A 57,671-nucleotide genomic window follows, 5' to 3' on the forward strand; every position below is an offset into this window, starting at 1 on the left:
TGGCCGATCAGGTGGTCAGTGATTGGGACAACCTGCCGCTGGAAAAAACCAACAACCACTCTTACTGGGCTGCCTGGTCGGTGATGGCGACCTCGGTCGCGACCAACCGCCGCGATCTGTTTGATTGGGCGGTGAAGGAATACAAGGTTGGCGCCAATCAAGTTGATGCCGATGGCTTCCTGCCGAACGAACTCAAGCGCCAGCAACGCGCCCTCGCCTATCACAACTACGCCCTGCCGCCGCTGGCGATGATCGCCAGTTTCGCCCAGGTCAACGGTGTGGATTTGCGTCAGGAAAACAATGGCGCGCTGAAGCGTCTGGGTGATCGGGTGTTGTCGGGGGTGAAAGACCCGGATGAATTCGAGAAGAAGAACGGCAAAGAGCAGGACATGACCGACTTGAAAGAGGACATGAAATTCGCCTGGCTCGAACCGTTCTGCACCCTCTACACCTGTGCGCCGGATGTCATCGAGAAGAAGCGCGGCATGCAGCCGTTCAAGACCTTCCGCCTCGGCGGCGACCTGACCAAGGTCTACGACCCGTCCCATGAAAAGGGCAACAAAGGCAGTTAGTCGCTGATCGTTCCCACGCTCTGCGTGGGAATGCAGCACGGGACGCTCTGCGTCCCAAAGCGTGACGCAGAGCGTCACAAGAGGCATTCCCACGCAGAGCGTGGGAACGATCACACCCCTCCACTACCACGGGGGGTTTGGGGGGGCTTTGGCCCTTGACTGTTGGTTCAAACATGGAGAGATCGGGATGGTATTTTCATCCAACGTGTTCCTGTTTCTGTTCTTGCCGATCTTTCTCGGCTTGTACTACTTGAGCGGGCAACGCTATCGCAACCTGCTGCTGCTGATTGCCAGCTACGTGTTCTATGCCTGGTGGCGTGTGGACTTCCTCGCGCTATTCGCCGCCGTCACGCTGTGGAACTACTGGATCGGCCTCAAAGTCGGTGCCGCCGGTGTGCGGACCAAACCGGCGCAGCGCTGGCTGCTGCTCGGTGTCGCGGTGGATCTGTGCATCCTCGGCTACTTCAAGTACGCCAACTTCGGCGTCGACAGCATCAACGCGATGATGACGTCGGTCGGTCTTGAGCCGTTCATCCTTACCCACGTGCTGCTGCCGATCGGTATCTCGTTCTACATTTTCGAATCGATCAGCTACATCATCGACGTGTATCGCGGCGACACCCCGGCCACGCGCAACCTGATCGACTTCGCCGCCTTCGTAGCGATCTTCCCGCACTTGATTGCCGGCCCGGTGCTGCGTTTCCGCGACCTCGCCGACCAGTTCAACAACCGCACGCACACCCTCGACAAGTTCTCCGAGGGCTGCACGCGGTTCATGCAGGGTTTCATCAAAAAGGTCTTTATCGCCGACACCCTCGCGGTGGTCGCCGACCATTGTTTCGCCCTGCAAAACCCGACCACTGGCGATGCCTGGCTCGGCGCACTGGCGTACACCGCGCAGCTGTATTTCGACTTCTCCGGTTACAGCGACATGGCCATTGGTCTGGGCCTGATGATGGGTTTCCGCTTCATGGAAAACTTCAAACAGCCGTACATCAGCCAGTCGATCACCGAGTTCTGGCGCCGCTGGCACATCAGCCTGTCGACCTGGCTGCGTGACTATCTGTACATCACCCTCGGCGGTAACCGTAAAGGCACGCTGATGACCTATCGCAACCTGTTCCTGACCATGCTCCTCGGTGGTCTGTGGCACGGCGCGAACATCACCTACATCGTCTGGGGCGCCTGGCACGGCATGTGGCTGGCGATTGAAAAAGCGCTGGGCCTGAACACCTCGCCACGCAGCCTCAACCCGATCCGCTGGGCGCTGACCTTCCTGCTCGTGGTCATGGGCTGGGTGATCTTCCGCGCAGAGAACCTGCACGTTGCCGGTCGTATGTACGGCGCAATGTTCAGCTTCGGTGAATGGTCGCTGTCGGAACTCAATCAGGCCAGCCTCACCGGTCTGCAAGTGGCGACCCTCGTGGTGGCGTACGTAACGCTGGCGTTCTTCGGTCTGCGCGATCTGTACACCAACCAGCCGCCGGCCAAGACCAAACCTGAAGTCAACGTTGAGGCCAACGGCCCTGCCACGGCAACTCCGGGAATGATCAAAGCAGCGCCTGGCGAAAACCCGGCAAGCATCCACGAGCCAGGCTACACCGTGGGCGTCGAAGCCCAGGTGCAACCGGCCTACTGGAGCGCGGACTGGTCCCGTTATGTGATGCGCGGCCTGATCCTGCTGCTGTTCATCGCCTCGATTCTCAAACTCTCGGCGCAAAGCTTCTCGCCGTTCCTTTACTTCCAGTTCTGAGGGATCTGACATGACCCGCTCATTACGCATCTTCTACATCGCCCTGTTCCTGGTGACCCTGTTGGTCCTTGGTCTGTGGTCGGTTCGCAGCTTTTTCGGCTTCAGCACCAATGCCGAGGCGACCGTGCTCAACGGCCGTTGGACCAAGGCTGTGGAAACGCACTACGACGATCAATTCCCGATCAAGCGTCTGGGCACCAACCTCTGGGCCGCGCTGGATTTCAAACTGTTCAACGAAGGTCGTCCGGGCGTGGTGCTCGGTCGCGATCAGTGGTTGTACAGCGATGAGGAATTCAACCCGATCGTCAACGAAGAGCTGAACCTGCAAGGCAACTACGCGCTGGTCGAAGGCGTGCGCCAGACCCTGAAAGAGAAAGGCGTGAAACTGGTGATGGCGATCGTGCCGGCCAAGGTTCGTCTGTACCCGGAGCATCTGGGTGAAGTGAAACCTTCGAGCATCCACGAAAATCTCTATCAGGATTTCCATGCTCGTGTAGCCGCCGACAAGATCCTCGCCCCTGACCTGCTCAAGCCGTTCCAGCAGGCCAAGCAGAGCGGTGAACAAGTGTTCCTGCGCACCGACACGCACTGGACGCCGGAAGGCGCCGAGATCGCGGCCAACACGCTGGCGAAAACCATCGCCGACAAGTTCCCGCTCAGCGGCGAGCCGCAGCGCTTCGTCACCACGCCAGCCGAGAAGGTCACGCACAAGGGCGATCTGCGCTTGTTCCTGCCGCTCGATCCGCTGTTCGAAAACCTGATGCCGGCGCAAGAGCCCCTGCAAAAGCGCAACACCGTCGCGGCCGGCGATCAGCCTGCCGGTGACGACGCGCTGTTCGCCAGCAATGAAGTGCCGGTGGCACTGGTCGGCACCAGCTACAGCGCCAACCCCAACTGGAACTTCGTCGGTGCACTGAAACAAGCGCTGCACAGCGACGTGGTGAGCTACGCCGAAGACGGCCACGGCCCGATCCTGCCGATGCTCAGCTACCTGAAAAGCGATGACTTCAAGAACAGCCCGCCACAGGTGCTGATCTGGGAGTTTCCTGAACGTTATCTGCCTGTGAACAACGAAATCGGCGACGCCGACCCGCAGTGGGTCGCAGAGCTTAAACAAGCCGGCGCGCGCCAACAAAACGTAGCAATCAACACTAAATCCGAGACGCCCGATCGGGCGCAAAACTGAAAGAGAGGTACACCATGACTTTCACTACTACTCCTCGTCGTCTCGCAAAACGCATTGCACTGGTTGCAGGTCTGAGCGTGTTGTCGGTTCAAGCTTTCGCCGGTGGTGACGCCGCGCTGTACGGCCCGACCGCACCGAAAGGCTCGACCTTCGTGCGTGTCTACAACGCCAGCAACGCTGAAGTCAGCGCCACTGTCGGCAGCACCAACCTGAGCGACGTTGCGCCACTGGCCAGCAGCGATTTCAGCTTCATGCCGGGTGGTGATTACAGCGCCAAGGTCGGCAGCCAGACCCTGCCGGTGAAACTCGCCGGTGACCACTACTACACCCTGGTCAACAACGCTTCCGGCGCGCCGCAACTGATCGAAGAACCGCCGTTCAAGAACAAGCAGAAATCCCTGGTGCGCGTGCAGAACCTCAGCGACAAACCGCTGACCCTGAAGACCGCTGACGGCAAGACCGACGTGGTGCCGAACGTGGCCGCCAAGGGCCGTGGCGAACGTGAAATCAACCCGGTGAAAGTCAGCCTGGCGCTGTACGAAGGTGACAAGAAAGTCGGCGACGTAAAACCAGTCGCCCTTGAGCGCGGTGAAGCAGCGGTGCTGTACGTCACCGGCAGCGGCAGCAGCCTGTCGCCAGTCTGGGTGAAACGCCCGGTATCGACTCGCTAACAAATTTTCCGAACTGACGCAGTCCCCCATGTGGGAGCGAGCCTGCTCGCGAATACGGTCTGACATCCAACATCAATGTCGACTGATACGCCGCTTTCGCGAGCAGGCTCGCTCCCACCCTTGACCGGGTTGTCAGTTCGGGTACGAAACAAAAACAAGAGTGAAACGACACAGCGTTCGTGCCTCTAACCAATCGATTTTATGGAGTAAACAATATGATTCCGGTGATCTTGTCAGGTGGTAGCGGTTCACGTCTTTGGCCGCTTTCGCGTAAGCAGTTTCCCAAGCAATTCCTCGCCCTGACCGGCGAACACACATTGTTCCAGCAGACCCTCGAGCGTCTGGTGTTCGAAGGCATGGACACCCCGATCGTGGTCTGCAACAAGGATCACCGCTTCATCGTCAACGAGCAGTTGGCCAATCGCAATCTCGAATGCCAGCGCATCCTCATGGAACCGTTCGGCCGCAACACCGCGCCGGCCGTGGCGCTGACCGCGATGATGCTGGTCAACGAAGGCCGTGATGAGTTGATGCTGGTGCTGCCGGCCGACCACGTGCTGGAAGACCAGAAAGCCCTGCAACGCGCCCTCGCCCTCGCCACCGTCGCTGCCGAAAACGGCGAAATGGTCCTGTTCGGCGTGCCGGCGACCAAACCGGAAACCGGTTACGGCTACATCAAATCCACCGGCGATTCGCTGCTGCCCGAAGGCGTCAGCCGCGTGTCGCACTTCGTCGAAAAACCTGACGTCAAACGCGCCACCGAGTACGTTGCGTCCGGCGGTTACTACTGGAACAGCGGCATGTTCCTGTTCCGCGCCAGCCGCTTCCTCGAAGAGCTGAAAAAGCACGATCCAGACATCTACGACACCTGCCTGCTGACCCTTGAGCGCAGCGAGCAGGACAACGACACCGTGACCTTCGACGAAGCCACCTTCGCCTGCTGCCCGGACAACTCCATCGACTATTCCGTGATGGAAAAAACCCAGCGTGCCTGCGTGGTGCCGCTGACCGCAGGCTGGAGCGACGTGGGTTGCTGGTCGTCACTGTGGGAAGTCAACGAGAAAGACGCCAACGGCAACGTCAGCAAAGGCGACGTGGTGATTCAGGACAGCAAGAACTGCATGATCCACGGCAACGGCAAACTGGTGTCGGTGATCGGTCTGGAAAACATCGTTGTGGTCGAAACCAAAGACGCCATGATGATTGCCCACAAGGACTCGGTTCAGGGCGTCAAGCAGATGGTCAACACGCTCAACGAGCAGGGCCGCAGCGAAACCCAGAACCACTGCGAAGTCTATCGTCCGTGGGGCTCGTACGATTCGGTGGACATGGGCGGACGTTTCCAGGTCAAGCACATCTCGGTGAAACCGGGCGCCTGCCTGTCGCTGCAGATGCACCACCACCGCGCCGAACACTGGATCGTGGTCAGCGGCACTGCCGAAGTGACCTGCGATGACAACGTGTTCCTGCTCTGCGAAAACCAGTCGACCTATATCCCGATCGCCTCGGTCCATCGTCTGCGCAACCCGGGTAAGATCCCGCTGGAAATCATCGAAGTCCAGTCGGGTTCGTACTTGGGTGAAGACGATATCGAACGCTTCGAAGATATCTATGGCCGCTCCACCCCGATCGAACGCGGCGTGTCGGTGAAGACCATCGCCCAGTAATGATCGGCAACGCTCAGTAAAACAAGAAGCCCCCGTCCAGCCCACTGCGTCCCCTATCCGCAGCGGGTTGGGCGGGGGCTTTTTTCTACCCGAAATTAGAGCCTCGACGCGGACGGTTGTCGAAACCGTCTTCCAGGTCGCTGTGGATAAGATCCGCTGATGGCTGCGCGAACGCCGTAAAAAACAGTTGCTGCGCCAGAGGGCTTGGCGTTTCCGGGGGCGGTGCGAACGGCGACGGTTGATGGGTGGCCGTCATTGAACCGATGTTCCGCGCAACGCCATCTGGTGAACGTGACCTCGGCGAAGCGAAGGTCGCGGGTGTCGTCAATTGCCGATACTGCATAGTCGTCTGGGCTTCGGACATTTCCATCAGGTTGCCAACCGTGCGACTTACCGCGCCCACGACTTGTGCCGCCGGATGCCTCGTACCGCTCAATAGTTTGCCCCCCCACTGGAATGTCGACGCCACGGTTCCTCGCCTTTGCGCAAGCACTCGCGGGTCTTCGACCGGACTGTTGAATGCGACCGAAAGGGGACCCATGATCTGGCTGGTGGCTTTCTCGCCCACCAACTTGTGCATGACGGAGGAAATCATCTCGCCAGCGTGATACATCACCGGCCCGGACGGCGGAGAAGTCTGGGTTCTGGCGGCGGCAAGCACGTGCGCCTGATGAGTGTTGAGCGGCGAATTACCCTGACGACCCAGCTCCTCAAGTGCAATGGGGATGGCCTGACGATACGCCTGAACTCGCGGATCGGGGTCATTGGCATAAAAATTACGTACGGGTTGCATGCCATCTGCCTGGAAGGCATTCACGAGACCGCGATCCGCCAAATCCCGATACGTCCGGTCTTTCGGTTTTGGGTCGGGATCCAGCCCATCGGGATCCAGATAAAACAGCGGGTTGTTGCGCATCGCACGATAACGGTTCGGCCCGTCGACCGCCCCGGCGGGATCAGGATTGAGCCAGCGCTGCAACCACGGGATGTAATAACGAAAGCCATAGTCATACAGCCCCGTCGCATCGCGTTCCTTGCCAGTGTAGCGAACGGTTCGGTAGCTGGCCTCGCAGGCTTGATGCCATGCCGTTGCTCCGAACGGATAGAAGACTTCGCGACTGATGACCCGGGCATCTTCGGCCAGTTCAAAGCCCACCGAACCGAGATGATCGCTGAAGTCGTAGCGACACTGATCGTTGACACCGGACGGCGGCGGACTGTCCCAATGGATGACCCGAACACTGTTGAGCCCGGCCGCAACGACGATGACCTGCCGTTCCTCGCCCGTGCCGCTGTCGCTGCGCAATTCCAGCCCCGGCAGATAGCGCACCTGCGCGACGACCGTGCGCGCGCGGGTCTGCAACGCGCGAACCTTGCGCGCACGCTGGCCCTGACCGTCGTACACATACACTTCCTGATCACTCAAGCCGTCATCGCGCTGCACGGGGGTGATCGATTGCAACTGGTTGCGCAGATTCCACACCAGCGACCGGCCCGCCGCCAGCTCGCGCAAATTGCCGCGCGCATCAAACGCTGCGGCAATTTCCGTCTCATCGGGCGGCACGCCATTGCGCCAAGGCAAACAACGATTGCTGTAACGCGCAGCTTGTAGATCATGCCCGGGTGCCTGCGCGCCGACGTGGCTCAGCTTGAGCAGGTTGCCGCCGTCGTCGTACCGGTAGTGCTGACGATAATTGGCCAGTGGCGTGTCTCCCTGCCCCACGGCCGCCTCCCAGCCACTCGCCTCGCTCAACTGATAGAGGCTGTCATAGCGAAAACGGCTGATCGGATCGATTCGCTGGTTAGCGAAATAACGCACCGGCAACACCTGGTCTTCGATACTGAGGACATTGCCGATCAGGTCGTATTGATACAGCAAATGCTGGAGCACCACGCCCTTTTCCGTGATGGCCTGGCGCTCCAGCAGCCGACCATCCTGCACGCGATAGCGCAGTGTCGAGCTGACGCGATTGCCGGCGATTTCGAACTCGACCCGGCCATCGGCGTTGTAACGAATGTGGCTGACCAGCGGCCGCGCGGTGGTGTGATGTTGAAGTTGCAACGCGGCGCTGCGCAAACGCCCATCCAGCGTTATTGCAAAGCTTTGCCGGTGACCCTTCGCATCGATCTGTTCAAGCAGCGGCCCGAGCGGCGCATAGCGCCACCGCGTATTCGCGCCCGCTCCGGGTTCGAGCAACTGCGCTCGCTCTTCGATCGGCAATGGCCAATCGGGGCTGGACGTATCAGCGGTGAAATGGCGGGTGTTTTCGCGGCATTGGCCGGTGATTGCAAACTGCTCGAAAAGCACGCTGCCGGCGGGATCGTCGTGACGGATCAACTGGCCGAGCTGATTGCGTTGCGCGTCGGCCTCCTCTGGTTCGCCGTAAAGAAACCGTTCGACACAACGTCGAGGTTCGCCGACGCCAGCCTCGAATTTGGCCTTAGGGCGCAGCAAGCCGTCGAACTCAGCCTCTGTGCCTGTGCCACGGCTGTCCCAGCCGAATAACGCTTGATTGCCTGGGCCGAGCAACTCGATGTGCATGCCAGCATCGGTGCTGTTCGAGCGCAGTATCTGCTCGCTCAATGCATACACCGTGGTCAGACTGGCCGGCGTCTGCGGATCCGACACGTGCAGTCGCCACAGGCGCGGGTCCCACTGCTGCACGGCGCGCCCTGCCGGGTCGCGGGCCGTGCGGGTGATGCGCGATTCAACCGGCCCGGTCTCATTGGCGCGCCAGTAACCGACCGCACGGATTTCCAGACCGCGTGGGTCGATGACCGCCAGTGTCGGTGTCTTGCTGTGCGTGCCCATGGGGTTGCCCGAATCCTTTTTGGCCTGTGGATATCTGAGCAGGCGCCAGCGCGGGTGCCTACTGTCAGAAATTACAGTTCCGACCAGCGGTGCAATCCGTGGCGGCGTGCATGTCCATTCGCGCAGCCCTTCGGTAGGATGGAGGCCACGAACTCAAGGAGTGTTCCCCTATGTTCATCGGCGTTTTACTGGTCATCACCTGGCTGGTCCTGCTGTTGCGCTACCCGGCCAAGGCCTTGCCGGTGTCGGTGGCCGCCGCGATTGGGCTCGGTCTGGTTGCGGTGTGGGTGGTGTGGCTGGACAACCGCGAGATCAAACAACTGGCGCGCCTTGAACTGCGCATCAGCTACGCGCCCGAACAATGCCCGGCCGATCGCCCGTTGCAACTGAAGATGAACAACGGCAACGACGTGCCGCTGACCGAACTGCGCTGGCGCATTGCAGCTTATGCGCCGGGCGACACGGTCAATCTGGCCGACAATCAATACACAGCGCCGCGTTACCGCGGCCCGGGCGAATTGCAGGCCGGTGGCAACTGGGAAGACTGCTTGCCGCTGCCACCGCTGCGGCCCGGTTATCGCCCGCAAACCCTGGAGTTTCGCGCCGAGCGCTTGCAGGGTAGTTTCTCTGACTGATTCCCCTCCCCCCATTTGTTGCACAAGGAATGCGCCATGCCCGTTGCGTTGATTACCGGTTGTTCCAGCGGCATTGGCCGCGCCCTCGCCGATGCGTTCAAAGCCGCCGGTTTCGATGTCTGGGCCAGTGCGCGCAAGACTGAAGATGTCGCCGTGCTGAGCGCTGCCGGATTCACCGCTGTGCAACTGGACGTCAATGACGGCGCCGCACTGGAGCAACTCGCTGAGCGAATCAACCAGCAACACGGCGGCCTCGACGTGTTGATCAACAATGCCGGTTACGGGGCCATGGGTCCGCTGCTCGACGGCGGCGTGCCGGCCATGCAGCGTCAGTTCGAAACCAATGTGTTCTCGATCGTCGGCGTCACCCGTGCGCTGTTTCCGGTGCTGCGCCGGACTAAAGGTCTGGTGGTGAATATCGGCAGTGTGTCAGGCGTTCTGGTCACGCCGTTTGCCGGTGCTTACTGCGCTTCGAAAGCCGCGGTACATGCGTTGAGCGATGCCTTGCGCATGGAGCTGGCGCCCTTCGGCATTCGCGTGATGGAAGTGCAGCCGGGGGCGATTCAATCGAGCTTCGCCAAGAACGCCGGGCATGAAGCCGAGCTACTGATCAACGAACAATCGCCGTGGTTTCCGCTGCGCGAAGGGATTCGTGCACGGGCCAAGGCTTCGCAGGACAAACCGACCCCGGCCAATGAGTTCGCCGCTGAACTGCTCAAGGCTGCGCAACAAAGCAAACCACCGCGATTGATCCGCATCGGCAATGGCAGCCGCGCCTTGCCGTTGCTGGCGACGCTGGCGCCCAAGGGCTTGCTGGAATCGACACTGATGAAGCGGTTCGGGTTGCGCGGGCAACTCTGAGACCGCGTCGCCGCCAATCGCTGGCAGGGCTAGCTCCCACGGGGGATTTGTGAGCGACACAGATCCAATGTGGGAGCCAGCCCTGCTGGCAATTGGGCGGGAACAGACAACACGAAAGTCAGCCCCAGCCCTTCATGAAATCGATGAATGCCCGCACTTTCAGCGGCAGATGCCGGGTGTCCGGATACAACGCGTACACCCCTTGTTGCGCAAAGCGATGATCCGCCAGCAACCGCGTTAGCCGTCCAGCCTGCAGATCCTCCTGGATCAGCCATTGCGGCAAAATCGCCACGCCTTGCCCGGTCAGGGCAAACGCCCTGAGCGTCGCCGAGTTGTCCGCGACAATCGCAGTGGTGCCCGGTTTTGGCTGGTAGAAATGCTCCGCACCGTGCGGGTCGGTCACCGTCATTTCCGGCACCCGCCCATGCCCCAATGTCGGCATCGACTCCAGAGTCGCCAGCGTCGCCACCGGGGCAAAACGCTCAATCAGACCCGGCGCGGCCACCGCAAACACTTCGAACGTCGACAACTGCACCGCACGCAGATTGGAGTCGTGCATGCGGCCCAGCCGTATCGCCATGTCGAACCGTTCGGAGATCAGGTCGGCATGCGTCGAAGAAGTCGACAGATGAATATTCAACTGCGGCTGCTGCTGGCGAAATACTTCAAGCGCCGGCACCACTTGTGCCAGCGCAAATTCCACGGTGGTGGTGATGCGCAACGTGCCCTTGATCTGGGAATGCTCGGAACGGGCTTCCTCGATCGCCAGCTGCGCCTCGTCCAAGGTGCGCAGACAGCGTCGATAAAAGCGTTCGCCAGCGTCGGTCAGCGCCAGTTGCCGTGTGTTGCGGGTGAGCAACGTGACGCCAAGCTCCTCTTCCAAACGCTTGAGGTTGAAGCTGACCACCGCGCGCGTCTGCCCCAGCGTATCGGCGGCAGCGGTCAACGAACCGGCTTCCACCACGGCCTTGAAGGTGTCAAAACGGTCCAGGCTGACCATGTTCACGGCGCTCCTTGTCAAAATAATTTTGACAAACTAGCAGCCAAAACAGCGTTTTCCTAACCCGACAAGCCGCCTACTCTGAACGCCTCATCACAGGGAAGTTGTCATGGCTTATCGCTCGAAAGTCGCGCTGGTGTATTTGCTGGGTTTCGCCCTCGACCTGCTCAACATGTTTGTCGCCAGCATCGCCTACCCCGATATTGCGCAACAATTGCACGCTTCGGTGACGCAACTGGCGTGGATCACCAACGCCTACATGCTCGGCCTGACCCTGGTCATTCCGCTGAGCGTGTGGCTGGCAACACGGGTTGGCGAGCGGCGGCTGATCCTCGCTTCATTGCTGCTGTTCGGGCTCGGCTCGGCACTGGTGGCGCAAGCGGGATCGATTGAAAGCCTGATCGGCTGGCGGCTGTTGCAGGGGTTGGGGGGCGGCTTGTTGCTGCCTATCGGCCAAGCCTTGGCCTATCGAGAGTTTCCGCCCTCGCAGCGTGCGCATTTTACCGGCGTGGTTTTGCTGGTCGCCCTGCTGGTGCCGGCACTCTCACCGGCGGCCGGTGGCTTGATCGTTCAGGCGTTGTCCTGGCGCTGGATTTTCTATCTGAATCTGCCGTTAGCGTTTTTGGCTTTGGCGCTGGGTGCGTTCTGGCTGAAAACCGATCAGCCGAACAGTGAGCGCCCGCCACTGGACGCGCGTGGCCTGCTGCTGGCCGCGTCGGCACTGAGTCTGTTGTTGATGGCCGTCAGTCTGCTGAGCGCAACCGACACACGAGCCGTCGGCGTGATTGTCCTGCTACTGGGCGCCCTCACGTTGTGTTTCTATTTTCGCGATGGCTGGGGCAAACCCGGCGCCATCCTCGATCTGCAACTGATCAGGAATCCGTCGCTGCGCTTGGCGATGCTGATCTATCTGTGTGTGCCCGGCGTGTTCACCGGCACCCACATGATTGCCGTGTTGTACCTGCACAACCTCGGCGTCGGCGCCGCGCAAATCGGTGCGCTGATGTTGCCTTGGGCGGCGGGCTCGGGGGTGGCAATCTTGCTCGGCAAACGCAGTTTCAATCGCCTCGGCCCCAAGCCATTGCTCGGCTCCGGCATGCTCCTGCAATGCATCGGCATCGTTGTGTTGATGCGTATCGAACAACCCGCCAACACGCCGCTGATCATCGCCTACGCGCTGATGGGCCTGGGCGGCAGCCTGTGCAGTGTCACCGCGCAGACTTTGGCCTTCGTCGGCATCGCAGCGGAAAAAATGGGCCACTCCAGCGCGCTCTGGAATATCAATCGTCAGCTCGGTTTCTGCCTTGGCGCGGCACTGCTCAGTTCGTTGTTGGGCGCCCTTGGCGGCCACGCGTTCCACGCCTGCTTTGTCGCTGCGGCACTGCTGACGCTGATCCCCATGGCCAGTGTGCTGCGTTTTGATTCGACCCATGTGCTCGCATTGCTGAACCCATCCCCCGTTGAGGAAAGATCCACATGACCGATTACACCGCTTATTTTGACGAAGTGATTCAAGCCCACGAAGCCATCGAACGATGGTTTGCCGTGGAACAGGAAGACGCTGCGCTGGAGCATTTGCTGACGCGGTTTTCGCCCGCGTTTTCAATGGTCTCGCCGCTGGGTCGGGCTTTGGATTTTGAGGCGTTGGCGGCACTGTTTCGCATGGCGGGCGGCAAGAAGCACGGGTTCAGAATTGAGCTCAGCGAGTTACGCGGGATCGCGTGGCATGAGCGCGGCGCAACGGTGACTTACCGCGAGCGGCAGACCGATGCGAGCGGGCTGCATTCGGATCGGCGGGCGACGGTGGTGTTTGACCGCGCCGAATCGGGACGGGTGGTTTGGCGGCATTTGCAGGAGACGTTTTGCGCTGAGTGATGACTCGGTGTTGGTCTGACACACCGAGTCGCCCTCATTCGCGAGCAGGCTCGCTTCCACATTTGGAATGCATGCCCCTGTGGGAGAGAGCTTGCTCGCGAATTGAGCGACGCGCTCTGTCAGTTATCCACAACGCGCTGATTCACCACAACGGTGCAAGTAATCCCCGCCGCCAGTAAAACACCCTCCGGCACTTCATCAATGTGAATCCTTACCGGCACCCGTTGCGCCAACCGCACCCAGTTGAACGTCGGGTTCACGTCAGCAATCAGCTCTCGACTTTCCGGGTTGTCGCGGTCATAGATGCCGCGGGAAATGCTTTCCACGTGGCCCTTCAATACTTCGCCGCTCATCAACTGCATATCGGCCTTGTCACCGACTTTCACGTGCGGCAGTTTGGTCTCTTCGAAGAAGCCGTAGACCCAGAACGAGTTCATGTCGACCACGGCCATTTTCGCCTCGCCGATGCGCGCGTAATCACCGCGATGCACGTTGAGGTTGGTGACATAACCGTCGACCGCAGCACGCACTTCGGTGCGTTTGAGATTGAGTTCGGCGGCTTCCAGTTGTGCTTGCGCGTGTTGGTAATCGGCGAGCGCGGCGTCGGCGATGTTGCTGGCGTCGTCGCGGTTTTCCTTGGAGATCACCAGGTTGTCCAGATCGGCGCGGCGATGGGCGTTGACCTTGCGCATCTCCCACGTCGACTTGCGCGAGGCGACCAGCGACTGCGCCTGTTTGACCGCGATGCGGTAATGCTCGGGGTCGATCTGCATGAGCAAATCGCCCTTCTTCACCAATTGGTTGTCGCGCACCGGCACGTCGATCACTTCGCCGGTAACGTCGGCGGCGACGTTGATGATGTCGGCACGCACGCGGCCGTCGCGGGTCCACGGCGTGTTCATGTAGTGCTCCCACAACGTGCGGCCGATCCACAGCGCCAGGGCCAGCACCAGCAGGGTCGCGAGCAGGCTGAAAAACTTTTTCATCGGGACGTTCTCAACGGTAGACAGTCAGCGCCATGGCGCCGAACAGACAGGTAAACAGACTCAGACGCAGCAGCGCCGGGTGCCAGAAAAAACGGTACAGGTCGAACCCGGACAAGAACCGGTCCACCGCCCAGGCCAGTGCCGCAGCGATGAAAAACATCAGGGTCATGGTCGGCATGTACACGCCGTGGAAGGCGATTTCACGAGGCATGGGCAAGTCCTTCGGGCTTGGCGATGGCATAGGCAGCGAGCGGCGATTGCGGGTCGAGCAGCGAGGTGCGGATGAAGTGCAGATAGCTCTTCACCCGACGCAATGCCGAGGTATCGAAGTGCGGCGCGAAGGGCTCGTCGGTCGCCGCCACGCGACTGATGGCGTGATCCACCGCGACCAGTGCGCGTTCAAGATTGCTGGCGTTAGGCTGCAAAAACAGCCGCACCAGCGCGCGGCCCATCACGCGAATCGCTTGCCGCCACGGCTGCGATTCGGCATAGGCCGGGTGCACTGGCAGGATCGCCTGTTCCTTGCGCAACTCGATGATCGCGTGGCCGACTTCGAGCACCACGAACATCCAGCGCAGCAGATTCTTTTGTACCTTTGGCTCCCCGGCCGCCAGCCCGTAGGCCTGATGCAGCAAATCGCGGGTACGGCTCTCGAAACTCGACGCCAGGCCTTTGAGTTTGCCGCTGATCGCGTAGACCACTTGGCCGCGCAGATCCTGCTCCAGACGCTTCCATAACCAGCGACTGTTCGGCGGCAGAATAATCGCCCCGGCGGCGGCACAAACGAGCATGCCCATGACCATGGCGATGTAGTCGTTGATGAAGGTGTAGGGGTTGTAGATCGTCAGGTTGTCCGGCACCGAACCGGTGCTGAAGAAGATCAGCAGACCGAGGCCGACACCGGCGTATTGTGGCCGCGAAGTGAGGAACGAGCCGAGCACGATCACCGGCGCAAGCATCACGCACAGCAGTGGAAAACCATCGATCCACGGGAAGATGAAAAACATCTCGACGAAGCCGATCAGTGCGCCGAGAAAAGTGCCGCAGGCCATTTGAAATGCCATGCGTTTCGGGTTTGGCGTCGCTGCCGACAGGCCCACAGTGGCGGCGGCGATCAGCGTCATCGTCGCACCACTTGGCCACGCGGTCGCGACCCAATAACTGCCGAGCACCACCAAAATAAACGAGGCGCGAATACCCGATGCAGCAGCGGCCCACCAGTTGGTTTGCGGGGTGAACGGTTCATCCCAGCGCTCGCGTTCGTGGCGGTGATCGGCGAGTGACGCGTGGGTCTGTGCATAACTGTGCAGATCGTCGACGAAGCGATAAAGCAGTTCGTACGCGGTGTGGAAATCCAGTTGTTCGGCTTCGCTCGGATCGGTTTCCTGGAATATCGCGCGCAAGCTTCGCACCCGTGCCGGCAGCCCTTCTTTATAGGTGTCCAGCGCAGTTGCCAATCGGGCGGCATCAGGACTGGTCAGGGCGCGGCCGCTGAAGCCATCGAGCACTTCAGCGAGGTCCTGCAGACCCGGTTTGATCGCTGCCACAACGTGCTCTTCACCATTGCCGCGCAGACGTTCGAGCAACTGATGCAGCGCGTTGAAGCGCGTGGTGATGCCCATGAATTCGCTGTTCAAACGACTGAGCCGACCGTTGCGCCGACGCATGTGCGGGTCTTCGAAAACCGTCACGCTGCGCAAGCCTTCAAGACCCACCGCTTCAGCAATGAAGCGTACGTTGCTCGCTTCGAAAGATTCGGCCTTGCTGCGCCCGCGCAAGCCATCGGTGACGAACAGTGCGAACACGCCGAAGCGCTGATACAAGGCGTTGCGCATCGCGGCGCTGGCGGTTTGCGGGAGGATCGCGGCGCTGATCAGCGTTGAACAGAGAATCCCCAGCGAGATTTCCAGCACTCGCCACACCGCCGCCATAAACGCGCCGTCCGGATGCGCCAGCGCCGGTAATCCGACCATCGCTGCGGTGTAACCGGCGAGGACAAAACCGTAGGCGCGGAAGTTGCGGCAACGTGCGGCGCCGGCCGAGCAGATGCCGACCCAGATCGCCAACGAGCCGAGAAACAGTTCGGTGTTCTGCGCGAACAACGCAATCAGCGTGACCATCATCGCCGAGCCGGCCAATGTGCCGAGGAAGCGATAGAAACTCTTGGCAAACACCTGGCCGCTCTGCGGCTGCATGACGATGAACACGGTGATCATCGCCGTGCGCGGTTGCGGCAATTCCAGGCGCATGGCCAGCCACAGCGTCAGGAATGCGGCGAGCAACACCTTGAAGATATAGACCCAGGTCACGCCATCGCTGCGCGCCCAGTCGAAAAAACCCCGGCGCCATTCCAGGGAGTAGAGCCAGCGCAAAGGTGCGGGCAAGGGAGTCATTCAGATGTGCTCAATGAGATTCGGTTTGGTCGCAGGACCTGTGGGAGCGAGCCTGCTCGCGAATGCGTTTTCATATTCAACTTTGATGTCGATAGGTAAACCGCTTTCGCGAGCAGGCTCGCTCCCACATTGGGTTGTGTGTTCAACGCAGGAGGGCCGGGGTTTTCGGGGCCTGGGTTTTCTCAGGACTCGGCACATCGTTACCCGCCCCGAGCCCTCCACCCAGCGCCGTCACCAACTCGGCATGCGCACTCAACCGCGCCGCCTGCACCTGCTGCTGCACTTGCTGCTGCTTGAACAGCAACGTCTGTGCATTGAGCACGTTGAGGTAATCGGTGAGGCCGCGTTGATAGGCGATCATCGCGATGTCGTACGTCTTCTGCGCCGTGGCCACTGACTCGGCTGCAAACCCTTGCTGCTTGTCCATCGATTCGCGGCGGATCAACTGATCGGAAATGTTCTTCAGCGCATTCACCAGCGTCTGGTTGTAATGCGCCACAGCGATATCGTAACCGGCAGAGGCTTCACCCAACTCCGCGCGCAGTCGACCACCGTCGAAGATCGGCAGCGAGATCGCCGGGCCGACGTTGTAGTTGAGTTTCTTGCCGGTCAAAAACTCCAGCGCACCGCCGCCGGTGGCCATGTAACCGAGGCTGCCGACCAGATCGACGTTGGGATAAAACCCGGCATGCGCCACGTCGATGCCGCGCGCCTGAGCGGCGACTTGCCAGCGACTGGCGACCACGTCCGGCCGCTGACCGAGCAGTTCGGCGGGCAACGCCGACGGCAATTTCAACGCCGCGCCAAGGGACAAGGTCGGGCGCTGCAACTGCGCGCCCTCGCCCGGGCCTTTACCCGCCAGCGCGGCAAGTTGATTACGACTGAGGGCAATCTCTTCGTCCAGCGCATCGATTTGTCGATGGGTTTCCGGCAGCGGCGTTTCGGCCTGACTGACTTCGAAATGCGTGCCGATCCCGCCGTTCAGACGTTTCTGCGCCAGATCGAGAATCTGCTGTTGCTGTTTGAGCGTCGCCGCGACGATGTCGCGCTGAGCGTAATGCAGCGAAAACTCGATGTAGGCGCGGACGATGTTGTTCTGCAATTCCAGCTGGGCCAACCGCGCTTCAGCGGCACTCATGTGCGCCAGATCCACCGCCCGTTCGCTGCTGTTGCTTTCGCGGCCCCAGAGGTCGAGGGCATAGCTGAAACCCAGTGCGGCGTTGTTATCCCAGGTGGTGGTGTTGGCCAGATCGCCCGGGCCGTAGAACTGATCGGTCGGCCAGTTGTGGCGCTTGAGGGTCGACTCGCCATTGATCTGCAACGACTCGGCCGCCTCGGCGACACCGGCCATGGCTTTGGCCTGACGCACTCGGGCAGCGGCCATGGCCATGCTCGGGCTGCCTTGCACGGCGAGGTCGATCCAGCGATTGAGCTGCGGGTCGCCGTAGGCTTGCCACCATTGCGCGGTGGGCCAATGGGCGTCACGGGCGGCGTGGGCGATGGCGTCGTCGGTGGCCAGTGAATTGGCCTCCAGCGCCTCGCCTTGCGGGGCGATTCCGTCAGTTGAGATGCAGCCGCTGAGACCCAGGGTGAAAGCCAGAACACTGAGCGGCAAAAGCGCTCTGTTGATGCGACGCGGCACAGCTGCGAATTCCTGAGAGAGGGGAGGAAGCGAGGTGGCGCAATTCTAGGGAACGCCCTGAACGGCGATAAGCTGGGATTTCTGTGAATCTTTGTTACGGTTAACGAGATAATCCCTTGGTCGGGGGTCTCAGCCCCCGAAACTTCGTGTCACAATTTGCCATCTCCCTTGAGAGCACCCCATGGACACTTTGCAAAACATGCGCGCCTTCAGTTGCGTGGCCGAGGCCGGCAGCTTCACCGCCGCCGCCGTGCAACTCGACACCACCACCGCCAACGTCTCGCGCGCGGTCTCCAACCTGGAAGCCCACCTGCAAACCCGCTTGCTCAACCGCACCACGCGACGCATCGCCCTCACCGAGGCGGGCAAACGCTACCTGCTGCGCTGCGAGCAGATCCTCGCTTACGTCGAAGAAGCCGAAGCCGAAGCCAGCGACGCCCACGCGCGCCCGGCGGGGCAGTTGAAAGTGCACACCATGACCGGCATCGGCCAGCACTTCGTCATCGACGCCATCGCCCGCTACCGTAAAACCCACCCGGACGTGACCTTCGACCTGACCCTGGCCAACCGCGTGCCGGACCTGCTCGACGAGGGTTACGACGTGTCCATCGTGCTCGCCAGCGAACTGCCGGATTCGGGTTTTGTTTCCCAGCGACTGGGCATCACCTACAGCATCGTCTGCGCCTCACCGGCCTACGTGAAAGCCAACGGCGCCGCGCAAAAACCCAGCGACCTGCTCAACCACGCCTGCCTGCGTCTGGTGAGCCCGGTGATTCCTCTGGAGAAATGGGCCTTCGACGGCCCGGAAGGCCAGGAAGTGGTCACCATCAACAGCTCGCCGTTTTTGGTGAACTCCGCCGACGCGATGAAAACCGCGATCATCAGCGGCATGGGCCTGGGTGTGCTGCCGGTGTATGCGGCGATCGAAGGTTTGCGCAACGGCACACTGGTGCGGGTGATGCCGAACTACCGCTCGCAAGAGCTGAATCTGTATGCGATCTACCCTTCGCGGCAATATCTGGATGCGAAGATCAAGACGTGGGTCGAGTATTTGCGCGGGTCGTTGCCGGAGATTCTCGCGGCGCATCAGGCTGAGCTGGCCGCTTACGAACTGAGCGGCAGCCTCGCCGGCGCCCGCGTCGCCAACTGATCTTAAACACACCACGCCCGTGTAGGAGCTCCCGAAGGCTGCGATATTTTTGGTTTTGATGTTTAAAAATCAGAAGATGGCAGCCTACAGCAGCTCCTACAGAACGTGGATTTCGCGGATGTTTCCGACAGGTCGCGTCGGTTGTCCGTCGGAAGTGAGGTGGCTAGGATTCGGGGGTCGCTGACGAATCAGCGACCGGGCTTGGTCGCCCGGGTTTAGAATGGCGCACTTTTCAAGCTTGCTTAATGGCGAGCCGTGCGTGGGAGAGCTTCGGCTCTGCCGGGTTTCCATTCCCTGGTCGACCAACCCGCGTACGGTTCGCCACCCTATTGCTTGGTCGCAGTGCTTGGCGAACTCCACATCCCGAATGGAGCTTCACCATGTTCAAACCAACACCCAATCCGCCCGAACCGGACGACACGTCACCCTACGAATTCCCCGGTTCGAAGCAATTCCACGACGCCGCCGAACGCGCCCTCGACCACTACCTCAAACCCAACGCACTCACCCTGCGCTTCCACAAACCCAGCACCCTGTTTCAGGTCACCCCCGACCAGAACAACGAAACCCTGTTGGCCCACGCCTGCGAATCCCTCGCCTCGGCCAGCATCATGACCAGCGACATCGCCGGCTACATCGACCCGCCGCAGCGCCATACGATTCTGGCGATCCAGCAAATCATCATGCTCGCGGAACTGGCGGTGAATCAGGTGCTGGATAACGTCGAAATCGCTCAACCCCGGCCTCACTGCTGAGCCAACCTGAAACCGCCCTGCGCCACTTCCTGCGCAGCGTCAACTGTCAACTCTGACAGTTGACGCACTGAACTCCCAGTCCTAGCTTGAAAGGGAGACCAGACAGCGCTCTGACAACCCTGAGGGAGTTGCGTGGCAGCTCGCACAGAGACTGAGTACGGCGGGTAAAAATGGGGTGGCTGTCAGATCGCCTTCGCGGGCGAGCGGCTTTTTAAGCCTTGAATATGAATCCATAGGACATTCGTTAATTGCCGATCGACCTATTAAACCTGTCGACTATGACAGCGCATTTTTTATCAACAGGCGGGAACAATCGGTTTCGTAACGTTCGACTAACTGCAAGGAGCAAGAGATGTCTATCAAAGATCTGAAACTCGATACCCGTAAAAAATCCGGTAGCGGCACTGTCACAGCCAAACTCAACAAAGACTACGTCACCGATAAATTTGCCGGAGAACCCAGCTTTTTTGTGACCAACCACAAGAATGTCGTTCTGCAAGCCAAATACCAACTGGCGCTAGACGAATCTTTTCAGATCCACTTGATATTTGATGCAAACATCAAGAAAGGCCGGCACGAATTCAGCACCCAGCACTTCCCCTCTCCGTTCAGCTTCTCGCACACTCTGGGCTCAACCACAAAAGGCTACACAACCGCGAAAAATGCAGGCTTTATCGATATAGAAAACTTCGATATCGATAAAGGAACGTTCAGAGCCTCCTTCAACTTCACCTTTACGGATTTCGATACCCGCGAAGTCCATCAAGTCTACGACGGCAAAATCGATGTCAAAGACCTCGAAATCGACGACAAGTAACTGCGCTGAAGCGACAAGAGCGGGGCGCATCCCCGCTCCTCCCCCACTCAATAACTGGGTGGGCCCAAAGGCTGCCAAGCCCACCAAGACAATCAAAGCGAGAAAATGTTAGCTTGCTTGCAATCAAGCCCGACGAGCCCTCAGCAATGAAAAAGACTGTCCTGGCCTTCAGCCGCATCACCCCGCCGATGATTGAACGCCTGCAACAAGAATTCGACGTCATTGTCCCCAACCCAAAAACCGGCGACATCAACGCCCAATTCAACGAAGCCCTGCCCCACGCCCATGGTCTCATTGGTGTCGGCCGCAAACTCGGCCAGGCGCAACTCGAAACCGCGACAAAACTCGAAGTGGTCTCCAGCGTCTCCGTCGGCTACGACAACTACGACCTCGATTACTTCAACCAACGCGGCATCATGCTCACCAACACCCCGGATGTGCTCACCGAAAGCACCGCCGACCTCGCCTTCGCGCTGATCATGAGCAGCGCCCGCCGCGTCGCCGAACTCGACGCCTGGACCAAGGCTGGCCAATGGCAAGCCAGCGTTGGCGCTCCACTGTTCGGCTGTGACGTGCATGGCAAAACCCTCGGCATCGTCGGCATGGGCAACATCGGCGCCGCCATCGCCCGCCGTGGCCACCTCGGCTTCAACATGCCGATCATCTACAGCGGCAACAGCCGCAAGACCGACCTTGAACAACAACTCGGCGCACAATTTCGCAGCCTCGACCAACTGCTCGCCGAAGCCGATTTCGTCTGCCTGGTGGTGCCGCTCAGCGACAAGACCCGCCACCTCATCAGCCACCGCGAACTGGCGCTGATGAAACCGAGTGCCATCCTGGTGAACATCTCTCGCGGCCCGGTCGTGGACGAGCCCGCGTTGATCGAAGCCCTGCAAAACAACCTCATTCGCGGCGCCGGTCTGGACGTTTACGAAAAAGAACCGCTGGCCGAGTCGCCGCTGTTCCAATTGAAAAACGCCGTGACCCTGCCGCACATCGGCTCGGCCACCCATGAGACCCGCGAAGCCATGGCCAATCGCGCCCTCGCCAACCTGCGCAGCGCTCTGCTCGGCGAACGCCCGCAGGATCTGGTCAACCCGCAAGTCTGGCGCGGCTGAAACCAAAACGGGCAAGTGCAAACATGCACTTGCCCGCTATAACTTGCCTACACAACTTGAAACCCAACAACAGCCCCACTGAAACTTCGGCGTTATAAGCTCTCTGCACTATCGAATCAACGATAGAACGCCAAGGAGAGCAATAACCGTGAACAGCCTGACCACCGACAAACTTATCCGTTACAGCAAGGTAATACTGATGGCTTACATCAGTTTCTTTGGCTTGCTGGTGATGATTCATAACTTCTTCGACTACAACTCGAATTATGTCTACGTCGCTCACATCCTGAGCATGGACACCACCACCGCCAACGACAACATCATGTACCGGGCGATCGACTCGCCTTATCTGCACCACCGGATCTACTGGTTCATCATCACGATGGAAGTCACCTATACCGTGCTCTGCCTGATGGGCACCTATCACTTGTACCGCAAGATCAACGACTCGGCCGAAGCTTTTCATGAAGCCAAGAAGTTCTCGATCATGGGAATACTGGTGGCCATCTTCATTTATTACGTGTGCCTGCAAACTGTCGGCGTCGAATGGTTTGACATGGACACTTCACAAACCTGGAATGCGAAAGACTGGGCGCGACATATCGTTGATTTCATATTCCCGGTGATGATTTACATCACCCTGAAAGTCGAGCGCTGATAGACAGCGCTCGTTCGTTTCAAGCCAACTTGCCTTGTGGCGGCACCAGCGCCGTTTTGGATTTACGAAACACCAGCACGTTGCCGAGCATTACCAAGACCAGGCCAAAAAGCGCTGGCGCCGTCCACTGATAGCCTTCGGCAAATGCCGATACGTTGAGCGCGACCACCGGAAACAGCACCGTGCAATACGCCGCGCGTTCCGGGCCCATGCGCCCGACCAGCGTCAAATACGCGGTGAAACCGATCACCGAGCCGGGAATGACCAGGTAAAGCAGCGCGCCGACGTATCGCGACGACCAGTCCATGTCGAACGGAATGCCTTTGAGCAGGCACCACACCGACAGCATTGCCGCCCCATAAGCCATGCCCCAGGCGTTGGTGGTCAACGGCTTGAGGCCGGCCTTCTGTTGCAGGCTCGACAGCATGTTGCCCGCCGAGAAACACAAGGTGCCGCACAACGCCAGACCGAGCCCGAGCAAGGTTTGTGGGCTGGCGTGATGCCCGGCCAGCTCAGGCCAGAACAGCATGCCCAGACCGAACAGACCCAGCGCGCCACCCATCAAGACGTTAAGGGCAATGTGCTGACCAAAGAACACTCGCGCGTTCAACGCGTTCCACAGTGTTGCGGTGGAAAACACCACCGCCACCAGACCGCTGGGGATCCACTGGCTGGCGGTGAGAAAGCACATGAAGTTCACACAGAACAGGCACAACCCTTGCGCCACGCAAATCAGATGGCCGCGACGGTTCATCGGTTGCAGTCGCCGGCTGAGCAGCAGAAACACAAACAACACCAGCGCCGCGAGGCCGAAGCGATAGACGATCGACACCGGAATCGCCACCACGCCCAACTGCCATTTCAGGGCGATCCAGGTGGTGCCCCAGATCAGCACGGTCAGCAAATACAACGACAGGTTCATGGCGCTTACTCCTCAATAGGCCTTGAGTGTCTGCCGAGGATTGCCTTGAGCGCTTGCAGATTCTTGCGCTTTTGTCCGGCAGTGGGCTGGCAGCGCGAAGTCTACGGAGTAGGATGCAAGGCGTTGAAGAGAACCGATCATGACCGCCATCGATAGCCTGCAAGTCTTTCAAGCGCTTAACCGCTCGCCGAACGCACGCCTTGTGCACAGCGCCGAGCTCGGTGACGGCTTGTCTGCAGCGTTGTGGACCAACCACCACGACGCCCAGGAATACGAAGCGCCGAGCCATCACACGCTGTCGTGCTACATCGCCGGTGGCACTGGCACGTTTCGTCGCGGCCAGCCGGGACACAAGGGCGGGCCGGACAAGTTGTGCATCCTGCCCGCCGATCACGAATCGGGCTGGGTGATCAACGGCGATATCCGTCTCGCGCATTTGTATTTCAGCGCTGAACAATTCGCCCTCGGTTGCGTCACCTTGCTGGACCGCGAACCGCGTGAGATGCAGTTGCGCGAGCAGACCTTTCTTGAAGACCCGCAACAAGCGCAGCGCTTTCGGCAACTGTTGACGCTGAACTGGGACGAACCTGCCGAACGCTTGTTAACCAGTAGCATTGCTCATGAATTGATCAGCCATACCTTGCTCAGCCAGGTCGGCGCACGCCACGGTTTGCGTTTGAAGGGCGGGCTGGCGCCGCATCAGCGCCGCCAGTTGGTCGAGTTCATCGACAGCCAGTTGGCCGAGCCGATCAGCCTCGGTCAACTCGCCGGATTGTGTGCGCTGTCGGAATATCATTTTGCGCGGATGTTTCGCACCAGTTTCGGCCTGCCGCCGCATCAATACGTGCTGGCGCGGCGCTTGAGTCGCGCGCGGGAGTTGTTGCGCGGGACGGCGGTGCCGCTGGGGGAGATTGCCCTGGCGTGCGGGTTTGCCAGTGCGAGTCATTTCACCAATCGGTTCAAGCAGGTGTTGGGCGGGACGCCGGGGGAATATCGGCAGGCGTTTTTGCGTTAGAGCTCCCGCGCCTTGTTGTCTGTCATGCCCTATTCGCGAGCAGGCTCGCTCCCACAGGGGACTGCATTCCAATGTGGGAGCGAGCCTGCTCGCGATGAACGATGACGCGGTTTCAGATCAGAACTCCAGGGTGCTGGACAAGGAGATCTGCCGCGAATCCCCCATCGACACAAAGAACCGGCTCGCCGCCGACGTGTAATAGGTGCGATCAAACAGGTTCTTCACGTTGAGCTGAAACTTGACCTTTTGCCCCTCGACCTGGGTGTCGTACGTGGCAAACGCATCGGCCACGGTGTAGCTCGGCAGGTCGAAATCATTCACCGCGTTACCCGCCCGCTCGCCGACATAGCGCGCGCCAGCGCCGACGCGCAGTCGGTCGCCACCGATCACGCTGCCGAAGTCATACACCGCCGACAATGAGCCGGAATTCTTCGCCACGTTTTGCAGGCGCTTGCCTTTGTAGTCCGGGTCTTCGGTGACTTCGGCATCGGTGTAGGCATAGCTACCGATCATGCTCCAGCGCTCGCTCAGTTGACCGGTCAAATCCATTTCCAGCCCCCGCGAACGCACTTCGCCGGCCGCGCTGTAAATCGTCGTCGGGCCTTCAGCGTTGGCCACCAGCACGTTGCGTTTTTTGATGTCGAACAGCGCAATGTTGCCGGTGATTTGTCCCGGCAGATCGAGGCGTGCGCCCAGCTCCCACGACTTGGCTTCTTCCGGCGCGATGCTGCCGTCGAGCACGGTGCTGCTGCCGCTCAGCGGGGCGATGGTCGAGTTGGGTTTGAACGATTCGGTGTAGCTGCCGTAGAACGACAGCGCGTCGGTGTAGCGATACACCAGACCCGCGCGCGGCACCCACTTCTGGCCATTGCTGTCGGTGTTGGCCTTGAACGGCACGCCTTTGCCGGCGTACTGGTCGTACTCCTGGAAGCGCCCGCCGGCAACCAGAATCCACTGGTCGGTGAGGTGAATCGAGTCCTGCATGAAGATCGAATCGCTGCGCAGTTCATCGGTCTGCGCGCTGTCGGCGGCACTGACCGTGGTGCCTTCGACTTCACGGCCATACACCGGATTGACGTAGCTGAAAGTGCTCAGGCTTTTCTGGCGGATCAGGTCGGCGCGGTAGATCTTGCGGTATTCGTCGTCGACGCCGAATACCAGGTCATGCTGCATGCCCAGCACGTTGACTTTGCCTTCGAGACTGGCGGTGGTGAAACGGTCGGTGCTGATCGCGTTCTGGGTGCCGTCCATGCTGCGGGTCAGCGTGCCTTTTTTAGTGTCGATGGCGGTCACGCGGACCTGACTGGCGTCGTAGGTTTCGCGGTTCCAGCTGTAGCCGAAGTGGGCTTTCCAGTCGTCGTTGAGCTCGTGATCGGCTTCGAAGTGGTAGAGATCGGAACGGCCTTCCATGTTGTTGAACGGCTCGTCCAGACGCTCGTTGCGCGAGATGTCCAGCGGATGGTTCGTGCGCGGATCAATCAGCGTGCCACGGTCAAATGGCGTGAGAAATTCGCGGTGCTCATAGCCGAACGACAGCTTGGTGCTTTCGCCGAACCAGGCCAGCGACGGCGCGATCAGGGTTTCGCGATGGGTGCCGAAGTTGCGCCAGTAATCTTCGTCTTCGTGGTCGAGCACCATGCGATAGGCCAGCCCGGAATCGCCCAGTGCGCCGGTGCTGTCGAAGGTCCCGCCGCTGCCGTTCTTGCCGTCGCCGTAGGTCGAGCCGCGCAGGGTCAGCGCGTTGTACTGGGCCAGCTCGGGCTTCTTGCTGACCAGGTTGACCACGCCGCCCGGGTCTTGAATCCCGTACAACAACGAAGCCGGGCCCTTGAGCACTTCAACGCGCTCAACCGTGGCGTTCATGCCACGGCCCTGCACGATTGGCATGCCGTCGCGCATGATCGAACCGTTGCGGTTATCGCCGAAGCCGCGGGTCATCACCGAATCCTGAGTGCTGCCCAAGGTGTTGCCTTGGGTAATGCCACTGACGTTGGCCAGCGCATCATCAAGATTGCGCGGCGCCTGATCGCGAATGACCTGCGCCGGGATGACGTTAACGGTCTGCGGGACTTCCTGCAGCGAGGCCGAGGAACGCATCACCGAACTGGTTTCCGGCGGCTGATAACTCATCGAATCGTCGCGCAGCGAGGTGATGGTGGTGGCGCCGAGGTTCAGCGCGCCTTCGGTCGGTTTCGGTTCCAGCGCCAAGGTGTGACTGTCGGTGCGGCGGAAGTTGAGGCCGGAGCCGCTGAGCAGGCGCTGCAGCGCTTGTTCGGCGCTCATCTGGCCAGTGACCGCTGGAGCGCTGAGACCGTACGGCGCTTCATCGGTGTAGACCACGCTTTGCCCGGTGACGCGGCTGAAGTCGCTGAGGGCTTGCGGCAGCGGTTTGGCGGCCAAGGCGAAATTGAACTGCTTTTGCGTCTGGCTGCTGGCGGTTTCAGCGGCGAGCGCCACGCTCATTGGCAATAACGCCAACGCCGAAAAACTCAGCGCCGAGACGCTCAACCACTGTTTGATCGAACCCGAATTTGCCTTGGACTTCATTGCTCAATGACCTGTGTAGAACCGCTACGGATGCGAATGGCTCGCAGTTTCAGTCACTACACGGATGGGGAGCGGGTTTACCTCACCCCTAATGTGAAAATATTTTTGGAGGTGTGTTGTCTGGGCTGACGTCTTCGCGAGCAAGCTCGCTCCCACAGATTGGAATGCGTTCCACTGTGGGAGCGAGCCTGCTCGCGAAGAGGCCAGCAGCCTTAACGCAAAATAATCAAATGCCCAAGCACTTGATGCTGCTCAAAGCCCAACACTCCTTGCAGGGAACTCAACACAGCCTGCGGATCCTTGCTCGGAAAACTGCCGCTGACCTTGCGCGCCGCCAATGCATCATTGAGCACAATAATCCTTCCCGGGTAATACCGGCGCAGATCCTCAACCACCTCAGCCAGCGTCGACTTGTAGTAAGTCAGCCAACCCTGGCGCCAGGCCAGTTGCGCATCACTGTCCACGGCATGAAGTTTTTCCGCCGATCCGTCACCGTAAGCCACCTGCTGCCCCGCCGTGAGAATCTGCTGCTCGCCTTGATGATCGGCCTTCACACCAACGCGCCCGGAGAGCACCGTCACCTGCGCGCCATGCGGCTGCAAACGCACTTCGAATTGCGTGCCGAGCACCCGCGCCTCGCCCTTCTCGGCCTCGACCACAAACGGATCACCGGTGTGCGTCACGCTGAAAAAACCCGCACCGCGACGCAGCTGTACATGCCGCTCGCCACGGCTGAAATCAACGGCGATGGCGCTGTCAGCATCGAGGGTGACTTGCGATTGATCGGCCAACGTCACCGTGCGGATTTCGCCGGGCGCGGACACGTAATCAGCCCCCAGATCATCGATCCAACGCTGCGGTTGCCAGCCCGTACCGAGGCTGACCATCAGCAACAGACACGCCGCCATCGCCAGCGCGCCCGACCAACGCAACAGCGGCGAACGACGCGGTCGGTCCATCGCATCGAGATAACCCTGCAAAGCGAAAGCGTCTTCATCGGCCAGCGTCTGCGCCGGGCCTTCGCTCAATTCCCAGAGCACTTGCGCCTGCGCATAGGCCTCGGCGTGGGCCGGATCAGCGCGCAGCCATTGGCTGAAAATCAGCTGATCGCCAGCACTCGGCCGATCATGCAACAGGCTCAGCCAAGCCAGTGCGGCCTGCTCCTGAGCGAGCGTCGGGGTGATGGTTTCTGATGGCTTCACGGTGCTTTCCCTGGCAGGCGTGGCGCGGGTTCGCGCAGGCTGGCCTTGCAGGCCTCGAGGGCGCGCATCATATGTTTTTCCACGGCACTTTGGGACAGGCCCATGGCCTTGGCGATGTCTGCGTACTTGCGGCCGTGAATGCGATTGAGCAAAAAGATCTGCCGCGTGCGCTCGGGTAAAGCGCGCAACGCCGCTTCTACATGGCGCAGATCGTTGCCCGCTTCGAGCGCGGCTTGCGGCTCGCTGCCGTGGCTGTGCGGTTCGTCCGGTTGCCAGCCTTCGTTGACGCGTGTGCGCGTGCCTTCGCTGCGCAAATGATCGATGGCGATGTTGCCGGCGCAGCGCAACAGGTAGGTGCTGAGTTCTTCGACCTGCACCAATGGCCGCCGCCAGAAGCGCAGAAACAGATCCTGCACCAGATCCGCCGCCGTCGCCCGGCAACCGACGCGCCGGTTCACCAGCGCTTCCATTTGCGAACGCTGGGACAGGAACACCTGAAGAAAATGCGCACGCGCCCCACGCGGTTCGTCGTCGCGGGATTCCGGCGGCAGACCGATCAGCACTTCAGCACTGCGCCCATGCCGCGAGCGGACTGGCCAACAGGCTCAATCCCGCCAGGGCCAAGGCCAGACGCGGGCGATACGGCAGCAGCAAGACCAAGGCCAGCGCACTGAGCATCAGCACGGCGAACCAGTCGACCAGGCCGAAGCTCCAGCCGTTCACCGACACCGCCGCCCACAGCGACAAACACAGCAGTAACCAACCACCGATTTTCAGGCCTTGACGACGTCGCACAGAAGGCTTGCGGCCGAGCAGTTCATCGTGGTGCCGAGGCATCGACAGGCACAACGCGGTGAATCCGGCGTAGGTCAGCAACAGAGGCAGAAGCATCAGTTCGCCCCTTGTTCAAGGATGATTGGCGCAGCCTTTTCGCGACGGGGCTTTTTGGCGCTGACGGTGTTTGCGGCGCGCTGCATTTTCCACGCAGCCCACGCCAGGAAGAGGCCTGTTGCGAGGCACGTCAGATCAAAACCCGCCAACGTCCAATCGCCCTGCATCAGGGTCGCAGCAAGATTCCACGGCGTGGTCAGCGCATTGATCAGCGGCACCGCGACGAACAGTGCAGCGCCCAGCACGAGTTGTTCAACCCAGGCCTTGCGCCCCGGACGCCACAACGCGTGCACCACGCTCAAACCCCAAGCGATAAAGAACGCATTCACTTCCCAATCTGCACGTCCGGCGAGGCTCACCGGCAACAAACGATTGACCAGAAAGAACACCGCCACGGCCGACACCAGCCCGGCCATGCTGGCAATGTTCAGCACTTCCACCAGCCGCAGTTCGAACGGCATCACGCCGCTCTTGGCGTGTTTGAGTTGCCGCTTGCCGAGCCAGATCACCAGCCCGGTGCCGATCATCGCCGTGCCGGCCAGACCGCAGATAAAGTACAGCCAGCGCAAAACCGGCCCAGCGAAATGGCCCATGTGCAAACCATAGAAGGCGCCACCCACGGCCATCGCCACGGGTTGCTCCGCTGTGTTGTCGAGCAGCTCTCCGCTGACGCCGTTGAAGGTCACGGCGCTGCCAAAATCATGCACCACGTGATCACCGGCGCGCGACAGCACCACGATGGCATTGGCGTCGCCCGGATTACTCACTGACAGGCGTGCCGTCTCGCCACCCGACCATTGCGCGCGGGCCTTGGCCAGCAGCGGTGCCATTGGCGCCAGTGCTGCAGTCACGTTGGCCCGTTCGGGGGTCTTCGAGGCAGGAAACACCTCATCGTAGAACTTGTTTATGTCACTGCCGTAAGACGCGACGATGCTCGCCGGCATGACCATCGACATGAAGATCACCAAGCTGCTGTAAGTGATCATCAAGTGAAATGGCAGGACCAGCACGCCCACCGCGTTATGCCCATCCAGCCATGAGCGCTGGCCTTTGCGCGGGCGGAAGGTGAAGAAGTCCTTGAAGATTTTCTTGTGGGTGATGATCCCGGTGATCAGGGCGACGAACATCACCATTGCGGCGATGGTCGCCAGCCAGCGGCCCCACGGGTAAGGCATCTGCAACTGAAAGTGAAACCGGTAGAAGAACTCGCCGCCCATGCTTTCGCGGCCCTGCACTTCGGCACCGGTTTGTGCGTCGAGGGTTTTCGCTTCGAAGCGCCCACGCTCGCCGGGGTTGGCGGGGTTTTGCTGCCAGCGCACGGTCAGGCCGGGATCGCGGGCATCGGGCAAAGCGATCAGCCAGCGGGATGCGCCCGCCGCGTGCTGTTGCAGGTAATCCTGAGCCAGGGTCATGCTGGTCTCGGCACTCACCGAGCGCGCAGGGATTTCCGGCTGCATCCAGTGACTTATTTCATCCTTGAAATAGGCCAGCGTGCCGGTCAGAAAAATCGCGAACAGCAGCCAGCCGAACACCAATCCGACCCAGGTGTGCAGCCAAGCCATCGCCTGACGAAAACCCTCTCTCATGCCAGGCCCAATCCACGCGCCGCGCCGGAAATGGTCGCCAAAATCACACTCGGCACCAATAGCCCGACCCACGCCGACCACGCGGTGCGGCAGGCGAAACACCAGAGCACGGCGACCAGATAGACCAGAAACGAAATGGTCATGCCGGTCACCACGGCTTCGGCGCGGCTCAACGGCAGCCATAACGTCAGGGTGACACTGGCCAACGCGGCCACCAGATAGCCGCCGAACACCGCCGCCAATACTCGCGAGGTGACAGCCAGACGGTAGGACATGGGAAGTGTGGCGAGTTTGCCTTTCATGTTTCGACCCTGAAACGAAAAAGGTCCGACGACTGTGCCGGACTGATAGGCGAGCAATATTAATGATAAATATTCTCATATGCAAAAGCATCTGATTGCCGGCAGTGACCGTGGAGCCCTACAATGCGAACAGTTCTTGTTCTCTAACGCATACTCTCTACCGCGTCACGAAAGCGCCCGGAGTCCACCGTTGTCATCCGCCCACCCCGTCGAATCGCTCTATCAGGCTCACCACAGCTGGCTGACTGGCTGGCTGCGGCGCAGACTCGGCTGCCCGGACAGCGCGGCGGATCTCGCCCAGGACACCTTCATCAAGGTGCTGACCGCCCGCGAGGCGCCGGTCATCATCGAACCGCGCGCCTTTCTGACGACGTTGGCCAAGCGGGTTCTGTTCAATCATTACCGCCGCCAGGATCTGGAGCGCGCCTACCTCGACACGCTCGCGCAGATGCCAGAGATGATCGCGCCATCCGAAGAAGACAAAGCGATCATCCTGCAAACGCTGATGGAGCTGGACGAGTTGCTCGACGGCTTGCCCCGCCCGGTCAAACGCGCATTTTTGCTGGCGCAGGTCGATGGCCTGACCTATCCGCAGATCGCCGCAGAACTCGGTATTTCTGTAGCCACGGTCAAACGGCATCTGAACAAAGCGGCGATGCGCTGCTATTTCGCCCTATGAACCGCGCACCGGATTTCTCCTCGCAAGTGGCCGAGCAGGCCGTGCACTGGCTGATGGAAATGCAGCAAGGCGCGCTCAGCCCGCGCCAGCAACAGGCCTGGCAGCAATGGCTTGATGCGCACAGCGAACATCAACGGGCGTGGGAACACATTCAGCGGGTCAACCAGCGCTTGCGCGGAGTGTCGTCACCGTTGGCGCACGCAGCGTTGAACGGGCCGAAGTCGGGCAGCCGTCGTCAGGCACTGAAACTGCTGCTGATTCTCGGCGCCGGCTCCGCTGTCACTTGGGGCATGCGCGAGCACAATCCGCTGCCGTCGCTGCTCGCCGATTACCGCAGCCCGATCGGCCAGCGGCGCAAAATTTCCTTGGGCGCAAGCGATCAGCTGCAGCTCAACACCGCCAGCGCGGTAGATGTCGACAATGCGCAGCGGCTGGTTCGTCTGCTCGAAGGTGAAATCCTGTTGACCGCTGCGCGAGCCTTCGAAGTACGCACGGCTCAGGGCATTCTGCGAACCCACGGTGCGCGCCTCAACGTCCGCCAGTTCGCCGATCGCACGCAGGTCGCGCTGTTCGAGGGTCGCGTCGAACTGAGCAGCAATGGACGCGCGCCGCTGCTACTGCAAATCGCGCGGGAATTGAGTTTCACCTCGACGTCAATCAGTGAGGCCAAACCGCTGAACACCAACAGTGGCGCCTGGGCCGAGGGCATGTTGGTCGCGGCGCACATGCGCCTTGGCGACTTCCTCGATGAACTGGGACGCTATCGTCGCGGCCAGCTCAATTGCGACCAGAAAGTCGCCGATCTGTTGATCTCCGGCACGTATCCGCTGGAAGACAGCGAGCGGATTCTCGATCTGCTGGAAATCAGCTTGCCGGTGAAAGTGAAGCGCTTTACGCGTTACTGGGTGACCGTCGAAGCACGGGTTTGAAAAATCTGCAAAAACAGTGAGCCGTTTTTCAGATCTGGCGTGACAGAGAAGGAAAGCCCCCTTGATTCAACCTTCTCAGGATCATCCGACATGCACCCCACACGCCTCACGCCACTGGCCCGCAGCCTGCGCAATCTTGTCCTCGGCGCCAGCCTGAGCTTTAGCGCTGTGCCCGCCGCACTGGCCGCTGACGCCAAGGCGTATCACATTGCGCCAGCGTCGCTGGAAACCGCCCTCAACCAGTTTGGCCGTGAAGCCGGCGTGCTGATTTCGTTTGGTTCGCAAGTCACCCACGGTGTGCAAAGCCGTGGTCTGGAAGGCAGCTACACGCCTGAGCAAGGTTTGAATGCCCTGCTCGAAGGCACCGGCCTGCAAGCGCGCGCCGAAGGCAACAATGCGTTCAGTCTGCAACCGCTGGCTGAGGCGGCGCTGGAACTGGACACCTCGACAGTCGTCGGCGACTGGCTCGGCGACGCGGCGCAAATCAATGTCTTCGAACATCCCGGGGCTCGCGACGTGATCCGCCGCGAAGCGTTCGAACGCCAAGGCGCGACCCAGGCGCGGGATGTGCTCAACCGTATCCCCGGCGTCAACGCCCCGGAAAACAACGGCACCGGCAGCCACGACATGGCACTCAACTTCGGCATTCGTGGTTTGAATCCACGCTTGGCCGCGCGCTCGACCGTGCTGATGGACGGCATCCCGGTGCCGTTCGCGCCGTACGGTCAGCCGCAGTTGTCGTTCGCGCCGATCAGCATGGGCAACATGGATGCCGTGGACGTGGTACGCGGTGGCGGCGCCGTGCGCTACGGTCCGCAGAACGTCGGCGGCGTGGTCAACTTCGTGACCCGCGCAATTCCAGACGAGCCAACCGTCAAGGGCGGCTTGCAGACTGAAACCAGTCCTTCGTCGAGCCATGACGGCTTCAAGACCAGCGCCAATCTGCTGGCCGGTGGCACCAACGCCAACGGTCTCGGCGGCGCGCTGTTGTACTCCGGCACCCGTGGCGGCGACTGGCGTGAACACAGCGACACTGAGATCGACGACCTGATCCTCAAGGGCAAATACCAGCTCGACGAGGCCAACAGCTTCAACGCCATGGCCCAGTATTACGAAGGCAAGGCCGACATGCCGGGCGGTTTGAACGTCGCTGATTACGATGCCGATCCGTATCAGTCGACGCGTCCGAAGGACCAGTTCTGGGGCCGCCGCACGATGTTCAATTTCGGCTATCGCTATCAGGAAGATCGCCGCGAATTCACCGCCAATACCTTCTTCACCAAAACCCTGCGCAGCGGCTATCTCGATCAAGGATCGTTCCTTTCGCTGTCGCCGCGCGAGTATTGGGTTCGCGGTCTGGAAACCCGGTTCGCCCAAGGCTTCGACCTCGGCCCGACCACCCATGAAGTCGGCGTCGGCTACCGCTACATCAACGAAGCCGGCCACGAACTGCGTTATCGCACGCCGATCGCCAGCAACGAATTCCCGACCACCAACAGCCGCAACGACCGCGACACCCGTGGCGGCACCGAGGCCAACGCGTTCTTCGTCGACGACCGCATCGACCTTGGCAAGTGGACGATCACCCCGGGCGTGCGCTACGAGATGATCGAATCGCAGCAGACCAACAAGCTCACCGACGTCAAATACAAGGGCGACTACAACACTGCGCTGCCGGCGTTGAACGTGCTCTATCACCTGACCGACAGCTGGAACCTGTACGCCAACACCGAAGGTTCGTTCGGCAGCGTGCAATACAGCCAGATGCCCAACCGCGTGAGCAGCGGCGAAGTGAAACCGGAGAAGGCCCGCACCTGGGAACTCGGCACGCGCTATGACAACGGTGCGCTGCGGGCGGAAATCGGCGCGTTCCTGATCAACTTCGACAACCAGTACGAAAGCAACCAGACCAACGATTCGGTGATCGCCCGTGGCGAAACCCGTCATCAGGGCATCGAGACCAGCGTCAACTACGCGCTGGACGACTTGAGCCCGGCGCTGGCCGGTTTCGATGTCTACGCCACTTACGCCTATGTTGACGCGACCATTCGTGAAGATGGGCCAAATAAAGGTAATCGGGTGCCGTTCTCGTCGAAGCACAAAGGCACGATTGGTCTGGGTTATACCGAAGGGCCCTGGAAGTTGAATCTGGACAGCAGTTTCCAGAGTGATCAGTTTGCTGATAACGCCAATACCTCGAAAGAAAGTGCCGACGGCAGCACCGGCAAGATCCCGGGCTACATGCTGTTCAGCAGTCGCGCGGGGTATGACTTTGGGCCGCAGTTGTCGGATCTGAATGTGGCTGTGGGGGTGAAGAACATCTTCAACACGCAGTACTTCACGCGTTCGTTTGATGACAACAACAAGGGGAAATATGTCGGTGAGCCGCGCACGGTTTATGTGCAGACGTCTGTAGCGTTCTGAGTGTTGCTGGCATCCTGATGGTTAGCCCGTCGAACCCGAGCCCCTTGCAATGTCCGGGTTCGACGGCACGCCTTCAGGATTCAGGTTTGGGTCCGGGCGTCGCTTGCAGATCACCGGCAACCAGTCGGCCTTTGACGGACTGCTCGTAGTCATAGGCATAGCCGATCAGCTCGCGCTCGCTCCACATGCGGCCGACGAAGATCAACGAAAAAGGCTGACCGCCGGGATACGCACCACTGGGCACCACCACTCCGGGAATGCCGGCAATATTGATGACCGAAGCCGTTGTCGCATCCATGAATCCCTCATAGACATCACCCAAGGGCTCGAACATCTGCGGGAATACCATCGCATCGAGATGGTGTTCACGCATGACCCCGTTGATGATGCGCAAATAGCGCTCGCGCAGGCGGGCAAATTCGGAAAGATCAGGTGCGTTGGCCGGTGTCTGGTATGACCCTGCCAGCACGGGCAACTGCGTCACGTAGTACTCCAGCGGCCCATCGGACTCAAACAGCTTTACGCCGATTCGCTCCTGCAATTGCTCAAGGGAATGAACCTCTGCGCTGGCGCCCAGCTTGCGCAGATAACGATCAAGATCATAAGCATGGGCATCCGATCCGCGCGCGTCATAACTGCCGTCAGCCGGCGCCAGATCAACCAGACCGGATCCGGCGAACGGGTCGGCGATCACCACCGCGCCCAGCGCCTGAAGCCGACTGACCGCCTTGCGATATTGTGTTTTCGTCTCCGCGGGTAAAGTGGCAAATGCCTTGTTCCAGCCCACCCCGAACAACCCGATTCGCTTGCCCTTGAGTGATCCCGTTTGCAAACCTGCGGCATAGCCTGCCTGGGGAATATTGCCGAAGGCAGCCGTGGTTTTAGGGTCGTCCAGGGTGTAACCGGCCAACACATCCAGAGTGATGGCCGCGTCGCGCACCGTACGCGCGATCGGCCCGACGACATCGCGGGTGGAACCCGCTTGCGGAATGACCCCGGAATTGGGAATCAGACCAAACGTCGGTTTGATCCCGACCAGACTCTGCGCCGCCGCCGGATTCTGAATGGAACCACCGGTTTCCTCGGCCAGCCCGACCACGGCAAAGTTAGCCGCGACGGCCGTCGCAGAGCCTGCCGAGGAGCCGCCCGGCGACCAAGCGCGATTGAGCGCGTTATACGTCACGCCCGCCCAGCTGTCATTGGCATTGGCAGGGTTTCCCGAAAATACCGGTATGTTGGTTTTGGCCAGAATGATCGCCCCGGCCGCCCGCAATCGCTGAACCACGGCAGAATCTTTTTCCGGAATCAGGTCGATGCCACCGGCCTTGGACGAGAGCGGCGCGTACCCGGCGGTGGAAGCAAATCCGGCCATGTCCATGGTGTCCTTGACGACCACCGGAATGCCCGCCATCACCGCCAGTTTTTCTCCGGCCTTGCGCCGCCGATCAATGTCGCGCGCTTCATTCAGCGCCCCCGAGTTCATCACGGTGAAGGCGTTGTAATAGGGATTGTATTGCTCAATGCGAGACAGAAAGGCTTTTGTCAGTTGCTCCGAGGTATAGCGTCCATCCTCGAAGCCTTGTTTGATTTGCGTGATGGTCAGTTCCCTGACATCAACCGGATCGCTCTGGGCGTAACTGCTGCACATTCCAAGTGCTGCGCCGACGATGATCGTACGGACAAAAGAGATCGAACCACTCGCAGTAATTTTCATTACAGTCATCCTTGATTTGTACAACTTCCAATTAAATTTTTTGAACTTATTACTTAGAACGTGAAGCCAAGCTTTAAATGTAAAAAAACTATGTACTTATTTAGATACAATGACCAGAACTTGCCTGACTGATATCAAATTGTGATCATGCAACACAAACAAAAACGGGCCTGCTTTCGCAGACCCGTTCTCATCGGTTGGCTATGAAATCAGCGCATCAACTGTTGATCGCTGCCTGCTCATTCTCGTCAAATTCTTCAGCCAACAGCTTGTCGTTGGCCTTGCCACTGAATGGCACTACAGCGGCGCGTGGTTTACCTCGCAGTTTGCCGAAAAGGTGCTCCAGTGCGTGCTCGAGTTTTTCGGCAGCGCCGTCGATTGCCTGTTCCAGGGAATCGGCCTTATGGGTCACGGAAATCGGTTGATGGCCTTTTGGCCGCGCTTCCAGCTGGCAGCGCATGTCATGGGGACCTGGTTTGTCACCGTTCTCGTCGCTCAGGTGGACTTCGACACGGGTCAGGTCTTCTTCATAACGGTCGAGCGTGCTCTCAATGGTAGTACGTACCCACTCCTCCAGTCGTTTACTGCCTTGAACGTGGTTATCGCTGTTGACTTGGATTTGCATAGTTCATCCCTTATTTCAGCTAGCTCGCGAGAGGCCGGATTTGAATTTCCTGACCCCTTGGTTACAACAATCGGCCCGACTGACGAACATTTCAACCCCTGAAAAAAGATAAATATTCATTCGCAAAAAAAGCCGGACAACCGAGCTAAGCGCTGGTAAGGTCGGGAGTTGGGTCGCCTCGCAACCCGGCAAAATTTGCTCACAATTGCCCGTCATTCAACGGGTGCAAGCTGCGAAAAATCCCCGCTTCCTCCACCAGCCAATCATGTACCGCACGCACGCCCGGATGGCTCAACGCTCCCGGTGCATAGAGCAATACGTAACGTTTATGGTTCGGTACCGACAGGCCAAAAGGCACGATCAACGTCCCCCGCTCCAGCTCATCGTTGAGCAACGTGCGCCGGGCAATCGCTACGCCCATGCCGGCAATCGCCGCTTCGATAGTCAGGTGATTGCGATTGAACGTGTGCCCGCGCCGTACGTCGGCGCCCTCGAAGCCAATCGCGTTTAGATAGAATTCCCACTCCGCGTATTCATAACTGCCACGCCAGGCAGTGATGTCGTGTAGCAACGGGAAATGCACCAGATCCGCCGGTCCGTGCAGCGGCGGTCGTCCGCGCAATAAGCTTGGCGCGCACACCGGGAAAATCTGCTCATCGAGCAAGGCTGTGGATTGCAATCCCGGATAACTGCCGTCGTTCAGATCGATCGCCAGATCGAAGTCGCCCTCGTGCAACGGCACGCTGCTGTCCTCGGCGACCAGACGCAACTGAATGTCCGGATAGCGCTGCTGCAGGCGCGGCAGCCGGGGCGTCAGCCATTTGCTGAGGAATGAAGGAATCGAGCGCAAGCGCAAAGTCCCGCTGATCATCCCGGCGTCCAGGCGACGCAATTCGGCATCGATGCTGCCGTACGCTTCGTTGACGGTAATCGCCAGACGCTGCCCTTCTGCACTCAGCTCTACACCGCGCGCGCGCCGATGAAACAAGCGAAAACCGAGGCGCTCTTCCAATTGACGGATCTGTTGGCTGACTGCCCCAGGCGTTATGTGCAGCTCTTCCGCACAACGGGTGAACGACAGGTGCCGCGCGGCACAGGAAAACACCTGCAGCCAGACATAAGTCTGGGCATGCAATTGACGGCTCATCGTTTAGTCCTGCTAAAGGCTTACTTAGGAGGTTTCGTTAGTCACGTAGGACCCACGTAGGCAGTATCGCCGACATTGCGCTTGTCCGACAAAAAATGGCAGCGATTCCTACTCCATTGCTTGTGAGGGTTTAGCATGGCTATCAGTGTTTTCGATCTATTCAAAGTTGGCATCGGGCCGTCCAGTTCCCACACTGTGGGTCCAATGCGCGCTGCCGCGACCTTCGCCCAAGCGCTGATTGATCAGCGTTTGTTGAACGATGTGCGTCGCGTTGAAATCCGGTTATACGGCTCGCTGTCCGCCACTGGCGTCGGCCATGCCACGGACCGCGCCACGGTGATGGGCCTGATGGGCGAGTGGCCGGACAGCATCGATCCCTCGACCATCGATCTGCGCATCCAGCAATTGCGGGAGACAGGCCAACTGCCCCTCGCCGGGCAGAGAGAAATTGCCTTCAACTGGCAGCGCGATCTCCTACTGCTGGACGAGAGCCTGCCCTACCACCCCAACGCCATGTCGCTGACAGCCTTCGGCGAAACCGCCGAGCTGTTCGAGCAGACGTACTACTCGGTCGGTGGCGGGTTCATCATCGAAGCGGCGGAAGCCGAGTCCGGTGTCGCCCCGGCCGGCGACGTCGTGTTGCCTTATGATTTTTCCAGCGCCGCTGAACTGCTGTCGCTGTGCAAGAAGCACAATCTGCGCGTATCCGAACTGATGATGGCCAACGAGCGTGCGTGGCGCACTGACGCGGAAATTCGTCAGGGCTTGCTGCACATCTGGTCGGTGATGCGCGAATGCGTCGAGCAGGGCTTGCGCCACGAAGGCATTCTGCCCGGTGGTCTGAATGTGCCGCGCCGCGCGGCGAAACTGCACCGCAGTCTGTTGGAAATCGGCAAGCCGAATGTCATCAGTTCAACGCTGTCGGCGATGGAATGGGTCAACCTGTTCGCCCTCGCCGTCAACGAAGAAAACGCCGCCGGCGGGCGCATGGTCACCGCGCCGACCAACGGTGCAGCCGGGATCATTCCGGCGGTTCTGCACTACTACATGAAATTCAACCCGGACGCATCTGACGATGACGTCGTCGCTTTCTTTCTCGGCGCGGCCGCCGTCGGCATTCTGTGTAAGAAAAATGCCTCGATCTCTGGCGCCGAAGTCGGTTGCCAGGGTGAAGTCGGATCGGCCTGCGCGATGGCCGCTGCTGGCCTGGCCGATGTGCTCGGCGCCACCCCGGAGCAGCTGGAAAACGCCGCCGAAATCGGCCTGGAACATAACCTTGGCCTGACCTGCGACCCAGTCGGCGGTCTGGTCCAGGTGCCGTGCATCGAGCGCAACGCCATCGCCGCCGTGAAAGCGATCAACGCCACGCAAATGGCCCTGCGCGGCGACGGCAACCACTTCATCTCCCTCGACCGGGTCATCCGCACCATGCGCGATACCGGCGCCGATATGCATGACAAATACAAAGAGACTTCACGGGGCGGCCTGGCGGTGAACTGGGTGGAGTGCTGATTCCGGTTGCACTGTCAGCGGTCATCGGCCCGGTTCTGCCCTGAAAACGAGCCACAAAAAAAGGCGAGCCAGATGGCTCGCCTTTTTTATCCCCGTGTTCATTGTTCGACAATTTTCCCGGCACAGCCCTTGCTACATCACCTTGGCAACTCCTACGTGAAGCAACAAAGACAGACCACGGAATGGCCAGTGATCCGGTCGGGCGAACCAACCCGATCATGGCCGGTCAACAACTGCACGTTCAATCAGGCGGTGACGCATCATGGACAACCCATTTCAGATCATTACCGATGCCTTCGCGCCGGACTATCAGATCAATCTGAGCATTCAGGGCCTGGACGGCAGCATCATGCTGACCCTGTCCAAAAGTGGCCACATCGTGGCCAAACGCATGATCAGCGCCGAGCAGCGCAATGATCCGGCGCGGCTCAAGCGGCTGGTGCAAAGCATTCAATTCGGCATCGCCATCGAACAGGGCCACAGCGCCATGGCGATTCTCGAAGCCATGACCAGCGGCGATGGGCTCACCCCGCCACCGCCACGGGTCGTCGGCCAGCCTCGGCAAGCGGCCGGGCTTTAAAGCTCGCCCTTTTCTACCTCGGGATGCTCGCCGGAACCCGCGCCGAGTTTGCGCTGCGGTTTCTCGATCTTCACCGAGGGAAATTGTGACGAGGCGTAACGCACCACCAGAATCGAGAACGCCAGCAGCAGAATCCCGCCGCACAGGTAGATGATGCCCATGTCAGGCGGGTTGTGGTGCGAGACGTTGGAGATCAGCAAGCGGGTCAGCGCGGTGATCGCCACGTAGATCAGGAAGCGCACCGGCATGTGGTTGGTCTTGAAATAAATCCCGACCATCGCCCCCAATTCCAGATAGATGAACAGCAACAGAATGTCATCGATCTTGATGTGGCCTTCCTCGAGCATGCCGAGAAACTCCATCACCGCCGCCCACGCCGTCACCGCACCGATGGCAAACAGCGCCAGATAGTGGAAGGTTTCGACGAACAGGTTGCCCAGGGACTCGGCCAGTTGATGCACGTTTTGCCGCAGTTTCTCGGCCCAGTTGATTTTCACGATGATGTTCCTTAGCCCGATTCGAGCGGATGATGCGTGTTGGACGTGACGGTTTTCTGCACGTAACGGTTTTCATGCAGAAAAGAGGCCACGCCATCATGGCGAGGTGCCGCCAAACCCGCGCCGTGGCGTTTGGTCGCATGCCCACGCGCGCCCCCTGACAAACCCTAAATTCGGTCTACATTGAAAAGCCACTACCCATGGCGCAGGGATTCGCTTATCCTTTTCGCTGTATATGGATACAGTAGTCGTCAAGACAACTTAATGTGAAGGCATGTGAGGTGGTGAATGGCCGTCGAAGTGGTATACCGCAGCAGCCGAGATCTGGAGCGCTTGTTCATGGATAAAGCCGAAGCTGACCGTCATGACAAAATGCTCGAACTGGCCGAATATCTGGCCGATGTGCTGCAAAAAGCCGTTCCGTCCCTGACTGAACAGCAAGTGGAAGAAGCCGGGATCTACATGGCGAAGAACCGCGATGTGTTCGCCCGGGCATTCAAGAGCCAGCCGGATGCACTGTCCGAGCTGATCAATGCACCGGCAGAGCCTGTCGAGAACGTTGAAGTGGCTGAAACGGCCGACGCGCCGGCGAAGCCAGCCAAAGCGGCGAAAGCTGCAAAGTAAGCGATGCCCGAATTGAATAGGCCCTGAGTCGAATGGCTCAGGGCCTTTTTCATGCCTGCGAAACTCAGCGATACAAAACTTTTTCCGCCAACTCATCCGCTACCCGCGCCGGCGAACGTTTTTCCGCCTGCGCATGGGCAAACACTTCGGTCAGCCGTGAACTGATCTTCGACAGATGCGCGGTAATCATCGGCAACTCCTCACCGCGATGTTTCAGCGAGACATAGATCAGGCCACCGGCATTGATCACGTAATCCGGCGCATACAGAATCCCGCGCCGCTCCAGTTGATCGGCCACATCGAGATGGGTGAGCTGATTATTCGCCGAACCCGCCACTGCCGAACAACGCAACTGCGTGACGGTGTGGCTGTTGAGCACGCCGCCCAAGCCACACGGCGCCAGAATGTCGCAAGGCGTACTGAGCAGCGCGTCATTGGCGATGGGATGGGCGTTGAGCTGTTCCATCGCCAGTTGCACCTTGCCGTGGTCGATGTCGCTGACCAGCAGTTCCGCCCCGGCTGCATGCAGCTGCTCGGCCAAAGCGAAGCCGACGTTGCCCAAGCCCTGAATGGCCACGCGCAAGCCTTCCAGATTATCGCTGCCCAGGCGCGCCATGGCCGTCGCGCGAATGCCGGTGAACACACCCATCGCCGCATGCGGCGCCGGGTCGCCCGCCGAGGTGGTGCTGGTCACATGCTGGGTTTGTTGGGCGATGCAATCCATGTCCGCCACCGAAGTGCCGCTGTCGATGGCAGTGATGTAGCGGCCATCGAGCTGGTCGATGCAGCGGCCAAAAGCTTCGAACAGCGCGCCGCGATTTTCCACATGGGCCGGGCGCACGATCACCGCGACGCCGCCGCCCTGCGCCAGACCCGCGAGCGCCGCCTTGTAACTCATGCCCTGGGCGAGGCGAATGGCGTCCTCCACGGCAGATTCGTCATTGGGATAGGCAAGATAACGACATCCGCCCAAGGCTGGCCCGAGGCGACTGTTATGAATGGCAATGACCGCCTTCAACCCGGAGATCGGGTCAACGCTAAGGTGCAGCGAATCCAGGCGAGTGCTTTGCATGAGCGCAAACATCGTTGGGCTCCCGAATCACTTCTTGTAGAACGCCAGTATAGGCTTGCGCCTGAAAATTGCTGGAGCGCGCCGGAATAAGCGCCCCCGAGTTCAATGGCTTTACGGCATAACACTGCGCCTGCAAAACCGGACACTGGACGAATGCCACGGACGGGGCTAAAACGAGGCATTCGACGGAGATTTCGATGAGTCCGCGCCAACGTTTTTTCGAGTGTCTGCACCGTTCCCCGCCCGCGCTGCTGGAAGCTGCGCTGTGGATCGCCGCCGAGCACGAAAAAGAGCTTGATCCCATTGCGCTGCTGCAGGACTTCAAAGAGCTGCGACAACGCATCAGTTACGGTTTGCCAATGCTGCCGGTCAGGGAACTGGCACAGCCGCTGCTGCGGCGCATGATTGAATTGGGCTTTGCCCAGGACGACTTTCTGCCACTGCGTCCGCAGGCGGCGTTACTGCACAAAGTCTTGCAAACCCATCGTGGTCAGCCTCTGGCGCTGGCGTTGATTGCGCTTGAACTGGCGCGCGGTCTGGAGATTCCGCTGGTCGGCGTCAACTTCCCCGGGCACTTCCTGTTGAAGGTGCCAGGTGCCGATCACCTTCTTGATCCGTGCGGCGGGCGACGCTTGTACCCCAACGATTGTCGTGAGCTGTTGCAGCGCCAATATGGGCCGAACATGAAGCTCAACGCCGAGCACTTGGCGACGGCGACGCCCGTGCAGATGCTGCAGCGGCTGTCACGCAATTTGCGCCAACTGCACCTGACCCACGACGACTTCATCGCCGCGCTGATCGACGCCGAACGCGTGCTCGAATTGGGCGACGCCGGCGCCGCCGATTATCTGGCCCGGGCCAGTCTCTACCAGCGGCTCGACTGCCCGAATGCCGAGCGCTTCGATCTGGAGCACGCCTTGCTGCTCAGCGACGATCCGATCCAGCGACTGCGCCTGACCGAGCGCCTCGGCCATCTCCCGCCCAACTCCGTGGTCCACTGAAAACGGTGGCTCCCACAGGTTCGCTGTAGACCTTAATTATGTGCTCGGCACACATCACTGTGGGAGCGAGCTTGCTCGCGAAAGCGGTGTATCAGGTACATAAATGTTGACTGACAGACCGCCTTCGCGAGCAGGCTCGCTCCCACAGGGTTATGGAGTGTCGGGTTGATTGGCAGGATGGGCCTTGATGAACGCCGGATGCTCAGCCGCCAGTGCGGCGACCCGGCGAATTTTCGGATACGCCTCCAACGAAACATTGAAGCGCTCCGCCGCATACAACTGCGGAATCAAATAAACATCCGCCACACACGGCCATTCGCCAAAGCAGAAGCCGCGGTCACCGATCAACTGTTCAACCGTCGCCAGCCCCTGACTGATCCAATGGCTGAGCCACTCAACCACCTGCGGCTCGTCCTGCCCCAATTGGCGCAGGCGATTGAGCACGCTGACGTTGTGCAACGGGTGTACATCGCAACCGATCACCGCCGCGACGCCGCGCACATGGGCGCGTGCGACGAGATCTTCGGGTAATAGCGGCACCTGTGGATAACGTTCCTCCAGATACTCGATGATCGCCGGCGACTGGATCAGCAACTCGCCGTCATCGGTGCGCAACGCGGGCACTCGTCCCTGAGGATTGATCGCCAGATACTCCGCCTGCCGATGCTCGCCACCGGGCGGTGCGATCAGGTTGACCGGCAGCGCCTGATAGTCGAGCCCCTTCAGCGCCAGCGCGATCCGCACTCGGTACGACGAGGTCGAACGGTAATAGGTATAGAGATCCATGCCCCGCTCCCGTCAGCGCGCCGCCAGCACTTTGCCACGGCACTCGCCGAAGCCGATCGACGCAAAACCGTCACGAGCGCAGCGCGCGCGCAGGATGATTTCATCGCCGTCCTCGAGGAATTTGCGCACTTCGCCGGAGGCCAGCTCGATGGGCTTTTTGCCGCCCTCGGTGATTTCCAGCAGGCTGCCGAACTGACCGTCTTCCGGCCCGGACAAGGTGCCCGAACCGAACAGATCACCGGCCTGCAACTGGCAGCCATTGACGCTGTGGTGCGCGACCATTTGCGCGACGGTCCAGTACATGTAGCGGGTGTTGCTCAGGGTCAGGCGATGGGCTGGCAAATTCTGCTCGCGCATGGCTTCGGTGAGCAGCAGCACTTCCAGTTCGATGTCGAAAGCACCGCCATCCTGATCGCGCTGATCGAACAGGTACGGCAGCGGCTGCGGATCGCCTTCAGGACGCTTCGGTTGCGCGGTGCGGAATGGCGCCAGCGCTTCTGCTGTTACGACCCACGGCGACACGCTGGTGATGAAACTCTTCGACAGGAACGGGCCCAGCGGTTGGTATTCCCACGCCTGGATATCGCGCGCCGACCAGTCGTTGAGCAGGCAGAAACCGGCGATGTGATCAGCGGCATCGCCGATGGCGATCGAATCGCCCATCTCGTTGCCCTGACCGATCCAGATACCCAGTTCCAGCTCATAGTCCAGACGTGCGCACGGACCGAAGGTCGGCTCGGTCTGACCGGCCGGCAGCGTCTGACCTTTCGGGCGACGCACGTCAGTGCCGGAGGCGCGCACGGTGGAGGCGCGACCGTGGTAACCGATCGGCACATGTTTGTAGTTCGGCAGCAGCGGGTTGTCCGGGCGGAACAGTTTGCCGACGTTCTGCGCGTGCTCGATACCGACATAGAAGTCGGTGTAGTCGCTGATCCGCGCTGGCAAATGCAGTTGGCAATCGGCGGCCAGTGGCAGCAGTTTTGCGCCCTGGGCTTCGATGCTGCCACGGTGCGTGCTGCCTTCGCTGAACAGTTCCAGCAAACATTCACGCAAGGCAACACGAGCATCGCGACCGAGTTCGAAGAATGCGTTCAACTGGCCGCCGTGCATGGCTTCCACAGCACTGCGCGCCGCGCCGTCAAACAGACCGGCCTCCAGCGCCACTTGCAAATCGAAGATGTGTTCGCCGATCGCTACGCCGGCACGCGGTTCCGAATCGTTGCTGCTGAACACGCCAAGCGGCAAGTTCTGTAGCGGGAACTCAGTGTGGCCGTTGGCCGAAGCGACCCAACTGCGGGTGATGGAATTCTGCGTCATGGGTTATCTCCGGGTCGGGTCGAACGTGGCGGGCAACGTGGCCCAGCAAGCGTCGTAAGTGGATTGCAGTTGCGGGCAGTCGAGGGCGAAACGGCTTGGGCGCAGCACCTGACTGGTCTCGAACATGAAGGCCATGGTGTTGTCGATTTTCGCCGGCTTCAGCTCGGCGTTGATCGCTTTGGTGCAAGTTTCGCCGTCCGGTCCGTGGGCGCTCATGCAACTGTGCAGCGAGGCGCCGCCAGGCACGAAACCTTCAGCCTTGGCGTCGTATTCACCCTGGATCAGGCCCATGAATTCGTTCATCAGGTTGCGGTGGAACCACGGTGGCCGGAAGGTGTTTTCGGCGACCATCCAGCGCGGCGGGAAGATCACGAAGTCGAGGTTGGCCAGACCGTGCACGCTGGTCGGCGAGGTCAGTACAGTAAAGATCGACGGATCCGGGTGATCGAAACTCACCGTGCCGATGGTGTTGAAACGCCGCAGATCGTATTTGTACGGCACGTTGTTGCCGTGCCAGGCCACCACGTTGAGCGGCGAGTGATTGAGCTCTGTGGCCCACAACTGACCGAGGAACTTCTGCACCAGCGTGGTTGGCTGCTGCAGGTTTTCGTAAGCGGCGACCGGGGTCAAAAAGTCGCGCGGGTTGGCCAGACCGTTGCTGCCAATCGGCCCCAGATCCGGCAGGCGCAGCGGCGCACCATGGTTCTCGGCGACGTAACCGCGGGCTTGCGGGTCGAGCAGCTCAACGCGAAATTTCAGGCCACGTGGCAGCACGGCGATTTCCAGCGGCGCCACTTCCAGCACACCCAATTCGGTCCTAATGCGCAGACGACCGAGTTGTGGCACCAACAGCAGTTCGCCGTCGGCGTTGAAGAACACCCGCTCCATTGAGCGATTGGCGGCGTAGTTGTAAATGCTGATGCCGGACGGTTTTTCAGCAGCGGAGTTAGCGACCATGCTCACCAGCCCGTCGATGAAATCGGTCGGCTCGGCCGGAATCTCCAGCGGGTTCCAGCGCAGGCGATTGGGCGTGACTTCACCGAGCGGACCACCGGCCAGTTGCCGTTCCAGTTTGACGAAGGCCGGGTGATTGGCCGACGGCTGAATGCGGTACATCCAGGTTCGCCGCGCTTCACTGCGGGTCATGGTGAACGCAGTGCCGGAAAACAATTCGGTGTAGAGGCCGTACGGGGCTTTTTGCGGGGAGTTCTGGCCGACGGTCAGCGCGCCGGGCAACGCTTCAGTGCTGAATTCGTTGCCGAAACCGGACTGATACGCCAGCGCCTGAGCGGTTGAATCGAGGTTCATGGTGCCTCCTGAACAGGGAGTCGGCAGTGGCCCATCGCTCTGGCTCAGAGGTTTCGGCACGCCGGGGTTATTATTTTCGTAATTCGATTACGCATAACGTAATTTGCTCGCTATCCAGCGTCAAGCTATAAAGACGCCCATTCGTTTCGGAACCCGGCCGCACCATGGAAAAAACCAGCGACAGTAACGGCAAACAGAAAGTCCGCTCCGCCGAAGTCGGCACCGACATCCTCAAGGCCTTGGCCGAGTTGTCGCCCTCGACGTCGCTGTCGCGTCTGGCCGAGCACGTGCAGATGCCGGCGAGCAAGGTCCATCGTTATCTACAGGCGTTGATCGCCTCGGGTTTCGCCGAGCAGAACGCCGCCACCAACCATTACGGCCTCGGTCGTGAAGCGTTGCGCGTTGGCCTGGCCGCGCTCAACAGTATGGACGTGCTGAAAGTCGCCGCCCTGCCGTTGGCCGAACTGCGCGACGAACTCAACGAAACCTGCTTTTTGGCGGTGTGGGGAAATCAGGGTGCAACTGTCGTGCACATCGAACCGGCGATACGCGCAGTGACCGTCGTCACGCAATTGGGCTCGGTATTGCCGCTGCTCAGTTCTTCGACGGGATTGGTCTTCAGCGCGTATCTGCCGCATCGGGAAACCGATGAGTTGCGCGAGCAGGAAATCGTTGTGGCCGATCATCCGCTCAAGAGTGAAGCGGCTTATACCGCGCTGTGTGAACAGATCCGCGAACGCGGTCTGCATCATGTGCACGGTTTGCTGATGCCGGGTGTGGATGCGTTGTCGGCTCCGGTGTTCAACGCCGTCGGACAAGTCGCCGCCGTGCTGACCATCGTCGGCCCGACTTCACTGTTTCACGCCGACGAAAACGGCCCGGCGGCGCAGCGCTTGCTCGCTGCGTCGCGGGCCGTGAGCTGGCGGATGGGATATGAATCCGCCGATTGACACTGCCCGGTCAAGCGCCTGGCGGCACTCGCCGGGCACTGATCAGTGCAGCGTCGTTTCGCTCAGACTGCTTTGATACTCTTCCATCAAGTCTTTGATGTAGCCCAATAGGAACTCCTTCGGGGCGTCCTTGCCCATAGCCGCCGCCACCCACTCCGCGATGACCATATTGTCCTTGGCGAGGCTGAACAGCGATTGCTGGACGCGGGTGACTGCCGGCTTGACGACATTTTTGCCGGACCCGGCCAACGCTGCGGCTTTGCCGAGGCTGACCAAGGCCACCAGCATGTCCTTGCCATGCCAGAAGGCACCGCTGTAATCCCCACGCCGATAGGCCTCGGAGGCACTGTAGGCACTTTTCAGCATCGTCACCGCCGTCACTGCCAAGCCCACAGGTGGAACAACAAGGCTGACCAGTGAGGCCGTCATCATCGCCGTGTCATATACCAATTCGCCGATGAGCTCATTCAGGCTGGTGGTTCGTTCATCAATATCTCTCAGCGCCCGGTCGATTTTCTTGTAGTGCAGACCATTGAGGTCGACCACTCGATATTTATAGTCGGGCTTCAAGGGCTCCACGGTACTCATGGTCGAAGCGAGACTCTCGAAGTAATCGTTCACCACTTTCTGATCTTCGATCAGTACACGCTTGATGTAGTACTCGCGAAATGGGCCAGGACGGTGCCGAATGGAACCGACAAATTCTTCAATTGGACGAAATGACTTTTGGTCCGGAGCATTGGGCGTATAGAGGTAGTTCACCAGTTCTCCGCCGGCCTGCAAATGGAAGACATAAACGCCCTCGACGATTCTTCCGCCACATAGACTCAAGGAAAAGATGCCCTCACCAGGTCCCGGGAACGCAGCCTGGTCATACATCAAGTCGCCTTTTTCAGCCAAGCGATCAATCACGCGTTGAAAAGCCGGCAGCACTTGCGCGTGGATCTGCCCATTGAAATAGTCAAACAACACAGCGCGGTGCATTTCACATCGAATCTTTTTAGCATGCACGGCACGCTTGAACTCATAAACTGGCGTTCCCAGTGTGCGGTAATCGTCCTTGAGCATCTGCGTATATTTGTCATCCGGGTGCAAAGTGCCGGATAAATGCGCAAGATCCTGGATCGTCAGCTTATTGACTGTCGGGTGCCCCGACTTCAGATGAAACTTCGGATTTTGCCCAGGCAATATGTACGCCGGATGCGGTGCCGTGAACGTCAGTTCTTCGACCAGAACGGTGGTGAGGTCTTTGATAAAGTCATCGGTCTGCACCATGATCAGATCGGGATTGATCTCTGCGCTTTCCCCTTTCATCTTGAGCACGGCTTCCAGCCGCGTCTTGATCAGGTTTCTGGTGAACGTTTCAAAGGAAGGTAATGCGTTTTCCCGTGCATCGACGGTGGCGAGAGCTCTGAACTCGGTATCCAGCCGCGCGTATTGCTGGCGAGTGGCGGGCCCTGCATGGCGGTATTCGAGTGTCGCCACCACGCTGTGCAATGCGACTTCAAACTGGTAGAGGAAGTCGACATAACTCATCAATGGCTTTCGAGTATCGAGCTTCAGTTCAACGTATTCATAACTCAGGTTGTAGCGATACCCTAACTGCCCGTCCCTCAAAGCGCCCAGAGTCCCCGAATAGTCTAATTCGCCAGGCCGGATGATCGATTCAGCGAAACGGCGATCTCCGGACATCAGGTTTTCAAACCATTCAACAAAATCCCGCGCATAGGCGAACTTATGAAATTCAAAAGTATCCGCCGGAGTTTTCACATATACGTAGTAAGCAAGCGTATTAGGCACCTTGAAAACCAGCACATCTTTCAGTGCTGTTACATGCCCCTTATCAATGCGGACACCTTTGATAGGAATGCCCGGATCCCCCGCCATTGCTCGCTGGATCATGGCCACTTCAGCGTCACTGTAAATCCCGCGATGCCGCGCAACGTACAGCGCAAGCTCCATTCGAGCGTGCATGCAATTTGCCAACGCAGTCCCTAAATTTTCTGGTGCTGCAGCGGGGATTGAGGAAACGAACTCCACACGCAAATCGCGATTATTCAACCAGCTTTCCAGCCAGCCCTGTACTAACCGGCTGTTGGCGGGTGCGCCCTCGACGGTGAGTTGGGCGCGCTTGCCCGAGTCATGCAAGCCAGTCAGAAGAAACTCGCGCAGCGTCCTGACATCTTTCTGCTGGATGGTGCGTCCACCGACCTGCATTTTATAAAGACTGTGAATTTTCACTTCGTCCGCGTTCAACTGTTCGCCGAATGCACTCATGGTCCATTCAGAGAACGCCCGAGACACGTAGTCCTGCAACGAAAACACGCGATCAAATTCGGTTTTGTAGTCAGCCTCGTAACGCTCTTTCGAATACTCAAGTTCAAGGTAGCGACGCTGGACATCACCGCCAGCCTTCTTTAACCACTCTGGCCACTCGTTGCGTTTGATCGCCGCTTTCAGGAGCTCATAACGTTGTTGCGCTGTATCGCCGAGCGCCGCCAGTTGTTGGATTTTTTCCAGGTTGACCAACCAGTCCTGACGCCGCTCTGCCTGCGTGCCGGCCTGTGCAATGATCGCCGTACGCTGCTCCTGCAAGTGCACGTCGACATAGTGTGCGACCACGCTCTTCGACAGTACGGGGTAAGTGACTTCATTGGATGGCAGCGAAAAGCGCGTGCAAATTGCCTGATGCATCTGCGCGCTGGAACTGAAGTATTCGAAACCGTTGTCCGGGGTGTACAGAATCCAGCCACCCAGGGTGTTATCGGGTTTGATCTCTGCCACCGAGTGGAATGAGCGATCAACGATGAAACTCGCGCTCAGCGACTTTGCCGCCGGGACGGCACTGCCGGTTTTTATACGGAAGAACGCCGCCGTGTCGGTTTTCATCAACTCGACAACCCGCGCCGCATCTGTCTCCTTGAGTGCGCCGGCAATAACACCGAGCGACAACTCAGCCATCAGTACTTTGACCGTTTCTTCCTGTAAGGCAGTCCTGTTGTTGAGCACACCGCCAGGCACGGCCGTGTGGCCTTTCCAATGTTCGTCCAGTGCCGAACGTAAATCAGTGCCAAGCGACTGCAAAACTTTGGTCATCGCATCTTCAACGGCAATGATACCCAAGCCCTGTACTTTGAATTTATCACTCTGGGTGTCTGCAAAGTGATAAACGCCATCCTCGCCCTGGATGTAATTGGGCAGCACAGAATTTTCCAGACAGTGAATCAGCACCTCAGACAGGGAGCCCGCCGGTCGCCTGGCGATGTCGTCTGCGGTCTTGCCTCTAACTATGTAAACAGCATTAATATCAACCAATTTGTTGAGTCGATAAATTGAATCTACCAGTTTACGTCGAGCGATCGCTCGTACCGATGGAATGCCCTGAAGAGTTTTGGCAAGTTCACCCAGCACGTCGCCGGCCTTCACCAGTTCGAACTCACTGGTGACGTCCTCACCCTCATGACCGAGCATAAAGCTTTTAAAATTAGAGATCATTTGAACACCACTTATCTTGTTAATTTAACCCGCCACACTGACAAGTCATTAACCAAGACTAAGTTTTATTCAAACAAGCAAGAAGCCGAAGAAGTTTTCAGCATATATGCAGGCGTGCCAAGACATTACTCAATCGCGAAAATACATTTCCGACCCGTTCAAAAAAGCCCTATCACTTTGGCTTTCGCAACCGCTTGGGTGCGGCGCTCCACGCCCAACTTTGCATTAATCCTTCGCGCATGGGTTTTCACCGTGTGCAGAGAGATATAAAGAAATTCGGCAATCTTTTGATTGGATTCACCCTGAGCAATCAAACGCAGCACTTCAACTTCCCGGCGACTTAGAATAGTTTCGCCAACAGTGTGAGACGCTAAAGTTTTGGCGATTAATGGCGCATCAATACAGCGTAATTGAAACTCGAGCAGCGTTTGATGTAACTGATTTCGCTCGATCAACCGCTGCCCCAGTTCAAGGGCGCGCTGTGCCGAGGTCGTGTCTCCCTTGATCCAGGCCAAGTGCGCCATAACCAGATGCAACTCGGCTTCGTGGTGCACCATGCCACGTTGTTGCGCGTCCTCGAGAGCATGCTGAACGTAAGCGATATCGATCATCAATGGACGCAGTTGTGCCTGAGCCGTCACGAGCAAATAGTCGAGGCGCGCAATCAACGCGAAGGTAGCCGGCGGTGCCTGTCGCGCCTGCGCACCGCGGAAGTGCCGCAATACCCGGCTCAGTGCTTCCTCTGCCAACTCCGGCCGCCCCTGCTGCAACCAGAACTGACTGCTGACTTGCAGCAACACTCCGCGATAAACCGTGTCTGGAATTTGTCGTTGCTGCATCAACCGCTCGGCGTCGCGCAAGCGGCCAAAGGCTTGGGTATAGTCCTGATGATTGGCCGCCAGTTGTGCCAGCCCGAGAAACCCATAAAGCACACGCTTGTCATGGCTGCGCAGACAATCGTCCAGACCGCCGCGAAAGAATTCCGCCGCGCGTTTTTCATGGCCCATGCACAGCGCCAACCGGCCACGCCGCAAGGCAATGCGCCCGCGCAATGGCACGGGTGGGGATTCGCGCTGTTCGAGCAATGCCTGCATGTTGGCCAGCAATTGTTCAGCCCGTGCCGGGGCCCCGCGTTGTTCGAGCCATTGCGCGTGATCGAGTTCAAGCAAGCCCTCGAACAACAAGGAGCCCTGCGCCCTGGCCAGGCACAAGGCCTCACGGTTGATCGCGTAGGCGAGGTCCAGTTCGCCGCAGAGCAAGGCTTGCTGGGTTTGCCCCGACAGACACAACAACCGCGCCGTCCAGGCGTCGGCGGACAACTCCGCCAGCGCTTGCTGAAAATGCTCGCGAGCCGGCGCCATCCGCCCCTGCAAGTGCAGAAGCCAGCCTTGCAGTGCCTGCCAGCGGGCGATCCATTGCCGCTGCTGCTGCGCCGAGGGTTGCGGGACGAATCGCACCATGTGCTCGATGCAAGTGGCGGCTTGTTCAAAGCGTCCGGCGAAGAGCAGCGCGGCGGTGATCAGACCGACCTGTTGCGGTGAACACAGGGTCAGCTCTTCGCCCTGCTGCTCATGCAGACGCAGCAACAGCACAACGGTCTGATCTTCAAACAGGTCTTCGAAACTGAAATGCTGCAACAGGCTGATCGCCACCTCATATTCCTGCGCTTGCAGGGCCTGTTCGAACGCCGCCCGCCAGTCCTGCCGCGCGCAAAACCATTGGCAAGCGAGCCGATGCCAGGATCGCCCTTGCGGCCAATGCGCCTCTTGCATCACCCGGGTCAACGGTGGAAAAACCTGCAGCCACTCGTTCGACGCCTGCCACGGTTCGATGAAGCAGCCCAGCAACTGCAACTCGCGCAGATACTGCGCACCCTCCCCGGCGCCGAACAAATACTCACAGAGATCCGCGTTGAAACGCGGCAGATGCGCCAGCACTCGCCAGGCTTCGGCCAGCTCCGGCGACAGGTGGTTGAAGAGTTCGTGTTGCAAGTAGTCGAACAACGTGTCGACGCGCTGCTGCGGCTGATGGCTTTGCGCCCAATCGCATTTCTGCAGCAACGCCATGCGCACGCCGGCACACCAACCGCCCGTGCGCTGGACGATGCGCGTGGCCACGCTGCACGCCTGCTCGGCAGACAAATGGGTCAACGCCTGAGCAATCTCGTCCGGGGTCAGCGCCAGCGTCGTGCTGTCACACTCGTGGAGTTCGTCATCCAGAAGCAAACGCGGCCAGTTGCACGGCGGACGCCGACGCGTGGCGATCCACCAGGTCAGCGCCGGATTGTTCAGCGCCAACAGTCGATCAAGCAGCGCATCGACTGCGGCCTCGGGCAGGCGACAATAATCGTCGAGCACCAGCCAGGTCGGTTGCGATACGCGATGCAATGCCGCACGAATACTTTCTTCATCGGCATCGGGCACACCCAGCGCCTGCCCCAGACGCTGACAAAAACTTTCAACACTCAGCGCTGTGCCGGACAACGCGAGCCAGCGCACTGCGCACGCTGCCGGCGCCTGCAACATGCATTCGGTCAGTAACGCACTTTTACCGCTGCCCGCCGGAGCGCAGAGCAATCGGACCCGCGCCATCGACTCAAGCAACGGCCCGCTCAATCGCCCACGCGGCTGATGATGGGACGACAGTCTGGGCAGAAATCCCGGGCGATCCAGGCACGAAGTCATAGCGGTCATCGCAGTGCGCCTTTTTATAGTTGTCCGGCAACCCTAGCCCTCCGCGAGCAGGTTGTTGACGAGTATTCAGCGCGCTGATTGATGCCCATAAAAAAGGCGACCGTGCGGTCGCCTTTTGCCGTGCCGATGTATCAAAACCGTTACCGCACGCCTTCGGTGCGCAGGGCCGACGGGGTGAAGTCGGCGGCCTTGGCTTCGAAGCCGAATTCGAAGCTGTGCTTCTCTTCATTCTTCATCCCCAAGGCAATGTAACGGCCGGCGATGATGTCGTAGAGCGCTTCGAGGGTGTAGGCCTGCGCCTGGTGATCGTAGTAGTACTGCGCGTGACCTTCTGCAACGCGCCAGAGTTGTCCGCGACCGTCGTAGTGATCGGCGAGCGCGACCTGCCAACTGTCCTCGTCGATGTACATGTGGCGCTTGGCATAGATGTGCCGCTCGCTCGGTTTGACCGTGCCGATCACTTCCCAGACGCGGTGCAGTTCATAGCGGGTCAGGTCTTGATTGATGTGCCCGGCCTTGACCACGTCGTCGTACTTGAGGCTTGGCGAATCGAGTTTGTAGCTGTTGTACGGAATGTACATTTCCTTCTTGCCGACCAGTTTCCAGTCGTAGCGATCCGGGGCGCCGGAGAACATGTCGAAGTTGTCCGAGGTCCGCAGACCATCGGCCGCCGTGCCCGGACCGTCATAAGCCACTTGCGGGGCGCGACGGACACGACGCTGGCCAGCGTTGTAGATCCACGCCAGGCGCGGCTCCTTCACCTGATCGAGGGTCTCGTGTACCAGCAAAACGTTACCGGCCAGACGCGCCGGCGCCGTCACCGACTGCTTGAAGAAGGTCAGCACGTTGGCGGCTTTGTCCGGGTCGATATCCTTCATCAGTTGCGGCACGGCGATCACTTCCTCGAAGCGGATCGGCGTGTAGCTGCCGTTGGTTTGCGGCGTGACCTGAGTGATGGTGCGTTTGACGTTGCCACCGTGATAGCGGGTGATGTGGTTCCACAACACCTCGACGCCGTTCTTCGGAATCGGAAAAGCGTAGTAGCGGTTGCCGGTGAAGTTGGCCAGGCCATTTCCGTCGTTGATCGTCGTCACATTCAGCGCGCTGCGCTTGGCCGACTCGTAGATTTCCGCCGGTGCGGCGACGGTGCGATGGGTCGGATAGACCGGGATCTTGTAGGTTTCCGGGTAGCGTTTGAACATCGCCACCTGGCCGTCGGAGAGTTTGTCCTTGTACTTGTCGACGTTCGCTGCGGTGATGGTGAACAACGGTTTTTCACTGGCAAACGGGTCGGCGAGGAAGCCTTTGCTGTCCACCGCCCCGGCGTTTTTTGGCAGACCACCGGTCCACGCCGGAATCGAGCCATCGGCATTGCCGGCCTTCTCGGCGCCCAGCGGTGTGAGGCTGGTGCCGAGTTTGTTGGCCTCATCCGGCGACACCGCCGCCATCACGTTGGCCGCCAGCAGACTCAGGGCCAGCACGCCACATTGCAGAATCATTTTACGCATTGCAGTCATCCTTCTCGGGCAGATCAGAAGTTCACGCCGAAGCTCAGGGCCACGAAGTCACGGTCTTCGAGGACGTTGTAGTCACCACCGAAGAAGTCGGTGTAACTGAGGCTCGCGGTGTAGGTGTTGCGATAGTCGGCATCGACGCCGACGCTGATCGCTTTCGCGCCTTCGTTGAACAGGCCGTTGGCGCCATAACCGGCAACGTCATGCGACCAGGACAGGTTGGGTTTGAGGTTGATCCCGCCGATCACGTTGGCGTAATCGAGGATGGCCCGGGCGCGGTAGCCCCACGACGTCGAGGTGACGAAGCCGTCGGTGTCGCCACCGAAGCCGTATTGGCCGTACACCGAATCGCGGCCATAGCGCAGCTGACTACGCGACTCCAGACCGCCGACGTGCACGACGGCGGCTTCGCCAACCACGGTCAGACGCTCGGCGCCCAAGACCTGATCGAAGAAGTGCGTCAGCGTGCTCTGGATTTGCGTGACTTCCTTGCGCCGATAGCCTTTGTTGTCCGCGCCGGGCGACGTCGTCAGCGGCGAAGCGGTACCGCCGGCAATCGGGTTGAGCAGCGCCAGGGTCAGGTCATTGGTATTGACCTGCACGGGAGCGTTGGGCCGATAGCTGATCTCGCCGGTCCACGCGGTACCGGTGGGCAGTGTGGTGGAGAAACTCGCGCCATAGAGGCGAATGTCTTCCGGGTATTCGAGGTAATACTGACCGCGTCCGAGCATCACGCTTTGCGCCAGTCCGGCGCCGCTGCCAGGGGCCAGGCCATTGGCGATGCCGACCATGCCCGGCAATGCCGCCAGCGTCGACAGCCCGGCGGTGGTGGTGCCCACGGTTGGCGTGCGGCTGTGGTAGTTCATGAAATAGAGGCCGTACTCAGTGTCGTCACCGAGCCAGCGCAACGCCGTGCCCCACTGCCCGGAATCCCGCGCATCGCGGTCGCCGCCACGAGGGATCACCACGCCTTCACGCGTCACCTGAATGCCTTGGCCAAACGCGGTGGCCAACGGCACCAACGGTGCGATCGCCGGGTTGCCAACGGTGTAGCCGTTGTTGCAACCGTCCGCCGCCACATCGACACCGAAGAACGTGCCGCAGTTGTCGAGAACGGTCTGGTCCCATTCCAGTTGATAGAAACCTTCGACCGAGAGTTTGTCCGTCAGGCTCTGCGAACCGAACAACATGTTCACCGGGATCAAGCCTTCCTTGATCTCCGCACCAGGACGCCGGAACGCTGAGACGTCGATCGGGTTGATGCTGTTGATCGAGTTGCCGATGAAGGTACTTTCCCCCCAACTCACCACCTGTTTGCCCGCCCGCACGGTGCCAGGCAGGTCGGCGATGGCGTAGTTGTGATAGACGAAGGCGTCGAGGATCTGCGCGCCCGACGACTTCGCGCCTTCCTTGCGGCCACTGTCGCTGATCTGCTTGAACTCGCGATCTTCGTCCTTGAGTTCAAAGTCGTACCAGTACTTGCCGCGCACGAACACACCGGTGTCGCCGTACTTGAGTTCGAGGTCGTGAATACCTTTGAAGATTTTCGAGAAGGTCTCGCCCTTCTTGAAGTTCAGGCGCCCGTCATCACCGGTCGAGGATTGCCCGGTCCCACCGTTGACGGTGCCGACCAGCGACTTGTCGGCATCGCGCATGCCCCAACTGGCACCGACCGACAGCGACGAGTCGAACGTCCCTTCGATCTCGCCGATATTGAACGAAACCGCGTGCGCCTGGGCACAGCAACCCAGAGCCACCGCGGCTGCCAGCGCCTGCGGTGTGAAG

General features: G+C 59.8%; 47 protein-coding genes and 1 pseudogene (2 of these 48 cut by a window edge). 23 read left to right on the forward strand and 25 right to left on the reverse strand.

The window, feature by feature from the left end:
* From ACQ4OE_RS10655 to ACQ4OE_RS10675, 5 genes are all read left to right on the forward strand, one after another.
* Nucleotides 1-572, forward strand: the 3' portion of a protein-coding gene (locus ACQ4OE_RS10655; protein ID WP_122595066.1) for a mannuronate-specific alginate lyase. 553 nt of this gene lie to the left of the window's left edge; the window shows 572 of its 1,125 coding nt (coding positions 554-1,125); its start codon lies beyond the left edge, outside the window; the stop codon is at nt 570-572.
* 187 nt (nt 573-759) lie between these two features.
* On the forward strand, nt 760-2,325 hold the full coding sequence (locus ACQ4OE_RS10660) for an MBOAT family O-acyltransferase (protein WP_105705580.1): 1,566 nt from the start codon (nt 760-762) through the stop codon (nt 2,323-2,325).
* A gap of 10 nt (nt 2,326-2,335) precedes the next feature.
* Nucleotides 2,336-3,511 carry an alginate O-acetyltransferase gene (locus tag ACQ4OE_RS10665; protein ID WP_430946616.1) on the forward strand — a complete coding sequence of 392 codons (1,176 nt, stop codon included), beginning with the start codon at nt 2,336-2,338 and terminating at the stop codon, nt 3,509-3,511.
* A gap of 14 nt (nt 3,512-3,525) precedes the next feature.
* Nucleotides 3,526-4,182, forward strand: coding sequence for an alginate O-acetyltransferase AlgF (locus tag ACQ4OE_RS10670; RefSeq protein WP_003221835.1), 657 nt, complete (start codon nt 3,526-3,528; stop codon nt 4,180-4,182).
* A 215-nt stretch (nt 4,183-4,397) separates the two neighbouring features.
* A complete protein-coding gene (locus ACQ4OE_RS10675; RefSeq protein ID WP_122595068.1) occupies nt 4,398-5,849 on the forward strand; it encodes a mannose-1-phosphate guanylyltransferase/mannose-6-phosphate isomerase in 1,452 nt (483 codons plus the stop codon).
* 85 nt (nt 5,850-5,934) lie between these two features.
* On the opposite strand, the gene ACQ4OE_RS10680 is transcribed toward ACQ4OE_RS10675, so the two are convergent.
* Complete coding sequence (locus tag ACQ4OE_RS10680; protein ID WP_430946617.1) at nt 5,935-8,661, reverse strand: RHS repeat-associated core domain-containing protein; 2,727 nt, start codon at nt 8,659-8,661, stop codon at nt 5,935-5,937.
* 170 nt (nt 8,662-8,831) lie between these two features.
* On the opposite strand from ACQ4OE_RS10680, the gene ACQ4OE_RS10685 reads away from it, so the two are divergent.
* Complete coding sequence (locus ACQ4OE_RS10685) at nt 8,832-9,296, forward strand: multidrug transporter (protein WP_430946618.1); 465 nt, start codon at nt 8,832-8,834, stop codon at nt 9,294-9,296.
* A gap of 36 nt (nt 9,297-9,332) precedes the next feature.
* Nucleotides 9,333-10,157 carry an SDR family oxidoreductase gene (locus ACQ4OE_RS10690; RefSeq protein WP_430946619.1) on the forward strand — a complete coding sequence of 275 codons (825 nt, stop codon included), beginning with the start codon at nt 9,333-9,335 and terminating at the stop codon, nt 10,155-10,157.
* Between the two features lie 118 nt (nt 10,158-10,275).
* On the opposite strand, the gene ACQ4OE_RS10695 is transcribed toward ACQ4OE_RS10690, so the two are convergent.
* Nucleotides 10,276-11,157 (reverse strand): LysR substrate-binding domain-containing protein, encoded by an 882-nt coding sequence (locus ACQ4OE_RS10695; protein WP_430946620.1) that lies wholly within the window; start codon nt 11,155-11,157, stop codon nt 10,276-10,278.
* A 109-nt stretch (nt 11,158-11,266) separates the two neighbouring features.
* Between ACQ4OE_RS10695 and ACQ4OE_RS10700 the strand changes: the two genes are divergently transcribed.
* Both ACQ4OE_RS10700 and ACQ4OE_RS10705 read left to right on the forward strand, forming a co-directional pair.
* Nucleotides 11,267-12,637, forward strand: coding sequence for an MFS transporter (locus ACQ4OE_RS10700; protein WP_430946621.1), 1,371 nt, complete (start codon nt 11,267-11,269; stop codon nt 12,635-12,637).
* The gene (locus tag ACQ4OE_RS10705) at nt 12,634-13,032 is read left to right on the forward strand and encodes a DUF4440 domain-containing protein (protein WP_430946622.1); all 399 of its coding nucleotides are present in this window, start codon (nt 12,634-12,636) and stop codon (nt 13,030-13,032) included. Before ACQ4OE_RS10700 ends, ACQ4OE_RS10705 begins: the two co-directional genes overlap by 4 nt.
* A 119-nt stretch (nt 13,033-13,151) precedes the next feature.
* Here ACQ4OE_RS10705 and ACQ4OE_RS10710 read toward each other — a convergent pair whose 3' ends face one another.
* The 4 genes from ACQ4OE_RS10710 to ACQ4OE_RS10725 form a co-directional block, all read right to left on the reverse strand.
* Nucleotides 13,152-14,018 carry an efflux RND transporter periplasmic adaptor subunit gene (locus ACQ4OE_RS10710; protein WP_430946623.1) on the reverse strand — a complete coding sequence of 289 codons (867 nt, stop codon included), beginning with the start codon at nt 14,016-14,018 and terminating at the stop codon, nt 13,152-13,154.
* 10 nt (nt 14,019-14,028) lie between these two features.
* The gene (locus ACQ4OE_RS10715; RefSeq protein ID WP_007914106.1) at nt 14,029-14,229 is read right to left on the reverse strand and encodes a DUF1656 domain-containing protein; all 201 of its coding nucleotides are present in this window, start codon (nt 14,227-14,229) and stop codon (nt 14,029-14,031) included.
* On the reverse strand, nt 14,219-16,411 hold the full coding sequence (locus tag ACQ4OE_RS10720; protein WP_430946624.1) for an FUSC family protein: 2,193 nt from the start codon (nt 16,409-16,411) through the stop codon (nt 14,219-14,221). The genes ACQ4OE_RS10715 and ACQ4OE_RS10720 overlap by 11 nt, the downstream gene beginning before the upstream one ends.
* A gap of 142 nt (nt 16,412-16,553) precedes the next feature.
* Nucleotides 16,554-18,053: an efflux transporter outer membrane subunit gene (locus ACQ4OE_RS10725; RefSeq protein WP_430946625.1), complete on the reverse strand. Its 1,500-nt coding sequence runs from the start codon at nt 18,051-18,053 to the stop codon at nt 16,554-16,556.
* A 181-nt stretch (nt 18,054-18,234) separates the two neighbouring features.
* On the opposite strand from ACQ4OE_RS10725, the gene ACQ4OE_RS10730 reads away from it, so the two are divergent.
* The 5 genes from ACQ4OE_RS10730 to ACQ4OE_RS10750 all read left to right on the forward strand — a co-directional run bounded on the left by ACQ4OE_RS10730 (nt 18,235) and on the right by ACQ4OE_RS10750 (nt 22,554).
* On the forward strand, nt 18,235-19,203 hold the full coding sequence (locus ACQ4OE_RS10730) for a LysR family transcriptional regulator (protein ID WP_122595079.1): 969 nt from the start codon (nt 18,235-18,237) through the stop codon (nt 19,201-19,203).
* 380 nt (nt 19,204-19,583) lie between these two features.
* Nucleotides 19,584-19,958, forward strand: coding sequence for a DUF6124 family protein (locus tag ACQ4OE_RS10735; RefSeq protein ID WP_430946626.1), 375 nt, complete (start codon nt 19,584-19,586; stop codon nt 19,956-19,958).
* A gap of 352 nt (nt 19,959-20,310) precedes the next feature.
* Complete coding sequence (locus ACQ4OE_RS10740) at nt 20,311-20,775, forward strand: hypothetical protein (RefSeq protein WP_430946627.1); 465 nt, start codon at nt 20,311-20,313, stop codon at nt 20,773-20,775.
* 146 nt (nt 20,776-20,921) lie between these two features.
* A complete protein-coding gene (locus ACQ4OE_RS10745) occupies nt 20,922-21,896 on the forward strand; it encodes a 2-hydroxyacid dehydrogenase (RefSeq protein ID WP_430946628.1) in 975 nt (324 codons plus the stop codon).
* Between the two features lie 148 nt (nt 21,897-22,044).
* Entirely contained in the window at nt 22,045-22,554 is a 510-nt protein-coding gene (locus ACQ4OE_RS10750; protein ID WP_430946629.1) for a DUF2165 family protein, read from the forward strand.
* 19 nt (nt 22,555-22,573) lie between these two features.
* Here ACQ4OE_RS10750 and ACQ4OE_RS10755 read toward each other — a convergent pair whose 3' ends face one another.
* On the reverse strand, nt 22,574-23,476 hold the full coding sequence (locus ACQ4OE_RS10755; RefSeq protein ID WP_430946630.1) for a DMT family transporter: 903 nt from the start codon (nt 23,474-23,476) through the stop codon (nt 22,574-22,576).
* 139 nt (nt 23,477-23,615) lie between these two features.
* Here ACQ4OE_RS10755 and ACQ4OE_RS10760 point away from each other — a divergent pair, with 139 nt between their 5' ends.
* The gene (locus ACQ4OE_RS10760) at nt 23,616-24,491 is read left to right on the forward strand and encodes a helix-turn-helix domain-containing protein (protein WP_430946631.1); all 876 of its coding nucleotides are present in this window, start codon (nt 23,616-23,618) and stop codon (nt 24,489-24,491) included.
* Between the two features lie 117 nt (nt 24,492-24,608).
* Here the strand turns inward: ACQ4OE_RS10760 and ACQ4OE_RS10765 are convergent, their stop codons facing one another.
* The 6 genes from ACQ4OE_RS10765 to ACQ4OE_RS10790 all read right to left on the reverse strand — a co-directional run bounded on the left by ACQ4OE_RS10765 (nt 24,609) and on the right by ACQ4OE_RS10790 (nt 31,019).
* Nucleotides 24,609-27,038, reverse strand: a complete 2,430-nt coding sequence (locus ACQ4OE_RS10765) for a TonB-dependent siderophore receptor (protein WP_430946632.1) — start codon at nt 27,036-27,038, stop codon at nt 24,609-24,611.
* A 212-nt stretch (nt 27,039-27,250) separates the two neighbouring features.
* Entirely contained in the window at nt 27,251-28,240 is a 990-nt protein-coding gene (locus ACQ4OE_RS10770) for a FecR family protein (RefSeq protein WP_430946633.1), read from the reverse strand.
* Nucleotides 28,237-28,803, reverse strand: a complete 567-nt coding sequence (locus ACQ4OE_RS10775) for an RNA polymerase sigma factor (protein WP_158954864.1) — start codon at nt 28,801-28,803, stop codon at nt 28,237-28,239. The genes ACQ4OE_RS10770 and ACQ4OE_RS10775 overlap by 4 nt, the downstream gene beginning before the upstream one ends.
* 1 nt (nt 28,804) lies before the next feature.
* Entirely contained in the window at nt 28,805-29,131 is a 327-nt protein-coding gene (locus ACQ4OE_RS10780; RefSeq protein WP_430946634.1) for a DUF3325 domain-containing protein, read from the reverse strand.
* Entirely contained in the window at nt 29,131-30,717 is a 1,587-nt protein-coding gene (locus ACQ4OE_RS10785) for a PepSY-associated TM helix domain-containing protein (RefSeq protein WP_430946635.1), read from the reverse strand. Before ACQ4OE_RS10785 ends, ACQ4OE_RS10780 begins: the two co-directional genes overlap by 1 nt.
* Entirely contained in the window at nt 30,714-31,019 is a 306-nt protein-coding gene (locus ACQ4OE_RS10790; RefSeq protein ID WP_016986986.1) for a DUF3649 domain-containing protein, read from the reverse strand. The genes ACQ4OE_RS10785 and ACQ4OE_RS10790 overlap by 4 nt, the downstream gene beginning before the upstream one ends.
* A 190-nt stretch (nt 31,020-31,209) precedes the next feature.
* Here ACQ4OE_RS10790 and ACQ4OE_RS10795 point away from each other — a divergent pair, with 190 nt between their 5' ends.
* The 3 genes from ACQ4OE_RS10795 (at nt 31,210) to fecA (ending at nt 35,051) form a co-directional block, all read left to right on the forward strand.
* A complete protein-coding gene (locus ACQ4OE_RS10795; RefSeq protein WP_430946636.1) occupies nt 31,210-31,698 on the forward strand; it encodes a sigma-70 family RNA polymerase sigma factor in 489 nt (162 codons plus the stop codon).
* A complete protein-coding gene (locus tag ACQ4OE_RS10800; protein WP_430946637.1) occupies nt 31,695-32,627 on the forward strand; it encodes a DUF4880 domain-containing protein in 933 nt (310 codons plus the stop codon). The genes ACQ4OE_RS10795 and ACQ4OE_RS10800 overlap by 4 nt, the downstream gene beginning before the upstream one ends.
* A 90-nt stretch (nt 32,628-32,717) precedes the next feature.
* Nucleotides 32,718-35,051, forward strand: coding sequence for a TonB-dependent Fe(3+) dicitrate receptor FecA (fecA, locus tag ACQ4OE_RS10805; protein WP_430946638.1), 2,334 nt, complete (start codon nt 32,718-32,720; stop codon nt 35,049-35,051).
* Between the two features lie 73 nt (nt 35,052-35,124).
* Here the strand turns inward: fecA and ACQ4OE_RS10810 are convergent, their stop codons facing one another.
* From ACQ4OE_RS10810 to ACQ4OE_RS10820, 3 genes are all read right to left on the reverse strand, one after another.
* A complete protein-coding gene (locus ACQ4OE_RS10810) occupies nt 35,125-36,765 on the reverse strand; it encodes an amidase (protein WP_430946639.1) in 1,641 nt (546 codons plus the stop codon).
* A gap of 217 nt (nt 36,766-36,982) precedes the next feature.
* Nucleotides 36,983-37,390, reverse strand: coding sequence for an HPF/RaiA family ribosome-associated protein (locus ACQ4OE_RS10815; RefSeq protein ID WP_122595094.1), 408 nt, complete (start codon nt 37,388-37,390; stop codon nt 36,983-36,985).
* 199 nt (nt 37,391-37,589) lie between these two features.
* Entirely contained in the window at nt 37,590-38,537 is a 948-nt protein-coding gene (locus ACQ4OE_RS10820; RefSeq protein ID WP_430946640.1) for a LysR substrate-binding domain-containing protein, read from the reverse strand.
* A 135-nt stretch (nt 38,538-38,672) separates the two neighbouring features.
* On the opposite strand from ACQ4OE_RS10820, the gene ACQ4OE_RS10825 reads away from it, so the two are divergent.
* On the forward strand, nt 38,673-40,049 hold the full coding sequence (locus ACQ4OE_RS10825; protein ID WP_430946641.1) for an L-serine ammonia-lyase: 1,377 nt from the start codon (nt 38,673-38,675) through the stop codon (nt 40,047-40,049).
* A gap of 262 nt (nt 40,050-40,311) precedes the next feature.
* A complete protein-coding gene (locus ACQ4OE_RS10830) occupies nt 40,312-40,629 on the forward strand; it encodes a DUF3509 domain-containing protein (protein ID WP_430946642.1) in 318 nt (105 codons plus the stop codon).
* Here ACQ4OE_RS10830 and ACQ4OE_RS10835 read toward each other — a convergent pair.
* Nucleotides 40,626-41,126 (reverse strand): phosphate-starvation-inducible protein PsiE, encoded by a 501-nt coding sequence (locus tag ACQ4OE_RS10835; protein WP_095188769.1) that lies wholly within the window; start codon nt 41,124-41,126, stop codon nt 40,626-40,628. The two genes, ACQ4OE_RS10830 and ACQ4OE_RS10835, sit on opposite strands and share 4 nt — an antisense overlap.
* A 288-nt stretch (nt 41,127-41,414) precedes the next feature.
* On the opposite strand from ACQ4OE_RS10835, the pseudogene ACQ4OE_RS10840 reads away from it, so the two are divergent.
* Nucleotides 41,415-41,669: pseudogene (locus ACQ4OE_RS10840) on the forward strand (YebG family protein); the annotation flags it as partial.
* Nucleotides 41,670-41,814: 145 nt separating this feature from the next.
* Here ACQ4OE_RS10840 and ACQ4OE_RS10845 read toward each other — a convergent pair.
* Nucleotides 41,815-42,834, reverse strand: coding sequence for a Glu/Leu/Phe/Val dehydrogenase dimerization domain-containing protein (locus ACQ4OE_RS10845; RefSeq protein WP_430946643.1), 1,020 nt, complete (start codon nt 42,832-42,834; stop codon nt 41,815-41,817).
* Between the two features lie 185 nt (nt 42,835-43,019).
* On the opposite strand from ACQ4OE_RS10845, the gene ACQ4OE_RS10850 reads away from it, so the two are divergent.
* On the forward strand, nt 43,020-43,823 hold the full coding sequence (locus ACQ4OE_RS10850) for a SirB1 family protein (RefSeq protein ID WP_430946644.1): 804 nt from the start codon (nt 43,020-43,022) through the stop codon (nt 43,821-43,823).
* Between the two features lie 150 nt (nt 43,824-43,973).
* On the opposite strand, the gene maiA is transcribed toward ACQ4OE_RS10850, so the two are convergent.
* The 3 genes from maiA to hmgA are packed head-to-tail and all read right to left on the reverse strand — an operon-like array spanning nt 43,974 to nt 47,234.
* On the reverse strand, nt 43,974-44,609 hold the full coding sequence (maiA, locus tag ACQ4OE_RS10855; protein WP_430946645.1) for a maleylacetoacetate isomerase: 636 nt from the start codon (nt 44,607-44,609) through the stop codon (nt 43,974-43,976).
* 12 nt (nt 44,610-44,621) lie between these two features.
* The gene (fahA, locus tag ACQ4OE_RS10860) at nt 44,622-45,926 is read right to left on the reverse strand and encodes a fumarylacetoacetase (protein ID WP_430946646.1); all 1,305 of its coding nucleotides are present in this window, start codon (nt 45,924-45,926) and stop codon (nt 44,622-44,624) included.
* Nucleotides 45,927-45,929: 3 nt separating this feature from the next.
* On the reverse strand, nt 45,930-47,234 hold the full coding sequence (gene hmgA, locus ACQ4OE_RS10865; protein ID WP_430946647.1) for a homogentisate 1,2-dioxygenase: 1,305 nt from the start codon (nt 47,232-47,234) through the stop codon (nt 45,930-45,932).
* A gap of 164 nt (nt 47,235-47,398) precedes the next feature.
* Between hmgA and ACQ4OE_RS10870 the strand changes: the two genes are divergently transcribed.
* Nucleotides 47,399-48,184: an IclR family transcriptional regulator gene (locus ACQ4OE_RS10870; RefSeq protein ID WP_430946648.1), complete on the forward strand. Its 786-nt coding sequence runs from the start codon at nt 47,399-47,401 to the stop codon at nt 48,182-48,184.
* Nucleotides 48,185-48,226: 42 nt separating this feature from the next.
* Here ACQ4OE_RS10870 and ACQ4OE_RS10875 read toward each other — a convergent pair whose 3' ends face one another.
* The 4 genes from ACQ4OE_RS10875 to ACQ4OE_RS10890 form a co-directional block, all read right to left on the reverse strand.
* Entirely contained in the window at nt 48,227-51,679 is a 3,453-nt protein-coding gene (locus ACQ4OE_RS10875) for a dermonecrotic toxin domain-containing protein (RefSeq protein WP_430946649.1), read from the reverse strand.
* Nucleotides 51,680-51,837: 158 nt separating this feature from the next.
* Nucleotides 51,838-54,372, reverse strand: a complete 2,535-nt coding sequence (locus ACQ4OE_RS10880; protein ID WP_430946650.1) for a LuxR C-terminal-related transcriptional regulator — start codon at nt 54,370-54,372, stop codon at nt 51,838-51,840.
* Between the two features lie 140 nt (nt 54,373-54,512).
* Nucleotides 54,513-55,880, reverse strand: a complete 1,368-nt coding sequence (locus ACQ4OE_RS10885) for a DUF1329 domain-containing protein (RefSeq protein ID WP_122595107.1) — start codon at nt 55,878-55,880, stop codon at nt 54,513-54,515.
* Nucleotides 55,881-55,903: 23 nt separating this feature from the next.
* A protein-coding gene (locus tag ACQ4OE_RS10890) for a DUF1302 domain-containing protein (protein WP_430946651.1) crosses the window boundary here: on the reverse strand, nt 55,904-57,671 show its 3' portion. 26 nt of this gene lie beyond the right edge of the window; 1,768 of the gene's 1,794 nt are visible here — the last part of the coding sequence; its start codon lies beyond the right edge, outside the window; it ends in the stop codon at nt 55,904-55,906.

Origin of the sequence: Pseudomonas sp. WC2 (assembly GCF_050586545.1) — a bacterium.
In the GTDB taxonomy this organism is placed as follows: Bacteria; Pseudomonadota; Gammaproteobacteria; order Pseudomonadales; family Pseudomonadaceae; genus Aquipseudomonas.

Coding starts and splice junctions, on each gene's coding strand:
- ACQ4OE_RS10660 (WP_105705580.1), top strand. CDS start 760: ATGGTATTTTCATCCAACGTGTTCCTGTTTCTGTTCTTGCCGATCTTT.
- ACQ4OE_RS10665 (WP_430946616.1), top strand. CDS start 2,336: ATGACCCGCTCATTACGCATCTTCTACATCGCCCTGTTCCTGGTGACC.
- ACQ4OE_RS10670 (WP_003221835.1), top strand. CDS start 3,526: ATGACTTTCACTACTACTCCTCGTCGTCTCGCAAAACGCATTGCACTG.
- ACQ4OE_RS10675 (WP_122595068.1), top strand. CDS start 4,398: ATGATTCCGGTGATCTTGTCAGGTGGTAGCGGTTCACGTCTTTGGCCG.
- ACQ4OE_RS10680 (WP_430946617.1), bottom strand. CDS start 8,661: ATGGGCACGCACAGCAAGACACCGACACTGGCGGTCATCGACCCACGC.
- ACQ4OE_RS10685 (WP_430946618.1), top strand. CDS start 8,832: ATGTTCATCGGCGTTTTACTGGTCATCACCTGGCTGGTCCTGCTGTTG.
- ACQ4OE_RS10690 (WP_430946619.1), top strand. CDS start 9,333: ATGCCCGTTGCGTTGATTACCGGTTGTTCCAGCGGCATTGGCCGCGCC.
- ACQ4OE_RS10695 (WP_430946620.1), bottom strand. CDS start 11,157: ATGGTCAGCCTGGACCGTTTTGACACCTTCAAGGCCGTGGTGGAAGCC.
- ACQ4OE_RS10700 (WP_430946621.1), top strand. CDS start 11,267: ATGGCTTATCGCTCGAAAGTCGCGCTGGTGTATTTGCTGGGTTTCGCC.
- ACQ4OE_RS10705 (WP_430946622.1), top strand. CDS start 12,634: ATGACCGATTACACCGCTTATTTTGACGAAGTGATTCAAGCCCACGAA.
- ACQ4OE_RS10710 (WP_430946623.1), bottom strand. CDS start 14,018: ATGAAAAAGTTTTTCAGCCTGCTCGCGACCCTGCTGGTGCTGGCCCTG.
- ACQ4OE_RS10715 (WP_007914106.1), bottom strand. CDS start 14,229: ATGCCTCGTGAAATCGCCTTCCACGGCGTGTACATGCCGACCATGACC.
- ACQ4OE_RS10720 (WP_430946624.1), bottom strand. CDS start 16,411: ATGACTCCCTTGCCCGCACCTTTGCGCTGGCTCTACTCCCTGGAATGG.
- ACQ4OE_RS10730 (WP_122595079.1), top strand. CDS start 18,235: ATGGACACTTTGCAAAACATGCGCGCCTTCAGTTGCGTGGCCGAGGCC.
- ACQ4OE_RS10735 (WP_430946626.1), top strand. CDS start 19,584: ATGTTCAAACCAACACCCAATCCGCCCGAACCGGACGACACGTCACCC.
- ACQ4OE_RS10740 (WP_430946627.1), top strand. CDS start 20,311: ATGTCTATCAAAGATCTGAAACTCGATACCCGTAAAAAATCCGGTAGC.
- ACQ4OE_RS10745 (WP_430946628.1), top strand. CDS start 20,922: ATGAAAAAGACTGTCCTGGCCTTCAGCCGCATCACCCCGCCGATGATT.
- ACQ4OE_RS10755 (WP_430946630.1), bottom strand. CDS start 23,476: ATGAACCTGTCGTTGTATTTGCTGACCGTGCTGATCTGGGGCACCACC.
- ACQ4OE_RS10760 (WP_430946631.1), top strand. CDS start 23,616: ATGACCGCCATCGATAGCCTGCAAGTCTTTCAAGCGCTTAACCGCTCG.
- ACQ4OE_RS10765 (WP_430946632.1), bottom strand. CDS start 27,038: ATGAAGTCCAAGGCAAATTCGGGTTCGATCAAACAGTGGTTGAGCGTC.
- ACQ4OE_RS10780 (WP_430946634.1), bottom strand. CDS start 29,131: ATGCTTCTGCCTCTGTTGCTGACCTACGCCGGATTCACCGCGTTGTGC.
- ACQ4OE_RS10785 (WP_430946635.1), bottom strand. CDS start 30,717: ATGAGAGAGGGTTTTCGTCAGGCGATGGCTTGGCTGCACACCTGGGTC.
- ACQ4OE_RS10790 (WP_016986986.1), bottom strand. CDS start 31,019: ATGAAAGGCAAACTCGCCACACTTCCCATGTCCTACCGTCTGGCTGTC.
- ACQ4OE_RS10800 (WP_430946637.1), top strand. CDS start 31,695: ATGAACCGCGCACCGGATTTCTCCTCGCAAGTGGCCGAGCAGGCCGTG.
- fecA (WP_430946638.1), top strand. CDS start 32,718: ATGCACCCCACACGCCTCACGCCACTGGCCCGCAGCCTGCGCAATCTT.
- ACQ4OE_RS10810 (WP_430946639.1), bottom strand. CDS start 36,765: ATGAAAATTACTGCGAGTGGTTCGATCTCTTTTGTCCGTACGATCATC.
- ACQ4OE_RS10815 (WP_122595094.1), bottom strand. CDS start 37,390: ATGCAAATCCAAGTCAACAGCGATAACCACGTTCAAGGCAGTAAACGA.
- ACQ4OE_RS10820 (WP_430946640.1), bottom strand. CDS start 38,537: ATGAGCCGTCAATTGCATGCCCAGACTTATGTCTGGCTGCAGGTGTTT.
- ACQ4OE_RS10825 (WP_430946641.1), top strand. CDS start 38,673: ATGGCTATCAGTGTTTTCGATCTATTCAAAGTTGGCATCGGGCCGTCC.
- ACQ4OE_RS10830 (WP_430946642.1), top strand. CDS start 40,312: ATGGACAACCCATTTCAGATCATTACCGATGCCTTCGCGCCGGACTAT.
- ACQ4OE_RS10845 (WP_430946643.1), bottom strand. CDS start 42,834: ATGTTTGCGCTCATGCAAAGCACTCGCCTGGATTCGCTGCACCTTAGC.
- ACQ4OE_RS10850 (WP_430946644.1), top strand. CDS start 43,020: ATGAGTCCGCGCCAACGTTTTTTCGAGTGTCTGCACCGTTCCCCGCCC.
- maiA (WP_430946645.1), bottom strand. CDS start 44,609: ATGGATCTCTATACCTATTACCGTTCGACCTCGTCGTACCGAGTGCGG.
- fahA (WP_430946646.1), bottom strand. CDS start 45,926: ATGACGCAGAATTCCATCACCCGCAGTTGGGTCGCTTCGGCCAACGGC.
- hmgA (WP_430946647.1), bottom strand. CDS start 47,234: ATGAACCTCGATTCAACCGCTCAGGCGCTGGCGTATCAGTCCGGTTTC.
- ACQ4OE_RS10870 (WP_430946648.1), top strand. CDS start 47,399: ATGGAAAAAACCAGCGACAGTAACGGCAAACAGAAAGTCCGCTCCGCC.
- ACQ4OE_RS10875 (WP_430946649.1), bottom strand. CDS start 51,679: ATGATCTCTAATTTTAAAAGCTTTATGCTCGGTCATGAGGGTGAGGAC.
- ACQ4OE_RS10880 (WP_430946650.1), bottom strand. CDS start 54,372: ATGACCGCTATGACTTCGTGCCTGGATCGCCCGGGATTTCTGCCCAGA.
- ACQ4OE_RS10885 (WP_122595107.1), bottom strand. CDS start 55,880: ATGCGTAAAATGATTCTGCAATGTGGCGTGCTGGCCCTGAGTCTGCTG.